The organism is Mucilaginibacter sp. P4_D1, assembly GCF_056401935.1.
Genome location: NZ_JBFUIJ010000017.1, coordinates 57672 through 115342, shown reverse-complemented (window position 1 = coordinate 115342; position 57671 = coordinate 57672). Strand labels below are relative to the sequence as shown.

Here is a 57671-nt window from a genome sequence, read left to right as displayed (position 1 = left end):
CTAATCTTACTTTTTTGTCTTCTACTTTTTTTGAAAGCTCAACAAGTACAGCGGCCGATACCGACAGGTTTCTTTGCGTTTGGGACGTGCCCCTGTTAACAAAAACGCCATCGCTCACCACAGCTATTGACGCTGTTGTTTGATCGAGCAGGGCTTTAATTCCCGTGGTGTCAATGCCTTCTTTCAATACTATTTTGGCTTGCCGGTTCAGCGCCTGTAAAAACTCCATCGCCTGCCGCTGGTGAATGTCAATTTTGCCGTTATTGTATTTTTCGATACTCCTGATAGTTTCATCGTGACCGCGCTTTTGCATCATATGCACAAAATCGAGCTTCTGAGCCTTTGTGATAGCCGGACTATCTGGCTGCGGGCCGTAGGCCTGCTGTGCCGAAACCGCGTTAGTAATGAATAAACAAAGCAGGAATAGATAATATTTCATATACCAGGTAAATGGTTTTTTCAAGTATAGGTTGGCCCTGTTATTACCGCAGGCTTTATTGCCGGTTAATAATTTATATCCAGCAGAAATAAATCTACATAAAATCATTTGCAAAAAAAACTGTAGATCAATAGCCCAGGTGAATCGCTTTTTAACTTTTTCAGCTACAAACGGTTGGCCTTTACAAAATAATACACTTTTAAGCTGCCTCGTAGAGGCTACCTGTTTGTAGAAAGACAAATAGCCCAACTTTTTTGCTCCTTAGGAGCTACCTTTATTCAGGATCAACTTTTAAACGCGATTTCCCGGGATCAGTAGTCCGGCTCTTGATTGCTATTTAATCAATCAGGATTTTGTCAATCCGGCCTTCTTCATCTTCCAGATAAAACCATCCAGGACATAGTGGGTAGATTGGGGTAAGGCCAGCAGGGGCACGATGAGCGCCAGCAACAAATCGCTGTTGATGGTGGGCAGGGTGGCAAAGGGTTTAAAAACCGAAGCATGTTCTTTCCACACCAGGCCATCCCACAGGCCTTCTTCAAAATAGGCAAACAGGATGAGCAGGCCCACAAAAGACAGTACACCATAACGGCTGAAGGTAATTTTAAGGAAAGTTGTTTTGGGCTTAGTCTCGCCGGTAAATTTCTTTTGCTCGTAAATCCATACCAGGGCCATGTAGGGAATGCCGTGCGAAACTACGTTGAGGGTGGTAAAAGCCATATCGCCGTTATAGTAAATGATGCCGAAATACCACGACAAAAAAGTGCCAAAAACCAATACATTTTTAGCAATATTAAACTGTTTGGTGATATTAAAAACCCAAATTTCTTTAACAAAATACAACAAGAGGGTAAGCAGGTAAATCACCTTGCAAACCACCAGTATATAGTCAAAATGGAACAGCACAAAATCGCCATCGACAAACCAGTTGAAGTTTTTTTTGTAGCCGGTAAAATGCCAGTACAATAAGGGGTAAATGGTCGCGATGTAAATGGCCGCGTTATCAATATACCTGCACACCCAACCTTGTTTTTCCTGGCGCGAGTAGATGCGCATAAAACCGTACTGCTGCCTGATGAAATGGAACACCGCCAGGTAGGCCAGTGCCCGCCAAAAATAAATGCCGCCTCCAACGTACAGCATCACCCCGCCTATGTAGCAAAACAGGGGGATGGCCAATAGTAAATGCCGCTGCTGCTTAAAAGATACCGGGTTAAAATAAGTACGGTAAAGCGTGCTGTACACATGGGCTACATCTATCATCACAATAAGTACCACCCAATATTGCACCGGCATCAGGCCCGAGTTTTTAAACTGCGCCGGGAACAGCGCCACAATAAGCAAGGCAATAAACGGGGGCGACAGGATAAAAATGCCATCCACAAGGCGGCTTTTTATCCAGGGCTGTTCCTGGTTATTATGCTGTAGTATGCTCATGTGCTAAAACCTGTTGTGCTGCCCTGATGCCCTGGTGAAATGCTTCCTCAAAAATAGATACCCCGCTCAGATCGGTATGCGCGAAAAACACCTGGTTGTTAATGGGCGACCGCGCCTGCTGCCTGTTATCGCCCCAGATATAATTGACCGATGGGCTGATCATGCCGTGGCCCCACAGCCAAAACTCCACCTGTTCAATATATTCTGTTATGCCGGGGTGAATTTGTTCCATTTCGGGTACTACAATATCCATCCATTGCTCGTAGGTACGGGTGTAGGCTGCAAGCCGCGCAATGCGGGGTTCTTTATCGCAAAGGGGCAAATAATAGGTAAGCACCTTTTGCTGTTCTACCAGTTTAATATCCTGCTGGTTGGCGTTTACATACCCTACCGATGCCGTGTTGTAGGCCACATTATCCCAGCATAGCACCATTCCCTTGGCTGCCGAGGGTAATTTATTAACCGTAATATTGGCAATAAGCCATGGCGAATAATGCAGTTTACTCACATCAAACCCTGGCCTGGCAGTATTTTTTAACAGCTTTTGGTTAACATACTGCGGCGATGCCATGATCACCTTATCTGCATAAATAACTGCGGATGTATTTTTTTTGAGGTCGAGCACCTTTACCGCAACCTTGCCGCCTGCCATTATCTGAACATCATAAGCCAGGCGCCCTGTTTTTATATGGTCTTTTACGGTTTCGCGCAGGCGTTTCATAAGCCAGCCGTTACCCTCGGGCCAGGTAATTACCGCGTTTGGATCGGCGTTGGATGCTGTGCCTTTGCGGGCCGAAAAATAGTGCAGCCCCGCCCAGGCGCTTACGTTTTGGGCCGGTGTGCCATAATCGTCCTTACAGCAATAGTTTAAATACCAGAGCAGGTAAGGCGAATTGAAGCCGTTATCTTTCAAATATTCGTTAAACGATATCCTGTCCAGCTTCCGGTAGGCGTCATCGGCCGAACTATTGTCCAAAGGGATATCAAAGGCATACTTACCATCGTTGCCTTTTGCGTTTTTCAGCTGGGTAACCAGGGCAAAAAAGCGGATGATCTGTTTGCGGTCATTATCAGTCACACCAAAATCGGGTACTATCCCCTCCTGCCAGTGGCCGTTTATCAGTAGCCGTTCTTCAGGGTCAAAGCACAGGTAAAACTCGTTGTAAAAGGGCAACCCTTTTTCGTCAAAATGGGTAATTACGTTATGTTCCTGCAAAAAATCAACCAGCAGCTTATCGTTGTTATTTACAATGGGGATATAGTGCGCCCCCAAGGGATAGGTCGATACTTCATTCGTTCCGAAGTAAGCATTACCGCCAACATGATCTTCCAGCTCCAGTAACTTAAAATCTGTTTCGCCCTGCTTTAACAGCCACCTTGCGGCTGATAGGCCCGAAATACCGCTACCGATAATCAATGTTTTAACCGTTTGCTGTGTGGTGGGTGCCGGCATAGGTAGTTTATCACGCAGGGCATGGCCGGCTTTGGCATTGGGGCCGGCCAATTTGCCTTTTATATGGGCGTACTCCGGTTTGCCACCGCTTAGCCTGCGGATGCAGCCATTAAGTAATATGGCCCCGGTAACCAAACCCGCCTGTAAAATAAACCCGCGGCGACTGGTCGGCTTCATCCCGCTGCTGCGGCTATAAAACGGTCGACCATTCATCCTCAAAATATTTTACCAGTATCTGGTTGTTCAGTTTGTTAACCTGCGCCGGTACCCTGGCCATATCCGCCGGAAAATATAACATCTGCTCCAAACAGGCTTTCGATATAAAACGCAGGCCCGGCAAATAATGATCGGGCACTTTGTATGCAGGCTTGGTCATGGCCATAATATAGCCCCACTCGCCAAACGAGGGCACATAGTTATGGTAAGGCACAGTATGCAGCCCAACTGATTGCAGGGTTTTCTCCACCGTCCAATATGATTTTGGCGCTACATAGGGCGATGTGGATTGTATTACCATAATGCCATCGGGATTAAGCAAATGCTTTACAATGGCATAAAAAGTATTGGTATATAGTTTACCAACCGAGTAATTGGACGGATCGGGAAAATCAATAATAATGGCATCGTAGGTTTTGTGCTGCGCCCTGGCCCATGAAAAGGCGTCGGCATTCATTACGGTTACTTTAGGCGATAATAACGACCGGCGGTTCAGTTTGAGCAACATATCATTGGTGCGGAACAGTTTGGTCATTTCCTTATCCAAATCAACCAGGGTAACGGTTTCAATCTGCGGATACTTTAAAATTTCGCGTACGGCCAGTCCGTCGCCGCCGCCCATCACCAAAATATTTTTGGCATCGGGCAGGGCCTGTAATACCGGGTGGATAAGCGCCTCGTGATAGCGGTACTCATCAACCGAACTAAATTGCAGGTTTCCGTTTAAAAACAAGCGCAGGTCGCGGCCTTTTTTGGTGATGATGATACGCTGGTACGGTGTACTTTTCGAAAAAATGATGGTATCGCTATACGTTAAACTTTCCGAGAAACTGGTAATGGTATTGGCATACACAAAACCAACCAGCAAGGCCAGCATACTGATGATGGACGCGCTTTGCAAATACCTGGCCCCCTTAATTTCGTGCCTGAAATTGATACAGGTTATTAAAGCCACCAGTACATTCAGCATACCAAACATGTAGGCCGTGCGCACCAAACCAAGGTACGGGATAAGCAACAGCGGGAATACCAGCGAGGCTATTAAAGCGCCGATATAATCAAACGTAAATACTTTTGATACCAGGTCTTTAAACTCAAACCGGTCCTGCAAGATGCGCATCAGCAAAGGGATCTCTAAACCAACAAGGATCCCGGTAAACGATATCAGCCCGTATAAAATAATACGGAACGAGCTTACGCTTTCAAACACCAGGAACAGGATAGATGAGCTTGTACCACCCACCAGGCCAACCAGTATTTCGATACGGATAAACCAGGCCAGCAGGTTTTTATCAAAGTATTTTGATACCCAGGAGCCCAGCCCCATCGAGAACAGGTAAACGCCGATAATGGTAGAAAACTGGGTAACCGAATCGCCCAGCAGGTAGCTGGCCAGCGTGCCTGCTATCAACTCATAAATAAGCCCGCAGGTAGCAATAATAAAAACCGATACGAGTAAAAGAACGGGAAGTTTTTTGTTCATGACTGTTATTTATGATAAAACCTAACCCCGTAACCCGAGTGCGCTACGGTGCCATTATAGCTGGCATTGCGCTGCACATCGTTACTTTGCCAAAAGGCCAGGCCATCAAAAGCGGCGTATGAATAATAGCCTACAATGGCCGCCACAATGGCTATGTATATTGCATTTGATTTTATGATTCCCGTTTTCATTATTCGTCATCTTTTTGATAGGGTGAAAAATCGCTGTTCATCCAGCGGTTTGTTTCAAATTTGCGCATCCGGTACCAGCAGTATAAAGGATAAAGGCAAAGCAGGAACAAGGTAACCAATACATTGCGCCAAAGTGTAACACTTTCGGTAACCTTAATAAACAGCGATGAAACATACCTTGTGCCGGCATAAGGGTAAATGTTGATATGGTATTTACCGGCAGGAATTTCTGACAAAAGCACGGTTTGTGTATATGACCCTTCCGACCAGCTTTCGCCATCCTCATAACCATGATAGTACTCAATATCTTTTGATATGCTCCAGGTTTGGTTGTCCTTTTCGCTTACCAACTCAACCGTTGCCGATAACCAGTTGTTATCAACCTCCGAGTTTAACTCAAACTCTAAAGGTACAGGCCCATCAGGTATTGTAAATGTGGGTGTTTTAAAAGGCTTAAACTCATAATTGCCATTAGCATCTGGGGCAAAGGCGTTTAAGGAATCAACCGGGGCAGGCGCGGCGATATTTCTTAAAGAATCAAGCGCGGTTCTTACATGCTTTGATGTATCCTGCACAGGGGGCGGCATGGCCAATGCATAAGTATCAGATAGCAATACCTTTTCGGGCCTAAGCCAGATAACAGACAGCTGCACCAGCAGGAACACCAATGCCGCAACGCCGCTTATTTTATAAGCAGCCAGCCACATGGCTTTGTGTTTTGATGGCTGGTTTGCACCGATGCCAATTTTTTCGGGAAAGCTTTCAACGGGTATATTAAAAGCCGCCGCTATTTCCGCCTCTTCCAGGTATTCGCCCAGGTACCAATCGGTAACATACTTTTTGATGTTTTCCTCGCTGGTGAGCATATAAGGCGGATCTATGAACTCTTTAGCCCTTAATTTTTCAGCGGATATATCCCAGTCGAATTCACCTATCATGGCCGTTATAACCGGGCTGTAAGCGTTATATTTAAGATAGGTATTACCTTCATATTCGGCCTCGTTGCCATAAATGCAATTTACACTTGCCAAATCGGGGTAAAAATTGGCGCCGGCTATCAGGCTCCAGTGGCCATCATACTCCGATAAAAAGGCATAGCCTTTGGCGTAGTTGTATAGCATGTATTCGCGCCACTCGTACCTGGTTGCCCCCTCCTTCTTTTCCATGTAAGCAATCAGTTTGTACTCCACACCTTTTAATGTACCTGTAGTGCCTAAAGGCATAACAGGCTTAAATTTTAAAACGTGAATTTTCTCCTCAACATAAGGCCTGCCTGCTTCATTAAAAAGCAGGTAAGACCGGCATTGAGAACAAACTACAGCTTCGCAGCCCATCTGATCATAAAGCGTAATATTGTGCTGGCAACCAGGGCAGGTTATTTCGCTCGAAAAAGGGAATACTTTGGGGTTTAGTGTAGCTGCCATATTACCTTTTTACTTCGTTTTGCTGTATCTCCACGCCTTCAAAAAAAGCGATAACACCCTGGTAAATAGCGCGTGCCTTATCGTCGTTTTCTTTTTGATAGTTGGATAAAAACACATCAAAAGTGGCCATACCATACTCGGGCCAGGTATGGATAGACATATGCGACTCGGTTAAGCATACTACAGCGGTAAACCCACCGCCATCAAAATCGTGGTAAACTTCGCCAACTTTGGCTAACTGATAGGTATCGATGAGCTGATCAAACAACTGCCTGCAGGCCGCACTTGATTGTAACAGGTTAGGTTTATCGGTACTGAATTCAGATAATAAATGTAATCCGGGTTTATAAGGCATCAAGGTTATTCATTTTCGGGAATAAATATATAAAATTTATTTGACGGGAACGGGGTAGGTTTTTAATTGGTGAGGGGGATAAAAGTAAGTCGATGGCACCCTGGCATTGCTGCGCCCGATAGGGTTTGGATAATGGTAAACTTTCACACATGGCTATTATAATGAGCCCACCTAAACCCCGGCGGGTAAAGGCTCCTGCAATGCTATTAAGTTAAAAGAAGCAGAAGTGAAAAACAATATCGAACACCGAAGTTTTTCCTTCATTATTCGGTGTTCGATATTAAATCGACTTTAATTCGTTAACTCTTTGCGCGAAAAGATTTCTTATCGCCTTTATTTTACAGCTTCGGCAATGGCCTCAAAGTTTGGCAGGTCTGTAGCTACTTCCAGTACTTCGGCGTAAATGATATTTTGCTCTTCGTCGATAACAAATGCGGCACGTTTTGAAACGCCTTTCAGGCCCATCACAAAATCGGCATAAATGGCTTCGTAAGCGGTAGATACTTCCTTGTTAAAGTCTGACAACAAATCAAACTGGTAACCATTTTCTTCTTTAAACTTAGCCAGCGAAAAAGGCGAATCAACAGAGATGCCCAGTATGGTAGCGTTTAACCCATCATAATAGCCAAAGCTATCGCGCATGGTGCACAATTGCGTGGTACAAACGCCGGTGAATGCCAAAGGAAAAAAATGTAATACCACTTTACGGCCCTTAAAATCGGCCAGTGATACAGTTTTTAATGCTGATGATACTAATGTAAATTGTGGTGCCGCCTGGCCTGGTTGTAATGACATAATGGGATTTGTTTTATAATGCAAATGAATGATAATTAAACTATAATCAGCATAATTGAAAGGTAAAAATATTAGTCTATTTTAATATTATCTACCATTGCAAACACTCATAATTTCGTTAAGTTTAATGGCTAAACCTACTCTATGAAACATAAATTTCCCCTATTGTTATTACTGATGCTATTTACTTGTATAGCTTATGCCCAAAAAACAAAAGCCAAGAATAATTTTATACTAAAAGGTAGCACTACCGACCGTAAAACCCATACTGTATGGTTAACATATACTATTGGAAACCAAAGACTAAAGCGTAAAGCTTTTGTAAAAAAAGGTTCTTTTTCTTTCACCGGCTTTATCCCCAGTCCGCTTTATGCCGAATTTTATTTTAATAGCAAGCCGCTTTCAAATCACGACTGGGGTATAAATGAAGTGTTTTTAACTCCGGGGAATATGACCATTGCACTTACAGGCGATAGTACTACCAATGCTGTAATTACAGGGTCGGCCATGCAGGACGATTGGTTTAAAATAGAAAAACAAAAGCAATATATAAAAAAAGCTAAATATGAAATAAACGGAAAAATGAATGAAATATCAAGAGTTGGCAATACTCCAAAAAATCATGCTGCTGTGATGAAGCTGGGTAGCAAACTTGATAAATATAATCGACAGGAAATCGAAATAGACTATAAGTTTATTACCAAAAATCCATCCTCGTATCTAAGTCCATACTTAACCAATTATCACTTTAATGGTATACAAGAGTTGCCGCTTGACTCTGCAACTACTTTCTATAATTCATTTACCGATTCTGTAAAAAACAGCGTTGCAGGTAAAGCCTTGTGCAAAACCATCTCAAAGCACGCAGTTTCGGCACGCGGAGGTATAGCGCCGGCATTTGCCAGGAAAGATGTAGGAGGAAAAACGCTCGATCTAAAATCATTCAGAGGCAAAAATTATGTGTTACTCTATTTTTGGGCCAGTTTTAGTTTGTATAAAAGCAACGAGGCAACTCACCTGTTGAACCTATATAAAAAATACCATGCTGGTGGATTGGAGATAATAGGCATATCCCTGAACGATAATAATAAAGACTGGAAGAGAGCTATGCAGGAAAATGGATTAGAAAAATGGCATAATATTTTGATAAAATATAACGACGGCTTACAAAACCAATACAACGTTACGAGTATGCCGCCCACGGTATTAATTTTGATTGATAAAAAAGGAAATGTTGCAGGCCGATATTTGGGCGATCATGCAGCATGGGAAACAAGAGGTGATTGTGATGGTTACGTAGATATGCTTGATAAAAAACTTATCGAAGTTTTCGGCAAGTAACACTTAGCATCAGGCGACCTATAATGGTATTTAACTTAGTTTAACTTTATTTAACAACCAGGTATATGCGTTGTTACCAACCATGGTAAGCAAATAAAACCCACCTGCCATACTTAAAAACTTTATTAAAACCGCTTTCCGCAGCCTGTTAAAAACAAAGGATTTTACCAACATTAACATTTTACGGCTGGTCCTGGGGCTGGCAAATTGCCTGCTCATTGTGTTTTACGTGGTTGATGAATCAAGCTACGACAGGTTTAATACCCAAGCCAACCGAATTTACCGTGTAAATATGGATTTAAAATACGGCAGCAACTTGGCTTCATTCGCTATTACCCCACCCGAGCTGGCGGCTACTTTGACTACTGTCCTGTCAGGGTCCTTTTTCAAAGCGACCCTGACGGGACGGGATTTAACAGAACTATGACAAAAGAACACAGTCCGAATATTATTTAGTCAACTTCAGACCTATCAAGCGGTGGTTCCAAAAGAAAATTTCTCCATGCCTCAATAATTTCTTTGAAATCAGTAGTGGGGATTCTTGGCCAATCATAGCCGGCGCGATTATCATAAAAAACGGTTTCAGTACGCGTAATCTCTATTTGAATTGTTGGAGAGCCATTCTCTCTCAAACCGGAAACACCATTTAATACGTCATAAATGTCCGGAAGTAGACGCTGATCTATTTTATCAGGCTTAATCCAACACATCAGAAAAACGCCCAACGAAAATATATTAACATCTACCACTTTGTGTATTTCCTTACCAAATTGCCCCCTCTCAACGATGACGTTTTCAAATTTAATCCCGTATCGATTTTTTATTGCTTTATTCATGGTACTTTCATTAAGGTTCCCATTTGGGGTTTTAATTTAGAATTATTTTACAAAAATCAGCCTATTTTCCTTTGCCTCCTTGATTAACTAAATATTTAGTTATAGCTTTATCTTATCAACAATAAAGCTATGATCAGGAATTACCTCAAAACCGCGTTCCGTTCCCTGTTAAAAAACAAGGGGTTTACTTTTATCAATATTATAGGGCTGGCACTGGGCCTGGCAACCTGCCTGCTTATTGTGCTGTACGTGGTTGATGAGTTGAGTTACGACAGGTACAATACCAAATATGAACGCATTTACCGGGTAAACACCGATTTAAAATATGGAGGCGTAATAACTTCATTTGCCATTGCCGCGCCCCCTGTGGGCGATGCTTTAAAAAGCAATTTCCCTGAGGTTGAAAACGCGGTAAGGATTTCGCCTGCCTTAAATATCCGCTTTAAAAAAGGCAGCCAGGATATTGCCGAAGATAAAGTAATCTATTGCGACCCATCCCTGTTTTCGATATTTACCCTGCCCATGATTAATGGCGACCCGAAAACCGCGCTTAATGATCCTAACGCTATTGTACTTACCGAATCGTCGGCCATCAAATACTTTAACAAAACCGAGGTGGTGGGCCAAACACTCACCATTAATACAGATAGCATCCCGCATAAAATAACCGGGGTTGTTAAAGATGTACCGGTGCAATCGCATTTTACGGCCGGTTTCTTCCTTTCCATTTTGTCGCAGGAATCATCGCGCGACAAAACTTTTAATCATTTTAGTTTCGGCACCTATATTTTGCTGAAGCCAGGTGCAAGCCCCACCCGCCTCGAGGGCAAACTGCCTGCCCTGATGCGCCATTGGCTTAACGGCAGTATGAATATGGATAAATTTGAAAAAGGCGGTAACTATATCCGCCTGAATTTAACGCCGCTAAAAGATATACACCTGCAATCAAACCGCCAACGCGAACTGGGACCAAACGGCAACATTCAGTATGTATATATATTCTCGGCCATTGCATTATTTATATTGGTGCTGGCCTGTATCAACTTCATGAACCTTTCAACCGCCCGTGCTGCCAACCGTGCCCGCGAAGTTGGGGTGCGCAAAGTACTGGGCTCCTCGCGCTGGGCGCTCATGGTACAGTTCCTGTCCGAATCATTTATTGTTACCCTGGCAGCTACCATTTTGGCGGTGTTAGTGGCATGGACGTTGTTACCTGCATTTAACCAGCTGGCCGGGAAACAGATAACGATAAGCACGCAACTGGTTAGCTGGCTGTTACCTGCTTTGGCGATTATTATCGTTATTGTTGGTATTGTTTCCGGATCGTACCCTGCCTTTTTCCTGTCGGCCTTTCATCCTGCCCATGTTTTAAAGGGCAAAATATCAACCGGGTTTAAAGGAGGTATGCTGCGCAACTTTTTGGTGGTATTCCAGTTTTCGATATCCATTTTCCTGATCATCGGCACCATGGTAGTTTACAACCAACTCAGGTATATCCAAAATAAAGACCTTGGCTTTAACCGTGACCAGTTACTACTGGTAAAAAATGTAAACGCCTTAAACAATCCGCAGTTACTAAAACAGCAGGTAAAGCAATTACCTGGCGTGGTAAACGCCACACTTAGCGCCTACTACCCTACCAACACCACCCACTTCCCAAACAGCATCAGCAGCGAACATAAAAGCGGCTTGATGGCCGAGTACTGGTCGGTTGATGAAGATTACCTGCATACGATGGGCATGCACCTGTTAACAGGCCGCGGCTTTTCCGGCCAGTTCCGTTCCGACTCATCGGGCATGGTCATTAACCAAACAGCGGCAAATATGCTGGGCTTTAATAACAACGCCTTAAACAAAACGCTCACTACCGGGCAGGGGCCAAATGCCAGAACATATCATGTTATTGGTGTGGTAAAAGATTTCAACTTCAGTTCGTTAAGGGATAATATCAGTCCGCTGGTTATGGTGATGGACCAGGATTGGCGGCAGTTGCTTTGCGTTAAAGTGAATACCAAAAACCTGCCGCTTTTTTTAAACCAGGCAGCGCATGAGTGGAAAAAGCTTGCCCCAAACCAGCAATTTGAATACTCATTTATGGATGCCGATTTTGACGCCCTTTACCGCACCGAGCAGCGCATGGGGACCCTGTTCGCAGTATTTACCACCCTTGCCATTATGATAGCCTGCCTGGGCTTATTTGGCCTTGCGGCTTATGCCGCCAGCCAGCGTAACCGCGAAATAGGCATCCGCAAAATATTAGGTGCCGGGGTGTTCAGTTTGGTAACCATGCTATCAAAAGATTTCATCAAACTGGTACTGGTTGCCATTGCTATTGCCACCCCATTAGCCTGGCTGGCAATGCAAAAATGGCTGCAGGGATATGCTTACCGGCAAAACATCCAATGGTGGGTATTTGTGGTTACCGCGCTGGCGGCTGTTGTAATTGCCATGATAACCGTGAGCTTTCAATCTATCAAAACAGCAATAGCTAATCCTGTGGATAGTTTGAAGGAGGAGGGTTAGTTCATTGGTTCAATGGTTCATTAGTTCATTGGTGAAAAGCTGGCGAAACTTTGCGGGATATAACATCGGCGGGGTGAGTCGTCGCCAGCGTTCCGCCAAACACTTCATTAAGTCAATCTGCCCTCAACTTTAATCCCCTGATTATCTCGTACGTAGGGTTACCTAAATGGCATTTTTGGTATCAATAGTAACCAAAAAACAAATTAACATCATGAAAACAAAAATTTTTACTGCCCTTGCGGCGGGAGTATTGCTGCTGGGCGCTTGTAAGGGAGGCAGGTCGGGAAATTACGAAGCTATTAACAACAGTAGCAGCGCCGATTCGGCCACGTTGGATAGAGAAAAGATGGCCGATACTTCCCTATTTGTACAACCCAAGCTTGTAAAATCGGCCGATATGCGTTTCAAAGTAAAAAACGTACAGCAAACGGCCGAAAAAATAACAGCACTGACGGTTAAACACAACGGCATGGTAATGCATCACCAAATGGAGTCATCGGCCCAGGGTAGCCAGGATTACCGCATCAGTGGCGACTCTGTACGCAGGGTATCGGCATTCAATACCAACGAAGATATGACCATTAAAGTCCCCTCGGATAAGCTGGAGGATTTTATGTACCAGGTGGCCCATATGGGTACGCATGTTGCCCTCAGCAAAATGGATATTGAAGATAAATCGCTCGATTACTTATCTGCAAAACTAAAACTGAAGAGCCGTAAAGAATTGGTAGATCAACAAAAGAAAGGCAAGGTGACCATCAAAAATCCACTGAATGTATTATTGTTAAAGGATGATATGGTAGATGGGCAAATTGACAACCTTAAAATAGATGCTGCCGTTAAGTTCAGCGTAATTAACCTTAACTTTTATGAAAGCAATATCATCATCCAGGAAACCATCGCCAATGATGATCCATCGGCCTATCAGCTATCTTTCGGCAAACGCTTTTTCAATTCACTGGCTTATGGCTGGTTTATGTTTACCGAGTTAATTTTAGCGCTTACCAATCTTTGGGTATTTGTTTTAGCCGCGATAGGGGTATGGATTTTATTCAGATATTATAAAAGAAAACACCCGGCTTTTTTAAGTGCGATAAAACCCTGAGTAGTATTTTCATTCCTTTCGGGAACGTTGACGAAGGGTATTGAAAATGGTTTGGAGCAGATTATGGTTAGATAATACCCATGAGCGGCTGAGTCTTTAACCAACGCCCAGCTAATCATCATAACTTACTGATTTTCTTAAATATAAGGGTCACCTAAATGCCCTTTTTGGTATCAATAGTAACCAAAAAACAAATTAACATCATGAAAACAAAAATTTTTACTGCCCTTGCGGCGGGAGTATTGCTGCTGGGCGCTTGTAAGGGATCTGGCGGAAGTTACGACAACGAAAAAAGCACTAATAGCGCAGATACGGTCAGCGCATCGCCTGCTGCAGTTGCGGCCCAAACCGACAAACTTGACGATGCTAAGCTGGTTAAAACGGCCGATATGCGTGTAAAAGTAAAAGATGTTGGCAAAGCCACAGAAACGGTTACCGCCTTAACTGCAAAATATGGGGGCATGGTAATCCATCACCAAATGCAAACAACAAATGAAGGCAGCCAGGACCTTAGCGTCGGTAATGATTCTGTGATGCACATTTCTTCGTTTAGCAGCGTTGCCGATATGACAGTCAACGTTCCTCCAAATCACCTGGAAGATTTCATGAACCAGGTTGCCCGGATAGGGCTATATGTGGAGAGCAGGAAAATGAACATCGAAGATAAATCTCTTGATTACTTGTCATCAAAGCTTAAGCGCGAAAACAGGGAAAATGCGGTGAAGCAGGAGGCTAACACCGGTGAAAAGATCGACCCGGAAAAACAACTCACGGCTAAAGATGACATTGTCGACAGAAAAATTGCTAACCTTAAAACAGACCAGGATGTAAAGTTTAGTACCGTAATATTAAGTTTTTACCAAAGCAGAACGGTATTAAAAGAGGTATTACCAAGTAATGATGCATCAGCATATCAGCTGCCTGCTTCTAAACGTTTGGTTAGCGCATTAATTTATGGATGGTCGCTTTTTATCAATCTGGCCGTTGGTTTCGCCAATATCTGGGTATTCATTTTAGCAGCCATCGGCTTGTGGCTATTGTACAGGTATTATAAACGAAAACACCCGGCATTTTTCGGCACTATAAAATCATAAAAATTTAGTAGCATTTTCGGTAAACATTTCTATTTTTGCGGTACAAAAAATATCGGTATCATGGAGTCAATGGAAAACGCTAACGCAGAGAAACATTACAAACTATTAGTTGTCGCAATCATCATAGGCATTTTTGGTGTATTTATCCGTTTTGCAGGCGATGAAAACTCAGCTTATTTCTCATGGATAGCCAACGCAGCATTGTTAATTGGTACCCTGATAGCTTTAAAAGCTGTTTTCGCAATAATGAAGTAAAGCCCACCGGCCCCTGAAGGGGGAGTTTGGGAAATCATATTATAAAAGCCCTGTCCATTTTGGTCGGGGCTTTTTTGGTTCAAAGCATTACGTTTAAAATTATTTTGATCAAAAACAAAATGTCATTTCGACGAACCTAAAGGGGTTTGCGCGCAGGGGGTGAGGAGAAATCTTTTACGCCCTGCAATCAAGGTAGACCGTCGGATTCCAGGGCGTAAAAAGATTTCTCTTTCGCGCTCCCCGCAACTCCCCCCGCGTGCTCTATCGAAATGACATTTTATCTGATAAAAGCAAGTCAAAAGCTTCCTCTTCAGGGGGCTGGGGAGACCTACTTCGGCCTGTACTTTGATTCATTTAATATTTTCTGCGCATCCTTATTGGCCATCAGCTGTTGCAGGGTAACTTCGGGATGTTTATCCATATAGGCACGTACAATTTGCCAGCCCGTCCATACGGCAAGTTTGGGGGCCGATTCATTGCGTTCGCCAAGGCCGGGAGTGAAAGGAGCTTCGGTAAGGTATTTTTGAATTTTGGGATAGTCGGTTTCATACAACAGGTTCTCGTCCAAAAAGTAAGCCCATATCTTCGGCTCAAAATCGGTACACCATTTTAGCTGGTCGCGGGTGTAGCTTATTTTCAGGGTATCGCCGGCATTGGGCAAAATTTTGTCCATAAAATACATGATTTTGCCGTTGTAAATCATTTTTGTTAAAAGTGATTTATCTTCATCACTCTCGGGGAACATATCTTCGCGGGCAATGCCTTCAACCACGCGTGGTGTAATATTTTCGGGCGTAAAGTGCCTTGATAAATAATGCGGGAACGCGCTGGTGATGGAAGGGTAAAATCGCGAATTGGCGCCCAAAAACAAATCGAGCCCGATAGCAAAATACCCATCGCCTATAGATGTTTGCGCCTGGAAGCCCGAAAAGTAGCTGTAAACCCTTGGAATCCTTTTTTGCGGATAATAATATTTAATATGCTTAAATGCATCGGTAAGTTCGGCTTCCTGCTTATCCAGTTTGGGGTAAGTAGCCTCCACATCGTGCCTCAGGTCGTTATAGGCTTTGTTGGCAAACACGTTGCGCAGGGTTTTAAAATATGCGGTATCCCTAATGCTGCCCACCGGTAAAATACGCTCAATAAAATCCTGGTAAAATACTTTATACTTATTATGCAGGTGAATAGCCTGCTGCGCCATGGGCTGGGTGCGCATGGCGTCAAAATCCTGGTCAAAGCGTTCAATCTTCACCTCAAGGTCAATATTACTTACATCAACCTTTTTGTTGCGCCCGCAGGCCGACAATATCAGACCGATAAAAAAAATTAAGTAAATTTGTTTTGCTTTATACCGGGTAGTTATCATATTTATCCTTTGAGCAAAAATAATTTTTATTTGCATTAATACGTTACTATACCATCCATGAAAATTGCATTAGCCCAGCTTAACTATCATATAGGTAACTTCGAATCGAACACGGCCAAAATAATTGACCATATACTAAAAGCCAAGCAAAACGGCGCCGACCTGGTGGTTTTTGCCGAATTATGCGTGTGCGGCTATCCGGCCCGTGATTTCCTGGAATTTGACGAGTTTATTGGCCTGTGCGAAGAATCGGCAAAAAAAATAGCCGGGGTATGTATTGATATAGCCTGTATTATTGGCCTGCCAACATTTAATAATAAAACGGAAGGCAAGGATTTAAATAATTCGGCCTATTTTATTGAAGATGGTAAGGTTAAAGCCGTAGTAAATAAAGCGCTATTGCCCAATTATGATGTATTTGACGAATATCGCTATTTTGAACCATCAACCGATTTTAACTGTATTGAATTTAAAGGCAAAAAAATAGCGCTTACCATTTGTGAAGACTTGTGGAACACGATTGAAAACCCATTATACATCACCCGCCCTATGGATATTCTGATCCATCAGCAGCCTGATGTAATGATTAATATCGCGGCATCGCCATTTGCCTATAACCATGATGAAACGCGGATTGCTATTTTAAGCGATAACGCCAGCCGTTACAAGCTGCCCCTTTTATATATCAACAATATAGGCGCACAAACCGAACTGATTTTTGACGGCGGATCGCTGGTGTTTGATAATGCGGGCACACTGATAGATGAAATGCCTTATTTTGAAGAAAGCACGGCTTACTATACCCTTAATGATGATAATACCATCAGCTTTGAGCATCCAACAACCATGAAAACAGATAGGCCTGGCGATATTGAACAAATTCACCAGGGCATTGTATTAGGCATCCGCGATTATTTTTATAAATCGGGCTTCAAGCAGGCAATTTTAGGCCTGTCCGGCGGTATCGATTCTGCCGTAGTTTGCGCACTTGCTGCCGAGGCATTAGGCGCTCAAAATGTAATGGCTGTTTTGCTGCCATCCCGTTTTTCAACCGATCATTCACTGAAAGACGCCGAAGACCTGGTGGCTAACCTGGGTTGTAAAAGCGAGACCATCGCCATAAAGGATATTACCCAGGCTATAGAAACATCGCTGCACCCGCAGTTTAAAAACCTGCCGTTTAACATTGCCGAAGAGAATATCCAATCGCGCAGCAGGGCTATATTGTTAATGGCCATGTGCAATAAGTTTGGCTATATACTACTTAATACCAGCAATAAAAGCGAAGCAGCTGTGGGCTACGGCACTTTATACGGCGATATGTGCGGCGGCATTTCTGTTATAGGCGATGTATACAAAACCCAGGTATTTGCCCTGGCCCGCCATATTAATAAAGATAAAGAGATCATCCCGATAAACTCCATCGTAAAACCGCCATCGGCCGAGTTAAGGCCCGATCAAAAGGATACAGATTCGCTGCCTGAATACGACATACTGGATAAGATATTGGAAGAATATATTGAATACCGCCGCTCATCTGCCGAGATCATTAAAATGGGTTACGATGAAGCAACCGTGCGCCGGGTGATCAAGCTCACTAACTCCGCCGAGCATAAACGTTACCAAACCCCGCCGATATTACGGGTATCGCCCAAGGCGTTTGGCATGGGCCGCAGAATGCCGATAGTAGGGAAATATCTTTCGTAGGAAGAGAGCCAAGAATCAGGAGTCAAGAATCAAGACGGGAAAAACAGGTAGAAGAACAAGAAAGCGCCGGAAAAATAATTTTTTGGCGCTTTCTTGTTAACTATTTAAAAGTCTTAACTCTTGATTCTTGACTCTTGATTCTTTCCCCATAAAATACCTATATTTCAAGCCTATGAATAAGCGATACGCCGCGGTATGTACTTCTTTTTTTCTGCTGTGTATTGCAGTTCAAACATTTGCCCAGCAACCGCTGGTTAGCGATGCAAAAAAAGCCGAATTAAGCAGCTTTTCTTCGCAATTGAGGAGTACATTCATTGTAAATAAGCAACAGGCCCTTTCATTGGCGGCGCAAAAAGGCTGGCCGGTTACACGCCGGTCGCGCAATGGCAACCACGTGTTTTTACAGGGCGTAAACAGCCTTGGTTTTCCTATATATCTTACCACGCACAACAATACAACGGCCGCGGCTACAACAGGAACCAACGCCGTACAGCCAGGCGGCTCATTAGGGTTAAATCTTTCAGGATCGGGCAGCAACCTTGTTGGTAAACTGGCCATTTGGGATGGAGGTTCGGTTTATACCGCGCACCAGGAATTTGCGGGCAAAGCCATCACCATAAAAGATGGCGCTTCGGTGCTTGACCATACTACGCATGTGGCCGGCACCATGATTGCCAAAGGTGTTTACGCACCGGCAAAAGGTATGGCGTTTAACGCCAGCAGCCTGTTATCATGGGATTTTGATAACGATGTAGCTGAAATGAGCGGCGCGGCAGCAGGCTTGTTATTATCAAACCATTCTTATGGCGATGTTGCCGGTTGGGATTACAACAGCGATGCCAGCCGCTGGGAGTGGTACGGCCTGCCGGGCGATACCGTTGATTACACTTTTGGGTTTTACGATACCCGTGCCCAATCATGGGATAAAATAGCCTACACGGCCCCCTATTATCTTATTGTAGAATCGGCAGGTAACAGCAGGGCCAGCAACGGGCCGGCCATAGGTACAACCTACTACGGCTACCGCAGCCGCACCGATCAAACCATTGTAAACAAAGGCGCCCGCCCCACAACCATAAGCGACAACAGCGGCTATGACATCATCAGCACTACAGGCAACGCTAAAAACACACTGACGGTTGGCGCGGTAAATCCGCTGCCATCGGGCCCTACCAACAGGGGCGATGTGAGTATTGCCTATTTCAGCAGCTGGGGCCCTACGGATGATGGCCGCGTTAAGCCGGATATTGTGGGCGATGGGGTTAATGTAACTTCGGTAGGGATAGAGAACGCTACGTCGTACCTTACCTTATCGGGCACCTCGATGGCTGCACCAAATATCACCGGCTCGTTGTATTTGTTGCAGGAGTATTATTCGCAAAAAAACAGCGGAAGTTTCATGAAGTCGGCCACGCTGAAAGGGCTGGTTTGCCATACCGCTTTTGATGCCGGCAACGTTGGGCCCGATTATATTTACGGCTGGGGATTGCTTGATATGCCAAGAGCAGCACAGGCCATTACCGACAATGGCATTAAAAGCATGGTAAAGGAAAACTCGCTTGCCCAGGGCCAAACCCAAACATTTAATGTACTGGCATCTGGCGCCAACGCCTTGATTGCCACCATTGCCTGGACGGATCCGCAGGGAACAGTTTTGCCCGATGGCACCATTAACAGCCGCACGCCAAAACTAATTAACGACCTGGATATTAAAGTAAGCGATGGCACCACCACTTACAATGCCTGGGTTTTAGATCCCGACCATCCATCGACAGCTGCAACCACCGGCAACAACATTAGGGATAATGTAGAGCAGGTATATATTGCCAATACCATACCCGGCAAGGCTTACGCCATCACCGTATCGCACAAAGGCACTTTAACATCCGGCCCGCAGGCTTACTCGCTTATAGTTACCGGGATGGGCGGCACAGCTTATTGCTCTTCGGCACCTTTAAGTAATGCCGATTCACGCATAGATAATGTTAAGCTGGCTAATATTGACAACAGCCCGGCAGCAGGTTGCAAAAGCTATTCTGATTATACCAGTTTAACTGTTCAGCTTGAGCAGGATAAATCGTACCCGCTTAGCCTTACACTGGGTACCTGCGGCGGCAACTTCAATAAAGCAGCCAAAGTTTTTATTGACTATAACGAGAACGGAATTTTTGAAGATACCGAACTTGTAACAACCACCGGCATTATAAATGGCACCGGTACTTACAATACAACCATTAAAATACCGGCAAACGTTGCAGCCGGAACTTATAGCCTGATGCGGGTAGTACTTAGCGAAACCAATACTGCTGCAAATATTACGGCCTGTGGCAGCTATGCCAAAGGCGAAACGCAGGACTACCGGGTGCAGTTTTTACAAACCAGTATTGATGCCGGCGTGCTATCTATAGTTAACCCGGGGTCAAGCGGGGCATGTTCGGCAAGTACACCGGTTACCATCGCGGTTAAAAACTTTGGCAGCGCGGCTATTACCAACATTCCATTAACCGTAAAAATAACTGCCGCCGACAATACCGTAACTACTTTTACCGGTACTTACAAGGGCACCCTTGCCCCCGGCGATCAGGATAACTTTACCTTCGCCCAAAACTTTAATGCCCTGGCCGGCGCCACTTATACCATAACGGCCATCAGCAATTTAACCGGCGATCCTGTAAAAACCAACGATACCGTTACCACAACCATCGTCATCAACACACCATCGGCAATAGGCGATTTAAGTGCCTATTATTGTACCGATACCAAACAATACCAACTATTAGGGCAGGGCGATGGCACCATGCTTTGGTATCAAAACATTAACGATGCTATACCCATTGCGGCAGGCAGCCCTGCCAATACCACGGCAACTCCTGTAAACAATACCTTTTATGCAGGTGTAAATGATTTTAAGGGGACAGTTGGGCCAGCAACAAAAAACGTTTTTACGGGTGGCGGGTATAACCAATTTACGCCGTCGGTGATTGTTAACACTAAAGTTCCGGTGGTTATTCAGTCGGCACGTTTGTATATTGGCAATTCGGGCAAAATAACATTTAACGTAAGCAACAGCAGCGGGCAGGTTGTGGCCACTACAACTATCAACGCACAGGCCACCCGCACCACCCCCCTACCCGGCGCACAGGCCGATGACCCGGCCGACCAGGGCAAAGTATATGACCTTAACCTGGAGCTGCCGGCAGCCGGTAATTACTTAATATCTATTGCCTATGATAACACGGCCACCATATACCGTAATAATGCAGGCGTAACAAGTTATCCTTTTAGCATCGGCAACATCTTCAGCATTCTGGGTAACGATGCCACCGGTGATAATGCCGCCGACACCAATTACTACAAAGGTTTCTATTACTATTTTTATGATATGAAGTTACAAAGCCTGGGCTGTGCTTCGGCGGCGCGTAAAGCGGTTACCTTAACCAAACCTGTTATTGTGCAAAGCAACAATACCTTAAACTCCAGCTTTACAACAGGCAACCAGTGGCTGTTAAACGGCAAGCCCATACAGGGTGCCGCCGGCGCTACGTTTGACCCTTTGCAAAGCGGGAATTACCAGGTTGTTGATACGCTTGCCAGCGGTTGCGCGGTAATATCGGATGTATTTGCCTATGCCCGCACGGCAACCAATGTTGATAAATCTACCGATATTGGTTTAACCGTTTTCCCGGTACCGGCAAGCACCAACCTGTATGTGGTTTTTAAAGCCAATGCCGCTACAGATCTTGACTTATCCTTTATAAACTCAGTTGGGCAAACCATAGTTTCCGAAAAGCAAAGCATCCCGCAGGGCAATTTCAGCACAGTTATGAATGTAACAGGAGTGCAGCCCGGTGTGTATATATTAAGGGCCACACTGGGCAGCAAGGCTTATGCTAAGAAGGTGATTGTGGTGCATTAAGCCTCACCTAAACAGCGTAGCTATCATGAGTGCCAAAGCAAATTTAAAATGCGAATAATCCTCTCCAAAGGAGAGGACTTTTGATTTGCGTAATGGCAAATTTCGAGGTATTTAATTGAATATTCAAGAACCCTCTCCTTTGGAGAGGGCAGGGTGAGGCTCTCTTTACTGAAAAATATACTTCACGCCAACACCGGGCGCGATATCAAAAAACGGACCGGTAGCTACTTCAAGGCGCGGGTTCAGATCAAGGCTTACGGCAATGGGGCTGTTGGGTATTACCCACTCCAGGCCTGCCACACCATCGGCGCCAAATAAAAGATGCCTGTCTTTATAATATTGGGCATCGCTGCCAAAACGTTTGTAATAACCACTGCCTATCGAGCCTAAGTGACCGCCAAAACCATAAAAAAAGTTTAGCTTATCAACATTAAAAGCACGGGTATGAATTTCGTACAAACCGGTAATTACTATACCATGATCGCGTATGCCCAGGATACCTTCAATAGCCGTAGTCTGGTTCAAAAAATATTTTCCTGATGGGCCTATCTCATAAGCGCCAAACTTTAAACCGGCCGCGGCCTTGTAATCCTGCGCCTGCGAACGCTGGTTTATCAATAAAAACGAAACCGATAACGACAGGATGTAAATGATTTTTTTCATGTAGTAGTTTTAGTAAATGAATTAAACAGGTAATGCAATGACATTTGAATTTAACATAGGTTTAACCCATTTTAGACCCAAATGTTCAGGTAAATAAACGTTCAAATATGCTTTTTATGCTATTTCGGCTTAAAATCGACGCCAAATTGTGCCCAGTCCATTGATTTTCAACCCCAAATAATGAGCTTTTTCCGTGGGTTTTTGCCTATAAATAGGTTACTTTAGTGAAAATAATTTTAGTTGATAATGATATTACACTCTTTTAAAATAAAAAACAACAAACATCTTGGCCTTGCTATGGCGGTACTTTTGTTTATACCCGCCGGATACGTACATGGGCAATCAGGTATAAGCAATACTGGCCAATACAGTAATGGGCTGGTAGTTTGCGCTTATCCGGATGCTTCGCAGGTGGGGGTTGATATTTTAAAGAAAGGCGGCACCGCTGTTGATGCCGCCGTGGCTGTACATTTTGCATTAACCGTTACGCACCCGCAGGCGGGCAATATCGGCGGCGGAGGGTTTATGGTCTTCCGCTCGGGCAAGGGTAAAACCAGCACGCTTGATTTCAGGGAAAAAGGCCCTGGTGCCGCTAGTGCAAATATGTATCTTGATTCGGCAGGGAATGTAATTCCGGATATGAGCCTGTATACCCACCAGGCCTCGGGAGTCCCCGGATCGGTAGATGGGATGGTAACCGCCCACAAAAAATACGGCAAATTGAAATGGGCCGACCTGGTGCAGCCGGCAATTGACCTGGCCCGTAACGGATTTAAAATAACCAAACACCTGGCCAGCGACCTTAACCGCACCCAGGCTCAATTTATAAAACTGAACCCCGGCAAAAACTATCTTTTAAAACAAGGCGGATGGAAAGAAGGCGATGTACTGGTGCAGGAAGACCTTGCCAAAACATTCGAGTTTATCCGCGATAAAGGCCGCGACGGTTTTTATGATGGCGTAGTAGCCAACCAGATTGTTGCCGAAATGAAAAACGGCAGCGGGCTGATGACCAAAGAAGATCTTAAAAATTACCATTCGGTTTGGCGCGAGGCTATAACAGGCAATTACAAGGGGTACAAAATAATTACCATGCCGCCACCATCAAGCGGAGGCATTGCGTTACTGCAGTTACTTCAATCTGTAGAAAAATATCCTTTAAAACGATGGGGCTATAACCAGGATTCGACCATCAGGTTAATTGTTGAGGCCGAACGCCGGGTGTACGCCGATCGCTCTAAATACCTTGGCGACCCTGATTTTTATAAAGTACCTGTTGATAGCCTGCTTAAACCAGCGTACATCACATCACGAATGAGTAATTTTAGCTGGGATGCAGCCACACCAAGCGCCAGCATAAAACCCGGCACTTTTGTTGGATACGAGAGCGACCAAACCACCCACTACTCGATAGTAGATAAGGATGGTAATGCGGTATCCATCACCACTACGCTAAATGATAGTTTCGGATCTAAAATATTTGTAAACGGCGCGGGTTTCTTATTAAATAATGAAATGGACGATTTTAGCTCGAAACCCGGCGTACCTAACATGTACGGCCTGGTGGGTGGCAAAGCCAACAGCATTCAGCCGGGCAAACGCATGCTATCATCCATGACGCCAACCATCATCGAAAAAGACGGCAAGCTGTTTATGGTAGTGGGCACTCCTGGCGGCTCTACCATTATAACCTCTGTTTTTCAAACGATATTGAATGTGATAGAGTTTGACCAAAACATGCAAAAGGCAGTAAGCTCCAAACGTTTCCACTCCCAGTGGTTGCCGGATGAAGTTGTTTTTGAGCGGGATGGCGTTGATAGTGCAACCATATCCAGGCTTGAGGCCAAAGGCTACAAAACAAAACCCACCGGAGGTATAGGCCGCGTAGATGCCATCCTGAAAAAACCATCAGGCTACTACGAAGGCGGCGCTGACCCAAGGGGGGATGATACAACAGTAGGATATTAGCGTATTTGTTTTACGTTGTACGTGATACGTTTACGGTTATCAGGAGGGTAGCTTTCCTTTATCGTAATTGCTCCGCAGAAACAGATAATCGTACGATAAGATAAACGTATAACTTACAACTTATCCAGCACAACACGGTTGAAACGTTTTACGTTGATTAAAGGTGAAGAAAATAAGATGTACTTTCGCAACGTTGTTACAACAGAAACCGTAATTGCTTAGGGAAACCGAAAATAAAAACGTATCACGTACAACGTATAACCTATACTATTAAAGATGCATAAAGGCGTAAAGCACCAGGAAACCATCGATTATTTTTTGAAGATTGTGTGGCAAACCGTGGCCAACAGGTATAACCAGTTGGTTACAGAGTTTGGCATTACACAATCTATCGGCTACCTGTTAATCAATATCGACGAAAACGAAGGCACCACGGTATCGCAGGCGGCAGCTTTACTGGGCCTTAAATCAACCAGCTTATCAAGGATGCTCAGCCAGCTGGAAAAAACCGGGCTTATTTACCGCGAATCAAACCAGGGCGACAAACGCTCGGTAAAAATTTACCTGACCGAACTTGGCAAAGAAAAACGCCACCAGGCCCGCGCCGTAGTAAAACAGTTTAACAATTACCTTAACGAGCACATCAGCGAAGCTGATAAAGAGTACCTTACCGAAATGCTCAAAAAGATCAATAAACTTACCATTAACTATAAACCTTAATTAGTCATTAGTCATTAGTCATTAGTCATTAGTCATTAGTCATTAGTCATTAGTCATTAGTCATTAGTCATTAGTCATTAGTCATTAAGGGCCAAGTTTGATTGGCTAACGATTGTTTTAATTTTTTAATAAATCCACCAATGACAGCGAAGCGAAATGACCAATGACAAGCGCAGCGATAATGACCAATGACAAAAAGCACAGATAATTTTTTTGATTGGAATACGTTTTTTGCTGATACAGATGTTTTTGTATACCACTGCGGTGCTTTTTTTAATTGAATGTGTTAAAAAATGTTAAGCTGCCGTTTTTCTATTATAAAAGAATAAATTTGCCTTTTGAAAAAATGAACAGGTTACTGGTTTTGTTATTGGTTTTGATGGCTGGCTTGGGCGCATGTAAAAAATCTGTCGACCCGATGGTGCAGTATAATATTCAAAAGGGTGTTGATGATAAGATCATAAGCGATTATGTAGCAGCACACCCCGGGGACAGTGCCAAAAGAATTGACACCACCGGGGTATATTATATTATTAAAACAGGCGAGGGAGGTTCAGGCAACGATTTGTATACCAGTTCCACAACCATAACAGTAGGATTTACGGGGCAAATACTAACTACCGGTTTTACATTTGCGCAAACCAATAATTTTCACCCGTCGTACACATTAGGGAGCGTGATAAGGGGATGGCAGTTGGGTGTGCCACAGATAAAAAAGGGGGGCAAAGTGCGGTTATTGATACCATCACGCTACGCTTACGGCCCATATGCACAGGATTCGATACATTTGCCGGCAAATTCGGTGCTTGATTTTAACATACAGCTTTATAACGTAACAAACTAAAAGACAATAATGAAGGTAAAGGCTGATAATTACGCGCCGCTTACCGGTAACAAATAATATAAATGAGAAAAATTACTTTTACGCTTTTATTCCTTATTTCTGTAGGGTTATTATCTTGCCGCAAAACCAGCGACGATCCGAATATTACGCAATACGACGCCACCAATATCCAAAACTACATTAAAGCCAATGGCCTTACCGGAATGGTACGCGATACATCCGATGGGGATACCAGCGGTATTTATTACCAGATACTATCGCAGGGCGCCACTACTACACCTATGGCCTATTCGGATACCGTAAAATTTGTATTTACCTTAAAATCATTTGACGGAAAGTATACTAATTTAGATTCGCTTACAAACAATCATTATGATGGCTTTGTGGGGCACATCAACTCCGGCTCCGGCCTTCCTAAGGGCCTCCAGATAGCCATCCATAACATTATCAAGTATAAAGGCACCAGGGCACGAATATTGATACCATCTCGTTTGGCATATGGCGTTAATGGTTCTGGCAGCGGTAGTTCCAGTAACGTAAACACTCGTATTGCCGGTAACCAATGCCTGGATTACTATGTAAACGTAGTTTCTGATCAAAATTTATATGACGATCAAATCATCAACAATTACAAAACGACGAATAGTTTAACCGGCTTTACCAAAACACCTGGAGGTTATTATTACAAGGTAACCATCCCGGGTACGGGTACAGATCCGTTAGATCAATATTCCACCTTTACTGCGACTTACAGCGGCAAGTATTTAACAGGTGTACAGTTTGATGCAAGCGCTACTGACGGTACCGCCTCGTCGTTATCTATTGATAGTGTGGTACCAGGTGTTGCACAAGGCCTCCAGGGACTAACAACTGGTGCAGCAGTTACACTTCTGCTGCCATCAAGATATGCTTACGGAAGAGGAGGTAACAGTGCCGCAAGCATAGCTGGCAACGTTAGTATGCGGTTTGATTTTACAGTAGTTACCATAACTAACTAATATTACTTTGCCAATGCGGCTTTAAAAGCTTTTAAACAACGGTCGCGTGCAAAGGCGTGATCGATAATGGGTTTAGGATACTTGCTGAAATCGGCATATTCCGGAACCCATTTTTTTATGTACTTCAGTTCAGGGTCAAACTTTTTGGTTTGCGATTCGGGATTAAAAATCCTGAAATAAGGCGCAGCGTCAGTACCCGAGCCTGCAGCCCATTGCCAGCCGCCAACATTGCTGGCCATCTCGTAATCTAACAGCTTACGGGCAAAGTAATGTTCGCCCCAACGCCAGTCAATCAGCAAATCTTTGGTTAAAAAGCTGGCTACAATCATGCGCACCCGGTTGTGCATAAAACCTGTTGCATTTAACTCCCGCATACCCGCGTCAATAATCGGGTAGCCGGTTTGTCCTTCGCACCAGGCTTTAAACTGGCCTTCATCATTTACCCATTTTATCCGGTCGTATTCGGGTCTGAAAGCAGAATCCATCGTATGTGGAAAATGGTGCAGTATCATCATATAAAATTCCCGCCATATCAGCTCGTTCAGCCAGGTTTTGTTGTGATGGGCGTGCGCTGTTTTAGTCAACTCACGAATGCTTACCGTGCCAAAACGAAGGTGTAAGCCGATATGCGAGGTGCCTTTGCTGGCAGGAAAATCCCGCTTTGCTGCATAGTCGCCAATTATCTCTTTGTATTCCTGGTCGGGAAAGTTGGCTTCACTTTTTACAAAACCCATCTCATTTAATGACGGTAGCGGCAGGTGATGAATTTCCACCAGCTTGTCGAGGTATTTTTCGGTGAGGTAGCTTTTTAAAAAAAATGGCTTAAGCGTTGCGTACCATTTGCGCTGATAAGGCGTATAAACCGTATAAGGCTTACCATCATCCTTGGTAACCTCATCTTTTTCGAAAATTACCTGGTCTTTAAAAGTATGGAAGGCGATTCCGTGCTGTTTTAGTTTCTCCTTTACAACGTCATCGCGTTTCGTCGCGTAGGGTTCATAATCATGGTTGGTGTATACTGCTGCAAGTGGGTATTCTTTGATGATCTTGTCCCAGGCATTGGTTGCCTTGTCATACACAACCAGCAAACTGCTGCCATGTTTATGTAGCTGGCTGCGCAGGTTTTCGATGGTATTATAAATGAAAGTTACCCTTGCATCGCTTTTATCTTCCAGCTTATCCAGTATCTCCTGATCAAAAATAAATACGGGCAAAACCGGGTTGCCACTTTTTAACGCCCGGTACAAACCGGCATTGTCATTTAAACGCAAATCGCGCCGAAACCAGAAGATGGTAACGGGTGTGTTATTATCCATAAATCTCTTTTAATGCATCGGCTACTTCGGGGTATTTAAAACTGAAGCCCGCATCCGTAATTTTTTGTGCCGATACTTTGGTACTTCCCAAAACCAGTGAACTCATTTCGCCCAACAACAGTTTCAGTAAAAACGCCGGAACCCTTGGAGCCCATAGTGGCTTACGCATCTGGCGGGCCACCGCTTGTACCATTTGCGCGTTGGTAACCGGGTTTGGCGCCACCATATTGTACACGCCTTTCAGGCCCTTATTTTCGATGCCGAAAAGGTACATATCAATTACGTCCTGCCAATGAACCCACGGGATCCATTGTTTGCCGGTGCCTATAGGCGAGCCAACATATAATTTTACCGGGAGCGCCAACATTGGTAATGCCCCAGCATCTTTATCCAAAACCACACCCGTACGGAATTTTAATATCCGCAGCCCCAATTTTTCGCCTTCGTTAACAGCGGCTTCCCATTCAACACAACATTGGGATATAAAATCATGAGTAGGTGCACTGGCTTCTGTCAGCAGCTCATCGCCCCTATCATTATAATAGCCAATGCCCGAAGCGGATATTACCGTTGCAACCTTATTGGCCCTGTTTTTTACCAGGTCATAAATAAGCGCTATTGATTTGGTACGGCTTTCGACTATCTCTTTTTTGCGTTCATCTGTCCAGCGCTTATCGGCAATACCGGCGCCAGCCAGGTGAATAATAGTATCTACGCCATCAATGCAATGCTCATCAATAGCGCCTTTATTTACATCCCACAAAAAGGTTTTAACGTTATTGTCGCCACCAGGTGTCCTGCTCAGCACGCTTACCTGGTAGCCTTTGCCCAGCAAATGCTTACTTAACCGTTTACCTAAGCCGCCCGAGCCGCCTGTTATTAATATATTGTTCATTTTTCCGTTCATTGATTCATTAGTTCATTGGTAAAGAGCTCATTAGAATAGTTTATAAATTAATAATCCACCAGAAAAGACCAATGAACTAATGAACCAGTGAACCAATGAACAAAAAAGACTAATGAACTTCTCCATAGTGTACAATCTCTTTGGCCATTCCTTTAAAAATAAACAGGTGGAATGGCCACATGGCGTACCAGTACAACCTGCCCCAAAGGCCGCTGGGCCTAAAGGTAGCTACCTGGCTCAGATTTTTAGCGCCATTACGTTCAATTATTTTAAATTCAAGCCAGGCCTCGCCGGGCAGCTTCATTTCGGCATATAGTAAAAGACGTTTGCTCTCCTTATCGGCCAATAATACCCTCCAAAAATCTATCACATCGCCCGGTGCTATATTAATACTGCTGGTACGGCCCCGGCGCGAGCCTACGCCGCCGAATAGTTTATCAAGAAAACCGCGCAGGTTCCAAATCCAGTCCCAATAGTACCAACCCCTATTGCCCCCTACCGACATGAAATTTACAAACACATCCTGGCTATCGCGCTCAAAGGGCACTTTTACTTTATACTCAAGCGTGCCGTTTTGGGGCACCTTTATCTGATCCATAAAGCTGGTGGTAAGGTAGCCCATATTCAGGGCATCCTTCCAGCTGGATACTATAGAATTTTGCTCGATTTTTACAAAGGCCAGGTTTAACGCTTCCTCATAGGTAAGGCACTTGTGCGGTACAATGTCGTCAATGGCATGGTCTTTCATGATGGTTTCGTTCTTCATACTGTTTACCAGGCTTTGGGCCAGTGTATAGCTGGTAGAGGTTACAAAGTAAAGCCAGTACGACGAGATTTTTGGCGAGAGGAACGGTATAATAAATATATGCCGTTTAAGCTTACGCACTTTGGCATACACCAGCATCATATCTTTAAACGATAAAATATCCGGGCCGCCAATATCAAATGTTTTGTTAAATGTTTTGGGGTTAAGCATTACGGCCTCCAGGTAGCCCAACACATCGCGGATGGCAATGGGTTGGCAACGGGTATTTACCCAGCGCGGAACCGTCATGATAGGCAGTTTTTCGGTAAGGTCGCGGATGATCTCGAACGATGCACTGCCCGAACCGATGATGATGGCTGCCCTTAACACGGTAAGCGCAGCCTTGCCCTCCTTTAATACGTCCTCTACATGCCTGCGCGATTCAAGGTGCCGGCTCAGGTTTTCATCGTTGGTAATACCGCTTAAAAATATGGTTTGCCTGCAATTGGTTTTATCAAGGGCCTGGATAAAATTATAAGCCGATAACACCTCCAAAGCCGCAAAATCCTGCGCCTGCGACATGGAATGAACCAGGTAATAAGCGGCATCAATATCTTCGGGGAAAGCTTCAATATCCGCCTCCTTCAGCAAATCGCCGTTAATCAGGGTAACCCGTTTACTAAAATCGCTGTGCTCATGAAAACGGCGCTTATCGCGTACCAGGCAAACTACATCATGACCTTTCTCCAGCAAAACCGGGATAAGCCTTGTTCCTATGTAACCATTGGCACCGGCAAGTAAAACTTTCATATGTATTTAAACAATAAAGAAGACATGGTGTTTTACAAAGCCGATTTAAAACCAAGCTAACAATTATTATAGCAAAAACAAGGTTAATGAGTTTTACCAAACAAAAACCTTTGCTTTATACACATACAATCTGCGCTGTAAAACTACCATAAGTTAAAAGATGTTAAATGCGTATAGGATGTATAAAAGGAGCACCAAACACGTTATATATTAGCAGCTAAATAAATAATTGACTGATTTACATTAATCACCTATCTTTGCAAAATGTTTAAAAAACAACTAACGTTATTCGCCTGTGTTTTAGCCCTGTTGATTATAACACTGGGAAGTTGTAAAAGCAAATACGAAAAGTTAAAAGCAAGTAACGATTACGCCAAAAAATACCAGGAAGCCATTAAGTACTATAATAAACAGGAGTACGAAAAAGCGCTGGGTTTGTTTGATGTGCTGGTTGAACGCTATCGTGGCCGCAGTGCTGCCGAAGACTTGTTTTATTACTATGCCTTCACCAACTATAAGCTAAAGGATTATACATCTGCAAGGTTTCATTTTAAAACCTTTGCCGATACTTACCCGTCGAGCCCAAGGGCTGAGGAATGCCGTTTCTTTTCAGCCTATTGCTACTACCTTGATTCGCCTACCTACTCGCTCGACCAGGAAAACACTTTAAAGGCTATTGAAACGTTACAGCTGTTTATTAACCTTTACCCTAAAAGCGACCGTGTTACCGAGGCGAGTAAACTGATACAAAACCTGCGCGACAAACTGGAGCAAAAAGCTTATGAAAACGCTAAGTTATATTTAACCATCAGCGATTATCAATCGGCAGTTATTGCTTTTAATAATGTACTGCGCGATTACCCGGATACCAAATATGGCGAGGAAATTGAGTACCTTACCATAAAAGCGCAGTATGAGTACGCCAACCATAGCTTTGAAACCAAACAGGTTGAACGTTTTGAACAGGCCATAACCTATGCCGATCAGTTTAACGACAAGTTTCCTAAAAGCAAATACGTCCACGAAGCTACTACGCTTAAAAAAGATAGCCAAACCGGTATTGTGGATGCCAACCGGGTACTGGCCGAAGACCTTGCAAATAACAAACTGGGCAAGAAGTTAGCCGCCAGGAAAGATACGCTAAAAACGCAGCCACCATCAGAAAAGAATCAGGATCAGAAAATACCATATTAAAAAAATTAAGATATGACAGCTAATAACACCAACAAACCAGCAGTAGCAAGCAGCACTGTAACCCGCGATTTACGCGAGCTGGACGTTAAAACCAACAATATATATGAGTCGCTTGTGATCATGTCTAAAAGGGCGAACCAGATATCAAACAATATTAAAGAAGAGTTACACCAAAAACTTTCTGAATTTGCATCGTCAAACGATAACCTGGAAGAAGTTTTTGAAAACCGTGAGCAAATCGAGATCTCTAAATACTACGAAAAATTGCCAAAACCATCTTTGGTTGCAGTTCAGGAGTTTTTAGACGATAAGATTTACTACCGTAACCCGGCTAAAGAAGTATAAGCTTCGTTAAGGCAAAATTCAAAAGTCAAAATTCATAAGTGATCTGTATGGTTACTTTGGGTTTTGACTTTTGTTTTTTTAGCTATATTCACATGGTTATTTAAATTATCTTTTTTGAATTAGCCATATCGATGTCGTTGACTAAGTCATATTTTTTGACTTTTGAATTTTGAATTTTGAATTTAAAAAGTAAAAACATCATCCTGGGAGTTTGCGGCAGTATAGCTGCATATAAGTCGGCATTGCTGGTTAGGCTATTGGTTAAAGCCGGCGCGCAGGTGCAGGTAATAATGACACCGGATGCTGTTAGCTTTATAACGCCGCTTACACTTTCAACCCTATCTAAAAAACCGGTATTGGTGAATTATTATAAAACCGACACCGGCGAGTGGCATAACCATGTTGAGCTTGGCCTATGGGCCAATATGCTCATTATAGCTCCTGCAACGGCCAATACCCTGGCAAAAATGGCCAACGGACTTTGCGATAATTTACTCACCGCCGTTTACCTATCGGCCAAATGCCCGGTATACTTTGCCCCCGCCATGGATTTGGATATGTGGCTACACCCCGCAACCCGCCAAAACGTAGCCCGGCTACAATCCTTTGGTAATACCATGATAGCACCCGGCAGCGGGGAGCTTGCCAGCGGGCTTTATGGCGAAGGGCGATTGGCCGAACCCGAAGAGATTGTAGGTTTTTTATCGTCGGAGCTTAAAAAAAAAGCCCTTTTAGAGGGGCATAAAATTATGGTAACCGCCGGCCCCACTTATGAGGCTATTGATCCGGTACGTTTTATAGGCAACCATTCATCTGGCAAAATGGGGTTCGCTATTGCCGATGAGCTGGCCGGTATGGGTGCCGATGTTACTTTAATAAGCGGCCCAACAGCACAGGTTAGCAAGCAGCAATCTGTTAAACTGATAAACGTTACCTCGGCAGCCGAAATGCTGGATGCCTGTTTAACTATTTACAAAGATGCAAAAGCCTGCATCATGAGTGCAGCCGTGGCTGACTATACACCAACCGAGGTAGCATCGCAAAAAATCAAAAAAAAGGATGCCTCGCTTAACATCAGCCTGAAAACCACCACCGATATTTTAAAAACCCTGGGCGGGCAAAAAGGCCCCGGCCAGATCCTGGTTGGCTTTGCGTTGGAAACCAACGACGAGGAAACAAATGCAATAACCAAGCTGCAAAACAAGAATTTGGATTTTATTGTATTAAATTCGTTGAATGATGCCGGCGCCGGCTTTAAGCAGGATACTAATAAAATTACCATTATTGACCGTAACCTGCAAAAAACAACCTTCGCGCTTAAAAGCAAGGAGGCGGTAGCCCGTGATATTTGCCTTAAACTCGCACAACTTATAACCGGATGAAACAGCTGTTCATTTACACTATCCTTATTTTTTTGGGTTTCCGGTGCGCCGCACAGGACCTGAATGCACGTGTATCGGTAGTTTCGCCAAAAATACAAGTGAGCAACAAGCGGGTTTTCCAGACGCTGGAAACCGCCATGAAGGATTTTTTAAATGGCCGTAAATGGAGCGCCGACCCTATTTTGCCACAGGAGCGTATTGATTGTAATTTTGTATTAAACATTACCAACTGGGATGGCGGCAGTAATTTTAGCGGCGAGCTTCAGGTACAATCATCAAGGCCTGTTTTTGGGTCGTCATACAGCACAACCCTGATTAATATTAACGACCGCGACGTTGATTTTACCTACAACGAAGGCCAGACAGTTGATTACAGCGATCAGAATTTTCAAAGCAACTTAAGCTCGGTAATGGCATTTTACGCCTATATTATTGTAGGGATGGATTATGATACCTTTTCGCGCTTTGGGGGCAGCCCCTATTTTGCTGCCGCGCAAACGGTGGTAAACAACGCCCAAACCGGATCATATAAAGGCTGGAAGGCTTTTGACGGTAACACAAACCGTTATTGGTTATCCGAAAATTTAAACAATAAACTTTACGCCCAGTTACGCGGTTTTATGTACGATTACCACCGCAACGGCCTCGATTTAATGGCCGACAATGTAAATAAAGGCCGAAAAGCAATCTCGTCCTTTTTACCCACCCTGCAACAGGTTGACAGGCAGCGCGTGGGCTCCATGTTCCCACTCATATTTTATACCGCCAAAAGCGACGAGCTGGTATCACTATACAGCAAGGCCGATCCGCAGGAGCGCGTACAGGCCATGAACTTATTTTTACAAGCCGATCCGGCCAATGGGAATAAGTACCAGGCTTTAAAATAAGAGTCAAGATGTGAGAATCAAGAAGCAAGACTATCCTTGCTCTTTACGCCTTTTATCCATAGTACTTCTTTTTACAACAGTCTTAATTCTATACTCTAATTTCTTGTTTCTCTTCCATGGTGTTGCCTGCGGCCGGGCTTTACGCTTATACTGCACGGGCTTTAGCCACATGGCCGGTATTCGCTGCAATCCCTAACACATTTGTCTGAACCGGAATTTACAGAATTTAAGAATTAACAGAATTTAAAAAGCTAATTCGAGAAATTCTAAAAATTCGTTTAATTCGAGTTCAGACAATCAACTTACTCAACCTAATTCAACTTAATCAACCTAACCAACCCAATCAACCACTCACCAAAAAAATTTAACAAATCTCTTGCATATACGAAATCTATCGTAGATATTTGTACGAAGAAATTCGTATTGAATAAAATGGATATAAAAGCAACAGAAAGCGAGCTCGAAATTTTACAGGTGATTTGGAGAATGGGACAATGCACCGTGCGCGATGTACACGAAGAATTGGCCAAAACTAAAGATGCAGGCTACACTACTACCCTTAAACTAATGCAGATTATGCATGATAAAGGTATGGTTGAGCGTGATACTACCTCTAAAACACATTTATACAAAGCTTTATTTACACAAGAGCAGGCGCAAAGCAACGCTTTAGATAAAATATTGTCTACTGTGTTTAAAGGCTCCACATCCGATCTGGTGATACAGGCACTTGGCCAGCACCGGGCTTCAAAGGATGAGATAGACGCCATTAAAAACTTTTTAAATCAGTTTGACCAGGATAAAAAATAAAACGTTATGGAAAGTGTGTTCTATAATATAAGCCAGGTTTTGGGTATCACTATTATCCACTCATTATGGCAGGGGTTATTGGTTTGGTTTGCTTTGCGCCTGTTACTAACCTGCGCGCCATCGTTATCAACCATAAAAAAACATAACACCGCTATGGTTGCCATGTTGGCTATAAGCGTGTGGTTTGTTTACACCTTTGTAAACCAGCTACAGGCGCATGTGTGGGTAAATTTGGCGGCAGCAAATGCCCCTGCCCTGTTACCTGTACTTAACCTGCCCTTGGTTAACATCCATTATACAGCACAACATAATTATTACTATTACGCCATCCAGGGTTATTTGCCCTACATATCGGCCATCTACTTTATCGGGCTCACATTCAATATTTTAAAAATGGGGCTCAACTGGCAAAAAATCAGCCATATTAAACGCACCATGATGCCATCTGATACCGTGCAGGTTTATGTGGATACCCTCTGCCGGCAAATGAACATCAAAAAATATGTGAGCGTAAACATCAGTCGCTTTGTGGATGTACCCTGCATGATTGGCTTTTTTAGCCCGATAATATTACTGCCCATTTCGCTCACTACTTATTTATCTGCCGACGAGATCAAATCTATTTTACTGCATGAGCTATCGCACATCAAACGTAACGATTACCTGCTCAACCTGTTGCAGCAGTTCATGAGCATATTGCTTTTCTTTAACCCCTTTGCCCAATTAATTAATAGGATAATAAACCAGGAACGCGAAAACCGGTGCGATGACCTGGTTGTACAAACCACTGCCCAGCCCTTAGTGTATGCGCATGCACTATTAAAGCTGGAGCAAAAAAGGCAGGTAAACCTGCAAATGGCACTTGCCGCCACCGGAAAAAAATATCATTTATTAAACAGAATTGAACGGATCATGAAAACCCAAAAACCAATAGGCAACATACGCCACCTTTTAGTGGCTGTTGCAATACTTACAGCCGGCATCAGCAGTATTGCCTGGCTTAACCCTACCATTGCCGATGGTAAAATAGCCATCAAAAAAGTAAAAATTACCTACCCTACCGTATTAAAAGAATTACTGGCCGATACTACCCGCAAAAAGGTTGTTAAAGCAAAAAAGGTTGTAGCCAATAAAACCGCCATCAGGAACAAACAACTTGCCGAAGAACGTTACAGCAACTTTGATGATAAAGAGTTGAACAGGTTAACTGCCGAAGTTGATAAGTACGCAAAACAGATGGATAAGTACTACAACAGCGCCGATTTTCAAAAACTGCAAAAGCTGATGGAAGAGAAAGGCGAAGCCATGGAGAAGTTTTACAACAACCCGGAGTTAAAGAAGATACAGGAAGAACAGGAGAAAATGGCCGAAGACTTTCAAAAAAACTGGGCCGAAACCGGTGAAACAACCAAAATGAGTGAGCAAATGGGCAAGCTGGGCGAAAAAGTTGGCGCCTATTACAACAGCGCCGATTTTAAACGCATGAATGCCGAGCTGAGGAAAAAATATGGTATAAAAGGCGAATATCATGACGACCGCAAAGATGAAAACTATCGCAAATACCAGGACGAACTACAAAGCAAAATATCGCCCGAGGTAAAAGAGCAAACCGAGCAATTGAAAAAAATGGGCGAGGAAATGCGCGGTCATTATGACTCACCAGAATTTCGCAAAAAAAGCGAGGAGCTTAGGGCGATGAGCGATAGCTTAAGAAAAGCCTTCCGCAACCCGCAAATGGAAGAGCAAAAACAGGAGATGAGAAAACTTGGCGAACGGATGCGCGGCTACCAGGATAATGCCGAAATGAAACAGGCAAAAGCACAATTACGTGAAGCCAGTAAAAAACTGCGCGAATATACCAATAGCCCAGAATTTAAAAAGCGCATAGCCGAAGCCAAAAAAGAGGCTTACCTAATGGACGACGATAAAGAATAGTCTGAAGTCTTTAGTCTGAAGCCCTAAGTCTGAATTGTATTTTTTGACTTAGGACTTGAGACTTCCGACTAAAGACTCTCCCTCATAACACTAAATTATTTAGCAATAATTTATTAAATTTTATTTTAAAGAAGCTTAATGCTTAATTTAGTATCCTTAATAAAATAAGGATACTTTTTTTATGCTTCAAAAGCTAACCATCAATAATTACGCGCTGATTGATAACCTGGAGATAAGTTTTGGCGAAGGCCTTAACATACTTACCGGCGAAACCGGCGCAGGTAAATCGATCATTTTGGGTGCTCTGTCGCTTATTTTGGGGCAGCGGGCCGAGAGCCGTTACTTTTTTAACCAGCAAAAAAAATGCGTTATCGAAGGTTCGTTTAAAATCAGCGGCTTTCACTTAAGGTCCTTTTTTGAAGAGAACGACCTGGACTACGAAGCGGAAACCGTTTTACGCCGCGAGATATCTGCCGATGGTAAATCGCGTGCTTTTGTAAATGATACACCGGTAAACCTTACATCGCTTAAGCAATTAGGCGAAAAGCTGATTGACATCCATTCGCAACACGCCACATTAGAGATTAACGACCCTGAGTTTCAGTTATTGGTAGTTGATTCGGTAGCCAAACACGACGATTTGCTGAACGAGTACCGCACTAAATACCGCGCATTTAAAAAAGACACCAGCAAGCTTGCCCAATTGATTGCCGAAAGCGATAAGGCCAAAGCCGACCTGGATTATTTTCAGTTTCAGTTTGATGAACTGGAAAAAGTTAGCCTGGCGGCCGACGAGCAGGAGCCGCTTGAAAAAGAACTGTACGCCTTAAATAACGCCGAAGAAATAAAACGTAACCTGTACGGGGCCTACTACCTGGTACAGGAAAGCGAAACCGCTGCCCTGGCGCAACTGCGCGAGGCGGGGCAGCAGTTAGGCTCCATAGAAAAATTTGATACGCAGATTGAAGAACTGCACCAGCGATTGAACAGCGCTATTATCGAATTAAAAGATATCGCCGCCGAAATAGAAGGCATTGAACAAAAAACGCATACCAACGATGCCAGGGTTGATGAAATTAACACCCGGCTTAGTTTGATATATAACCTGCAAAAAAAGCACCGGGTAAATAGTAACACCGAACTATTGCAGATACAGGATGACCTGTCAGAGAAAATACAACAGGCTTTGTTTGGCGATGAAACCATCGAAAAACTGCAACAACAGCTTGCTGCCGATAAAGCCGGGCTTGAGAAACTGGCAGGCAAATTAACCGCAAACCGGCTTAAAGCCATCCCTGCCATCGAAAAACAGATAATTGATACTTTGTCCGAAATGGGAATGGGAAGTTCGGTGTTGAAGATTGAGCAAACGCCCCCCCCGCCCCCTAAAGGGGGAGTTTTTGATTTGCAGGGTGGTGGGGTGCTTAGCGAGAATGGGGTTGATCATGTACGTTTCCTTTTCTCGGCCAATAAGGGGCATGCTTTGGCCGAAATGAGTAAGGTGGCATCAGGTGGCGAGCTTTCCCGGCTGATGCTGAGCATTAAATCTATCATAGCCAAATACACCGCCCTGCCAACAATCATATTTGACGAGATTGATACCGGGGTATCCGGCGAAGTAGCTAACAAAGTAGGCACCATTATGGAGCGCCTTGCCGATAATTTACAGGTGATAACCATTACCCACCTGCCGCAAATTGCCAGCAAGGGTAAAAACCATTACTTTGTTTATAAAGATGATAGCGCGGCTACAACCTATACCCGCATGAAACAACTGGATGCCCGGGAGCGCATATTGGAAATTGCCAAAATGCTGAGTGGTGATAAACCGGGTGAAAGCGCTTTGCAAAATGCCAGGGAATTGCTTGATAGTATCAAGTAGTAAGTATCAAGTATCAAGACAGCTGCACTAAATTGGTTTCAGAGCAGTTTGTCCAATGGCTTTTATCCGAAAGTCAAAAATCTTGATACTTGATACTCGAAGAAAAATTCTTGATACTTGATACTAACTACTTGATACTAATATTATAACTTTACGCCCAATTGTAAAAAATCAAAACATGGCTTATAATTTATTAAAAGGCAAAAAAGGTATCATATTTGGTGCCCTTAATGAGCAATCCATCGCCTGGAAAGTAGCGCAGCGCGCTGTACAGGAAGGTGCCGAAATTGTATTATCAAACGCGCCTATTGCATTACGAATGGGCGAACTCAATAAACTTGCCGAAGAATGCAATGCGCCCGTTATAGGTGCGGATGTTACCAGCAATGATGACATCAACAACCTGTTTACCAAAACAAAAGAACATTTTGGCGGTGGTGTTGATTTTATCCTGCACTCTATCGGCATGAGCATCAACGTGCGTAAAAACATCCCTTACCCAGAAAATAACTACGATTTTACCCATAAAGGTTTTGATATTTCGGCCTTAAGCCTGCACCGCATTTTACAGGCAGCCATGAAGCATGATGCCATTAACGATTGGGGATCTGTAGTGGCTTTAAGCTACATAGCCGGCCAGCGTTATTTCCCTGGGTATAATGATATGGCCGATAACAAAGCCGTTTTAGAAAGCATTGCCCGTAACTTTGGTTACGAATACGGCGTAAGCAAAAAAGTACGCGTAAATACCATATCACAATCACCAACCCGCACCACTGCCGGGGCCGGCGTTAAAGGCTTTGATGGCTTTATTGAATTTGCTGAAAAAATGAGCCCGCTTGGCAATGCCGATGCCGACCAATGTGCCGATTATTGTATCACCCTGTTCAGCGATTTAACCAAAATGGTTACCATGCAAAATCTATTCCATGACGGTGGCTTCTCCTTTACCGGCGTAACGCAGGCTGTTATAGATCAGATGGCGAAATAAAAAAACTTTATCAATCACAAAAAAGGAGCCTTGCGATGCAAAGCTCCTTTTTTGTTAAAATAAATGTTGTTTTTAATTACCCTGCACCAACAAAACTTTTATAGTTGCCGCTCCAGGCTTAACCGGTGCCGAACCTGTGCTTGTTTGAGCATCTACCTGGATGGATCCTTTTACGTAGCTAAAGCTGTAAGCGGTGCCGCCATAAACTTCTGGCACCTGCTCATAAGTTGTGCCGCCATCAAATGAAATGTAAACCAATACAGCATCGTGAGCAAGGGCATAACTGTCAATTTCAGGAACATCCAATATTGCTGAATAAGTGGCTCCGTTATTTCCCAAAGCCCAGCCGGTTGATCCGTTAACGGTAAAAATGATAGTCTGGGTAGTATTTGGCCCAACAATGGTTTCTTTTTTACATGATGTAGCTGCCAACAGTATAGTGCAGCAAATTAAAGTCAAGATTTTTTTCATAATGTTTCGATTGTATATACTGTAAGAACAATATAATTAAAAAAGGTTTAACGGTTTTTGAGATAATTTATTTCAAAACTTATTTATTACTCATTCGGTAATATATTTTTCCAGCTGCATTTTCCATAAATAATAGCCATAAGGAGTAAGGTGGATACCATCGGTAGTAGCAAGCGCGTTTAGCTTATTATCAACTAAAAAACAATCATACATACCTATATAAACCACATGGTTGGCTAAACAATAATTTGCCACCCTGCGGTTATAGACTTTTATCTTTTGGTTAAACTGGCTACTCAAAGTAGGTAATACCGATTGTACGTACAGCCTTGTTGCCGGCGAAACAGCTTTAACTAACGTGCACATTTGCACAAAGTTATTGTAGGCGTTGTTCATACTCTTGCCGTTGCGTACATCGTTTATCCCGGCTTCTAAAAATATCTTTGGCGGTTTGCGTACAATGATCCTTTCCAGGTTTTTCAGAATTTCATCAGTCTCCAACCCGGCAAAGCCCATGTTTTTCAGGTGAATGTTATCGAAGGTGCTTCTTAACGCGAAGCCTTCGGTTAAGCTTGTGCCAATAAATATAATTTCCTGTTTATCTGTTTGCGTGCTAAAAAGCGCGTTCCATTTTTGCTTTTCAAACTGATGGCGGCGCATGTAACCAAAATAAACTTTACGATCGATAAAATAGCCCACCGTAACCAGGTTCAGTATAACCGAAACCGCAAACAGCCACTTATAGATCACCTTTTTATTTACCGGCATTACCAAATAAAACAATGAATTCCCCCATATTTATAGGCTATAAAGATACAATTTAACATCATCACCGGCCGTTTACGAGGCGCGAATAAAAGTATTTTGAAATAACTAAAATTTTAGTTTAATTTATCTATGCTAAAGACCCTTGCCTTGCTCTTGTTGCTGATACCCGAAGTTTGCCTGGCGCAAATAAAAATTACCGGCAAAGTAATTAATACTGCCGACCAAAAGCCAATTGCCAATGCCAGTGTATTTTTAAACAACGCCATAGTTGGCGATAAAACTGCCGACGATGGCACTTTTACGCTCAGCAATGTAAAACCCGGCCAGTATACATTTATTGTTACTGCCATTGGTTTCGAAACTCATAGCGTTACGCTGATGGCGGGCGCGGCTAATATTGTGCTCGCTGATATTTCGCTGGCTCCAAAAACAATCATGCTGCAGGAAGTTAATATCCGGCCCGACCCAAACCGGCAGCGCAATTATGCCGATTTTAAACGATTGTTCCTGGGCACTTCAGATAATGCCGCCCTGTGTAAAATCCTGAACCCCGATGTTGTGGATGTTGATTTCGACACCAAAACGATGATCCTGTCGGCCACCAGTAATGACGACTTTATCGAGGTTGAAAACAAGGCCCTGGGTTATTTGATAAAGTATAAACTTTCAAAATTCAGTTATGATGCCAAAGGCTTTTTTTATTACGAAGGACTCTCGGTATTCCAGGAAATGAAAGGAAGTAAATCGCAGCAGCGCAAGTGGGCAAAACAGCGACAGGCGGCTTACCTTGGCTCGTCTATGCATTTTTTACGTTCGGTTATCAGCAGCCAAACAGATAAGGAAGGCTTCCAGGTTTTACGGCTTGTTCGCAAACCCAATCCCGATTATAAAGAAGGGCGGCTGGGTAATAACAACTATAAATATAGCCAGTCGCTATACACCAAACCACCGCTGGGCCCGCCAGACTTTGCCCACCCTACCGACCAGCCCGGGTTATTTGCCATTGGCTTTGCCGACTGCCTGTACATCATCTACACCAAAAAAAGGGAAGAAACTGACCTATCTGTTTACCACCCGCTCGAAATCCCAAACCACCCGGTCACTATATTAGTGTTTGAAGAGCCTTATGCTTTTTTTGATAACAACGGAATTATTGCCAATCCGCACAGTATCGTATTTGAAGGCGATTGGGGCAAAAGCCGGATTGCCGAGTTGCTGCCGGTGGATTACGAGCCGACAACAGTAGTAAAATAGTTTTTTTGAAAACCTTTTTATAAATTTAAGCAACGGAACTATCCCAGATAAGCCGGCGTTGTTGTTTACCTTAAATCTGCCCCCATGAAAAAAGCTGCTATTTTAATAATTAGCCTATGCGCGTTGTTAGCCTGCAAACAAAAAGAGAAGAAACAAGCTACAGATATACCCGCACATTCAGATATCCCGGCCGCCGATGCTTTACACATCCTGACCACTAATGTGCTCACCGCCGAGCAACAAAAAGAGTTAACACCCCTATCTGTTATCGACTCCTTAAAAAAAGGAAATAAAGAATATACTGAAGACCGCCTGGTGATCCGTAATACATCTGCCCGCATCAGGACTGCCGCGCTTGGCCAATACCCTGCCGCCGTGGTTTTATCATGTATGGATTCGAGGGTGCCGGTAGAGGATGTATTTCATAAGGGCATTGGCGATTTATTTGTGATAAGGGTTGCCGGAAATGTTATTAACCAGGATATTTTAGGCAGTATGGAATATGGTTGTAAAGCATCGGGAGCCAAAGTAATTTTGGTACTTGGCCACGAGTATTGCGGGGCTATTAAATCGGCCATCGATGATGTCCAATTAGGAAACATTACAGCGTTACTTCAAAAAATAAAGCCGGCAGTAACCGGCCTGAAAGATTTCAAGGGCGATAAAAAATCGAAGAACCCTGAATTTGTAGAAGCCGTATGCGATGAAAACGTAAAACTGGCCATCAATAATATCCGAACCGGAAGCCCTATCCTTAAAAAAATGGAAGACGACAAACAGATCATGATAGTAGGCGCTGTGTATGATATGAAAACCGGGAAAGTTCAGTTTCTTTAAAAAACGGCGCTCAATAAAAACCCCTCCTTGCTTTCACAAACGGGGCTGTATTTTAAATAACGTTCTGGTTATTTCTGTTCCTCGTCGGTTGGGGTTTTGCTTTCGCCTTTTTCGTCGATGATGGTAACATCCCCCACACCACGCTGTTTGAAGGCGATTGAGGCAAAAGCCGGATTACAGAGTTCCTGCCGGTTGATTATGAACCGGTAATAAATAAGTTAAGCTGATGATTGATAATACCAGCTATTCATAAAATAAAATTTATTGATTAGTTTTATTCATGTTAAAGCCTACACTCTTATTACTATTATTAGCTCCTTTGATTTGTTTTGCTCAAATAAACATCAGCGGAAAAATTGCAAGCCAGGATAATAAAGATCCACTGGACAAAACCATTGTTTTTTTCAACAACACCAAGTTATCGGCTATTACAGGTGCAGATGGTACCTATATTGTTAAGGATGTAAAACCAGGCCAATACACGCTTACAATTTTCAAATTTGGCTATCGTGCTTACAGCCGGGTAATGCTCATAGACCATACTATTGAATTACCAGATATCTTTTTGGAACCGATACCCAAGTTGCTGGAGGTGATAAAATATGTGGAAGATTTTATTCATGCACGAGATTTGAATGATTTCACAAAGGCATTTTTAGGTTCGACTGAAAACGCTGAGCAATGTATCATCCTAAACCCCGAGGTTATCAACCTGGATTATGACCCTAAGGCCCGTGTATTACGCGGCTCGTCTAAAGATTTTATACAGATAGCTAATAAGGCACTTGGTTACCTTGTAAAATACAAACTGGATACGTTTTATTACACAGCAAAAGGCCAGGTACATTTTGAAGGCTTAACATTGTTTGATGATTTGAAGGGGACTTCGGCACAAATTAAAACATGGCAAAAGAACCGCCGCGAAGTGTACCAGGGATCATCAATGCACTTTTTCAGGGCTGTAATTGCCAACCAAGTGGATTATGAAGGGTTCAAGGTTTTAAAGCTCACCAGGAAAATCAACCCCGATTATACCCTCAAAAATAATAAACCTAAAATGTTATCCATTTTAGATAAAAAGACAAATTTAGTTATCCGCGACTTTATAAGCCGTACCAATCAGCGGGGATTATTTGCCATGACTTTTACCGATTGCCTGTACATTATGTACACCAAAAAACACGACTATTTTAACAACAACAATCTTGATTTGCCTCCGGGCGCGCCAAGTTACCCGGCAAGTACGGTAACACTTACCGAGCCTCATGCTTTTTTTGACAACAATGGTGTGATAACAGATCCGAACAGCCTTATCATGGAAGGCATGTGGGGGCTAAGCCGCATTGCCGATTTATTACCGCTCGATTATGAGCCTGTGGTACAAAAGTAAATCTATCACATATCCGCCATTTCGAGGCACTCGTAAAGATGATCTTCTTTTATTACCACCCAATAAAAAAACCCCGCCTGCTTGTGCAAACGGGGTTGTATTTTTAAATAAGGCTTTACTTATTTGGTTTCCTCTTCGGTTGGGGTTTTGCTTTCGCCTTTTTCGTCGATGATGGTGATCTGGCTGGTTTCTTTGTCGAAATCAACCTTCATAATATCACCTTCGCTCAATTCACCTTTCAGTATCTCTTCGGCAATTGGATCTTCCAAATATTTCTGGATAGCGCGTTTTAACGGACGTGCGCCAAATTGCGAATCGTAACCTTTTTCGGCAATGAATTCCTTAGCGGCTTCAGTAAGCTCGATTTTGTATCCCAGGCCATTTACACGGCTAAACAGGAATGCCAACTCAATATCGATGATCTTGAATATCTCGTCTTTACCTAATGAGTTAAACACAATAACATCATCAATACGGTTCAAAAACTCAGGGGCGAAAGCACGTTTCAAAGCGTTCTCGATAACACCTCTTGAATGTGTATCGGCCTGTAAGTTTTTAGCATTGGTGCTGAAACCTACACCCTGCCCAAAGTCTTTCAACTGGCGGGCGCCGATGTTCGATGTCATGATGATAATGGTGTTCCTGAAATCAACCTTGCGGCCCAATGAATCGGTTAGCTGGCCTTCATCCAATACCTGTAACAATATATTGAATACATCCGGGTGAGCTTTTTCAATCTCATCCAGCAACACTACAGCATATGGTTTACGACGTACTTTTTCGGTCAGTTGGCCACCTTCTTCGTAACCTACGTAGCCCGGAGGCGCTCCTACTAAACGTGATACCGCAAATTTTTCCATGTACTCGCTCATATCAATTTGTATCAGCGCGTCTTCGGTATCAAACATAAAGCGGGCAAGCTCTTTGGCAAGCTCGGTTTTACCTACACCTGTTGGGCCTAAGAAAATGAACGAGCCAATTGGCTTTTTAGGATCTTTTAAGCCTGCACGTGTACGTTGTATGGCACGGGTTAACTTTTTGATAGCATCGTCCTGGCCAATAATTTTGCTGGCAACAGTATCTGCCATATTCAATAGCTTCTGGCTATCTGCCTGGCCTACCCTTTGTACAGGGATGCCGGTCATCATAGATACTACTTCGGCAACATTATCTTCGGTTACGGTATAACGTTTTGATTTGGTTTCGGCCTCCCAAATGGCTTTAGCCTGGTCAAGCTCGGCAATCAAATTCTTTTCGGTATCGCGTAACTGCGCAGCTTCTTCGTATTTCTGGCTTCTTACAACCTTGTTTTTCTCAATCTTAATCTGCTCAATCTTCTGCTCAATATCCAGTATATTTTGAGGCACGTGGATATTGGTTAAGTGAACGCGCGACCCCGATTCGTCCAAAGCATCGATAGCCTTATCCGGTAAAAACCTATCGGTAATGTAACGGGTGGTTAAGTTAACGCAGGCATTGATAGCTTCCGGGGTGTAAGTTACACCATGGTGCTCTTCGTATTTCTCTTTAATGCGATTCAGTATCTCGATAGTTTCAACAGGGGTAGCTGGCTCAACCATTACTTTTTGGAAACGACGATCCAAAGCGCCATCTTTTTCGATGTACTGGCGGTACTCATCTAAAGTGGTTGCGCCAATGCATTGAATTTCGCCCCTTGCCAAAGCAGGTTTAAACATATTTGATGCATCAAGCGAGCCAGAAGCACCACCTGCACCAACTATAGTATGAATTTCATCAATAAATAAAATTACATCAGGAGATTTTTCCAGTTCGTTCATTACCGCCTTCATACGCTCTTCAAACTGGCCACGGTATTTTGTACCTGCCACCAATGAGGCTAAATCAAGCGTTACCACGCGTTTGTTAAACAATACACGCGATACTTTACGCTGTACAATGCGCAGGGCAAGGCCTTCGGCAATAGCCGATTTACCCACACCCGGCTCACCTATTAGTATAGGGTTGTTCTTTTTACGGCGCGACAGGATTTGCGATACCCGCTCAATCTCTTTTTCGCGCCCTACAATCGGGTCAAGTTTCCCATCTTCGGCGGCACGGGTTAAATCGCGGCCAAAGTTGTCCAATACCGGTGTTTTTGATTTAATGTCAGATACCTTTTTAGGCTGGCTGAATGATTCTTCTTCTTTAAAGTCGTCATCGCCGCCGGTTGGTGATCCGGGCATTTCGTCGGTTACATCGTTTTTATGTGATTCCACTTCACCTTTAAACACCTCGTAGTTTACGTTAAACTGTACCAATATCTGCGATGCGATATTATCCTCATCGCGTAATATGGATAGCAGCAGGTGCTCGGTTCCAATTACATCACTTTTAAATATTTTGGCTTCCAGATAAGTAATTTTTAATACTTTTTCGGCTTGCTTGGTCAGGGGGATGCTGCCTATGTGTACATTGGTTCCAATGGTACCTTTAACGGCATCTTCCACAGCACGGCGAAGCTTTGCAGTATCAACGTTCAAACCTTTCAGCAATTTAATTGCTACGCCATCACCATCCCTGATGAGGCCCAGTAAAAGATGCTCTGTTCCTATATAGTCGTGCCCAAGGCGCAATGCCTCTTCTCTGCTGTATTGAATGACATCTTTAACCCTCGGCGAAAATTTAGCTTCCATATATACCTTTCAATTATTATGAACGCCGCAATCTATAAATTTTGTTTTTACAAACCCGACGCACGGTTTAACATTTATCAACAATATTGCCAACATTTAACACTTTGCAGAAACAGACATTGATATGATACGCAAGCTATTAAAGTTTGGGTTTAAACAATAATTTTTATCAAAAAATCCAACAATCACCTAATTTTTTTACAATATACGAACGAAACTCACCATTTTGATACAAAAAATTCAAAATAGTTTAAACATTGTGTTAATAAATTATCACGATAGCAACAAAACAGGCATTTCGTCATAACATATGCCATAAAGGCATTAACATAATATTTACCTTGTGTTCATCTATATGTACKCAAATACAAGCAAAACAGTTGCCATTTTACTGTGTTAAACGCAATTAAATACTTACAAGTATGTTTAAAGTAACATGGATTTGTATTTGGCAGTAAATATTTTTTCTGCCACCGGTTTTTAAGCGAATCCACCAATTTTATTCATATTTGTTGCGATATTCATCCTATCGTGCAAGACAAACCTTAAGATAAGAAAAATGTCATTTCGAACGAGGTACGAGGAGAAATCTTAAACAACTTGCCAAGTGCGCTTTGTATTTCGCAGGCATGGCGTACAAGATTTCTCCTCACCCCCGAGCACCAGGCCCCCAGGCTCGTTCGAAATGACACCTTTTTATTTTTGTTTAAACGATAGCATAACATCAGCATTTCAAATCAATTATAATGGCAGACGAAAAGATCATTTTTTCAATGGCTGGGGTTAGCAAAGTTTATCCCCCGCAAAAAACAGTATTAAAAAACATTTACCTATCGTTTTTTTATGGCGCCAAAATCGGCGTTATCGGCTTAAATGGTTCGGGTAAATCATCGTTATTAAAAATTATTGCAGGCATTGATAAAACCAATATAGGCGAGGTTGTTTTTTCGCCGGGCTATACCGTTGGTTACCTGAGCCAGGAGCCCGAGCTTGATCCTGAGAAAACCGTACGCGAAATTGTGGAAGAAGGCGTTGCCGAAACCACGGCCTTATTAAAGGAGTACGAAGAGATAAACGAAAAATTTGGCCTGGAAGAGTATTATGGCGATGCCGATAAAATGGACAAGCTGATGAACCGCCAGGGCGAATTGCAGGACCAGATTGACGCCGTAAACGCATGGGAACTGGACACCAAACTGGAACGCGCCATGGACGCCCTGCGCTGCCCGGAGCCGGATACCAAAATTTCGGTATTATCGGGAGGTGAGCGCCGCCGCGTGGCCTTGTGCCGCCTTTTATTAAAGGAACCGGATGTGTTACTGTTAGATGAGCCTACCAACCACCTGGATGCCGAATCGATAGATTGGCTGGAGCAACATTTACAACAATATAAAGGTACCGTTATAGCCGTGACACATGATAGATATTTCCTGGATAACGTTGCCGGATGGATCCTGGAGCTTGACCGTGGAGAAGGAATCCCATGGAAGGGAAATTATTCCTCATGGTTGGATCAAAAAGCCAAACGTTTGGCCCAGGAAGATAAAACCGAAAGCAAACGCCAGAAAACCCTGGAGCGCGAACTGGAATGGGTACGCATGGGACCAAAAGGCCGCCACGCCAAATCAAAAGCACGTTTAGGCAATTACGAAAAACTGGCATCCGAAGAAACCAAGGAACGCGAAGACAAACTGGAACTGTTTATCCCCCCAGGCCCGCGTTTGGGTAATATTGTGATTGAGGCCAATGGTGTAAGTAAATCATACGGCGATAAATTATTGTTTGATAACCTGAGTTTCTCGTTACCTCCCGCAGGTATTGTGGGCATCATAGGCCCCAACGGCGCGGGTAAAACCACGTTGTTCCGCTTGATTACCGGGCAGGACCAGCCAGATGCAGGTACCTTCCGTGTAGGCCCGACGGTAGCCTTAGGTTATGTTGACCAGATGCACGACGACCTTGACCCCAACAAATCTGTTTGGGAAAACGTTACCGGCGGGTTGGAAACCATTATGGTGGGCAACAAACCCTTAAACTCGCGTGCATACGTATCCAAGTTTAACTTTAACGGCGCCGATCAGCAGAAAAAAGTAGGCGTATTATCGGGCGGCGAGCGTAACCGGGTGCACCTGTCTATCACCCTCAAAAAAGGGTCGAACGTATTGCTGCTGGATGAGCCAACCAACGATATCGACGTAAACACCTTACGTGCGCTGGAAGAAGCCCTTGAAAACTTTGGCGGCTGCGCCGTAGTGATCAGCCACGACCGCTGGTTCCTCGACCGTATTTGCACCCACATCCTTGCTTTTGAAGGCAACTCGCAGGTTTACTTCTTTGAAGGTAACTACTCCGACTACGAAGAAAACCGCAAGAAACGCTTAGGTGATGTTGCGCCGAAGAGGATTAAGTATAAGAAATTGACGGTGTAAGGAAGCCCCCTCTAAATCTCCCCCTGAAGGGGGAGACTTTTGAATTGCATAGCGAATATTCCCAGACTTACGAAGTTTTAAAAACTTCGTAAGTCTTCAAGCCAAACCTGAATCCCTTACACATCAATGAGCCAATTAAACTTTTTTATAACCCGTGACGAAACGATAAGTATATTGAACGTCCTTATCGATACAGGCGAAGTTGACATCTTTATCGGAGAATCTTTTGAGGCGGAAAAACCGGAACCCGTTACCCAAATTACAGATTCAATAGATTCCAATCGCTTTATACTCTGGCTAAAAAATGAATTTAGAGAACCGAAAGGATTTAAATTAAATCAAGGCGATAACAAAGATCGATTTATGTTTGATTATTACAAAGACCCCATCATACAATTTACCGATTGTAAAAGAACACCAACATTGATCTCGCCCGGTCGTATTTTTTATAAGGCCGGATGGGTAGAACATGAAGCACTAAGGCAGAAGCATAAAAATTGGGGCATAAGAGTATCACGTTTAATTGATAAAAGGCTCGATAAATTGAACAGCATCTGGAGAATATCTGATGATGTAAAAGATTGGGTGGTAAATGGCGGTAATTTAGAATTAGGGCCGGGTGGGAAGATTGTTTATAAAGATAACCTTACATCAATTAGGTAGGCACGGGGCAAATCAAGAACGATTAGCGCTGATCTCGATTTGCTATCTACAGAAAGTAAGTCCCTGCGCTTAAAATTAGAACTCTTCAATCAGTACTTATTTGTGAAAAAACACATTGCTCCTCTCAAACAAGTCGACAATCAACATAGTAAAATATTTTTTACTATACTATTTTTTATTGGATTGGCGTCAACCATATTTGAAATACATGTTTATCAAAAAACATTCATTCCAATATACATCCCTGTTTCCTTATATATTATTAGCGGGGTACTTTCAACACCGTTTTTTCTTAACACCCTTCGGCAAACTTTAGACGGAAGTGGATTACTCTGGCAATATGTGTTTAATACAATTTCCTGGGGAGGCGTAGTTGCCGCCCTTTTTATGGCCGTCAATTTTTACTGGGGAAAAGGAGACATATATTCTGTAACCTTGCCTATTTTACATTCAGAGCATTCCTATAGTAATAGAAATGGCTGTTATATCCTTAATATAAAAGTTGAATATGAAGAGGTGCAAAGAGATCTGGTATTTTCATGTGACACCTCAAACCTTAAAAATCTTGACATAGTCATACTCACGCTCGACAAAGGTTTACTTGGATATGATGTTATAAAAAATCAAAAGTTCTTAAAGAAGAATTAATAACTCTTCAACCCTCCGTCAAAAAAACACACTTAGTATCAATTCCTTAACTTAACTCATTAAAAAAATCCCTAACTTGCCGTTTTCTAATAAATAATACTTTAAGGCCATGACAGAGACGCTGGACATCAAGATCACCAAGACCACGCATTCCCGTTTAGCAGAAACGGATTTTGACAACTTACCTTTCGGAAAAACATTTTCTGACCACATGTTTGTGGCCGATTATGCTGATGGTGAATGGAAAAACCTGCAGGTCGTTCCCTACGGCGAGATTGGTTTAAGCCCGGCAATTTCGGCCTTACATTACGGCCAGTCATTTTTTGAAGGTTTAAAAGCCTACAAACATGCCGATGGAAAGGTTACCATTTTCCGCCCTGATAAAAACGCTATCCGTTTTAACAAATCGGCAGAAAGGCTTTGTATGCCTACCCTGCCCGAAGAAATATTTTTACAAAGTATGGCCGCCGTGGTTGACCTTGACCGCGACTGGGTGCCATCAAAACCAAACCATGCTTTATACATCCGCCCGTTCATGTTTGCTACAGACCCTTACCTGGGCGTAACGCCATCGGCAACTTACAAATACATGGTATTGTGCGGCCCGGTTGGCCCGTATTTTTCAAAAACACTGCGCGTAAAAATTGAAACCTATTACACCCGCGCTGCCGAAGGCGGTATGGGCTACGCAAAAGCTGCAGGTAACTACGGAAGTTCGATGCTGCCCGCACGCAAAGCGGCAGAAGAAGGCTTTGACCAATTGATATGGACAGATGCCAAAGAACATAAATACGTTGAAGAAATGGGTGCCGCAAACGCCATGTTTATGCTGGATGGCAAACTGATAACCGCCGAAGCAAAAGACACCATTTTAGATGGCGTAACCCGCGATACGGTTATTGCTTTGGCCAAAGAGTGGGGCATCCCGGTTGAAACCCGCAAAGTTTCGGTTGCCGAAATTATTGAAGGCGCCAAAACCGGCAAACTGACTGATGCTTTTGGCGCAGGCACAGCCGCAACCATAGCATCAGTAGGCTCTATCAGTGTTGATGGCGAGGAGTATTTCCTGAGCGATCCAAAAACACGCGAGTTTTCGCAAAAAGTATTGGCCACCCTTGATGCCATTAAATACGGCCGTGCCGAAGATACTCACAGCTGGAATTATTTGGTTGGATAATCAGGATATTGTTATAAGTTAAAAAGGTGCTCTGATAGGCACCTTTTTTGTTTGTTATCGTGCTATTACCACCCCTCATTGCGAATAATTGATTATAAAAATACGTTTTTTTTGCCAAGACTTTCGTCGTCCTCAAATCGTCAGCAGAACAGCATAGGGAGTTTTTGCAGTGTAGGGCTAAGTGCACCGGGGGCAAAATAATCCCAGCCCAGGTTTTGGCCGTTTTGCAGGGCAAAGGCCAGTGCTGCAAAGAAGCATTTCTGATGACTTGATTTTTGGTTACTTTGTATCAAGACAAAGTAACAGCCCTCCCGCGGCAATTGAGCGGGCCGATGCTGTCGTTACAACTATCTATTGGGAGTACCCAAATAGCTTTCGCTGCATAGTTTGGAGATTGCTTCGTACCTCGCAATGACGGTCTCGAGAAAGCTGTGATACCCATATATGTTATTACTGTTTTTTACAGCGTAGACTGGTGGTCACACACAATGACGATTTTATTAACCTACAAACTACAATTCCCTACCGGCTTTATCCCCTCTTTATCCTTTGTTAAAACTGGTTCACCATTTTTAAAGGTTACAATCCATATACTATCGTAATCGTCATCGAGCCAATCCATCCCTTTAACTTTAACGCCCAGGGCTTTTATTACCGGTTTAATATAGTTGTGTTCCCAAACAACCAGGATGGTGCCTTTTTTGCCTTCCAGGTCATCGGCCAGGTCTTTGGCGTCTTCCTCCTCAAACTTGGTATTAACAGGTAAGTTATATTTGCTGGCAAAGGGCGAAGCAGTCTGGAACATTCTTGCTCTTGGGGTTGTTTTACCTAGATGCAGTGCAGGTACATAAATTTGAGCGGGCAACCCAAATTTGGCTTTCAAAACTTCAGGAAGTTTAAGGGCACGATTTAGGCCTATACAGGAAAGGTTATCACCATCAGCAGGCTTCTCGGCATGCCGTATAAAAATCAGTTTAAGATTTTTGTTTTGTGCTTTAACGTTGTACGTTACCAGGCACAACAGCAATAAAACTATGGCGGGGAGTATGGCGTATCTTTTCATATAAGGCAAGATACAATTCCTGAAGTGCTGTCAAAAATTTAATCAACCGATACGGTCAATCCTTCTTGCTGAAGAATTTTACGGTATATCTCCATTTCGGTAAACGAGCCTTCCAACACTGCGCATTTGCCTTCGTTGTGTACCTTCCAGGCAATTTTCTCGGCCTGCGATTCGGAGTAATCCAGGTACTTCATCATACAATGGATCACATGGTCAAACGTGTTGAAATCATCGTTCCATAATATCAGGCGGTGAACTTCCTTAAGTCCTGCCAGTAATTCTTCGAGGGTAAATGTTTCTTCCTGTGTTTCAGTTGGCATACGTAACTACAAAATTACTCAAAAACAATAATAAAAATAGTAAAATCGTGTTCAATTCACTTAAAAACATACCCCAACGGTGTGCCTGCTACACACCGGACAATCTAAACATCATGAAAAAAATCGCTGTTTGCATTATCATCCCATTAGCAGTACAAGTTTTTGCCATTGCCACGGCAAACGCACAGGCATCAAAAAACGGCCCGACGAGGCTACAAGCCCCACCTCCAACCATAACAATAGACGGTGATGACAAAGATTGGGGCGATAGCCTGCGCTACTTTAACGAAGACCGGAAACTAAACTACGCTTTGGCTAATGACCAGGCAACCCTTTACGCCGCCATCAAAATAACCGATAAAATGGATCAGATGCGCACGCTGAATGCAGGCATCACCCTAAGCATTGATAATAAAGGTAAAAAGAAAGAAAGCTTCTCGCTCACCTTCCCCTTAGCCGAACCGGGCAGCAAACCCGATTTTGGCAAGCGCCCCGACGACAATACCGAAGTTACCCAGCAAGACCGCGACGATTTGCAGCGCGAACGCATAACCAAGCTGCGCGATATTAAGGTGGTTGGGTTTAAAGATATTGAAGGCGACATGATCACTACCTCAAATACCTACGGAATTAAAGCAGCCATTGATTATGATGCCGAAGGTAACCTCATTTATGAAATGGCCATACCCCTGAGTTTTTTTCATGCTGATGATCAATTTAAAACCGAATGGGCTTTCAATTTTAAAATAAACGGCATCCAAAAACCAAAAGGCGACGGAACGGAAAACAATGGTGAACGGCAAGGTGGCAGCATGGCCGGCAGCGGTGGTCGCGGAGGACGGGGCGGCGGTACGGGAGGTGGCGGCGGACGTGGAGGCAGAGGCGGTCGCGGAGGCGGCTTTGGCGGCGGCGGTGCCGAAGGCAGCCGCAGCGAACTATCCAAATCAACCGATTTTTGGACTAAGTTTTTTCTTAATAAAAATTAACAATTTATTACCGGGCCTGGGTTTAAACCGATCAATACCGGCTTAAACCCGGGCCTATTTTTTTAGCTGCTCCTGCATTTCCGGTATCAATTTTAATACCCACTGGTAGTACATTTTGGCAGATGGATGCAAGCCATCATTGGCCAGCAGGGTAAGATCAAACGCTGCCTGCTTTGATATAGGGGTAATATCTACATAATTAACCCCTGCCTTTTTGCTTTCATCCAGGTTGATGGCATTAAACAGGTCTATTTCGGGACCGATAACGGCATCATTGCCATTGGCAAAGGGCGTTACACCGTAATCCGGAATAGATAAAACAAATACATGCTTTTTATTGCCTCTTGCAAACTTAATGGCTATTTTTAAAACCTCCGCAAATTTCACACGGTAGTTATCTTTACTATAGCCTCCGTATTGGTCGTTAACACCAATAAGCAAGGTTACAAAATCATATGTTTTATCATTGATAGTGCTGCTTTTAATCGCAGCTATCAGCTGGTCGGTTATCCATCCGGTACGGGCTATAATCGTCGGTTCGGTTACTTTAAACCCTGGCAGAACGGCTGCAAGCTGATAAGGGAACGACTCTGCCGCGGTAACAGACTGCCCTATAGTATATGAATCGCCAAGTGCAAGGTAGCTCAGGGTATCTGTTGCAGCGCCGGTTACCGGTAATGTATCTGCAGGCGGCGGAATGGGCCCGCTATTCATGTTTTGCATCGGGTCGGTCTTTTTTGAGCACGCGGTTAGCGCGCTTATCGAAAATAAAATTAAAAATAGTGCTTTCATGACAACATCTCCATATCAAACAATACGGAAATGTGGTGCTTAAGGATTTCTTTTACTTCATTTATATTTACCTCGTAGCCAAGTTCCTGCTGCATCGAGGTTACAGCTTTATCATCAATACCGCAAGGCACAATGTTTTTAAAATAATCAAGGTTGGGATTTACGTTAAATGCCAGCCCATGCATGGTTACCCAACGGCTGCACCGCACGCCCAAAGCGCAAATTTTGCGGGCCTTTTTGTTATCAGCATCAAACCAAACACCAGTGTAACCTGGGTAACGGCCGGCCTTTAAACCATAATCGGCCAGGGTTAATATTACAGCCTCCTCCAGCGTGCGCAGGTACAGGTGAATATCGGTAAAAAAATTATCAAGGTCCAATATCGGGTATGATACTATCTGCCCCGGACCATGATAGGTAATATCACCGCCGCGGTTAATAGGATAGTAAACGGCCTGTTTTTCTTTCAGCCCGGCTTCATCCAATAGTAAATGCTCGGCTTTGCCGCTTTTGCCTAAGGTATATACATGGGGATGTTCGCAAAAAACAAGGTAATTGAAGGTTTCGTCGGCTTCAAAGGGGTCAAATACATCGGCAGGCACCAATGTTTTAGCTGCCTCGGCATAAGCCAGCTCGTTATTACGGTTATCAAGCTTGGTTTTTACCGTTGCAGCAAACAGGTCTTCCTGCCTGCCCCAGGCCTGCTGGTAATCTATCAGGCCCCAATCCTGGAAAAATACTTTCTTATTCTTCATCACTTATCTTCTTTTACGTAGCCAATCATATAATCGGCGTATTGCATATAGCCAACTGTGTAGTCCAAATTAAGTTCATTTTTATGCAAATTGGCATTCAGCACGCCGTGGTGTTCAAAGTTAAAAGGCTCTAAAAAAATGTTATCGGCAAATGATACTTCTTTTTGCCCGTTGCATTTATAAACGGCTTCTTTGGCGCACCAGCAAACATAAAGGTGTTCTATTTTTTTATCCCCGCCAATAAAAGCAAGCTCATCTGGGCGCATAAACTTAGGGGCTATACGCTCAACTTTTTCTTTTATCTGTTCAATGTCAATGCCTACCTTATGAGTTTTACTGATCATCACCGCGGCATAATCAAACGAGTGACTCAGCGAGATATGGTATGGCAGGTTTACCAGGTAAGGTTTGCCATGTACGTCAACTTTGCAATCAATATACTCATCAGTACTCAGCATTTTACGCAACAATACGCGGGTACCCAACCAGTGCAGGTAACGCTTACTATGGCTTAGCTTTTCAACATACGCTTTCTCGGCTTCATCCAATTGCAATTGTTTGTACAGGTCATCAGCCTGCTCCTCTATTTTCCAGAGTGCAAACTCAGTATCATCATCAATACGCTGCCGGTACGCTATCGCCATAAAAGTAAAATTGCAAAATCGGACGCAAACTTATGCCAAATAAATTTAATTATAATAATTGCCATATCATATTCATAAACGATTGATTTTTAATTAACTGTATACCAAATTCTATTCAACAATCAATTTCAACAATGTTTGGTTGTTTACTATTGCCTGTTGCGGTAATTAGTCATATTTTCGCCCCTCATCAAATTTTGCTATGATATTATCTGACAAGCGCATCCTCGAAGAAATAGAAAAAGGGACCATCATTATTGAACCATTTGCGCGTGAGCAACTTGGCACAAACTCCTACGATGTGCATTTGAGTAAACACCTGGCTACTTACCGCGATAGGGTACTTGATGCCAAAAAACATAACGAGATTGATGCCTTTGAGATACCTAAAGAGGGCTTTGTACTGCAGCCCAACACCCTTTACCTGGGCGTAACGGTAGAATATACCGAAACCCATAAACATGTACCCTTTTTGGAAGGAAAATCG

The 57671-nt window shown here is 43.5% G+C and carries 51 protein-coding genes (2 of these 51 cut by a window edge); 28 read left to right on the top strand and 23 right to left on the bottom strand.

The genetic code is table 11. The annotated features are described in order from the left end of the window. The 8 genes from AC1DV1_RS16570 to AC1DV1_RS16535 all read right to left on the bottom strand — a co-directional run. Nucleotides 1-439: the 5' portion of a mechanosensitive ion channel family protein gene (locus AC1DV1_RS16570; RefSeq protein WP_477361129.1), read on the bottom strand. Its footprint begins 2072 nt before the window's first position; the window shows 439 of its 2511 coding nt (coding positions 1-439); the start codon lies at nucleotides 437-439; the stop codon falls past the left edge of the window. Nucleotides 440-784: 345 nt separating this feature from the next. Further along, nucleotides 785-1876, bottom strand: coding sequence for a hypothetical protein (locus AC1DV1_RS16565; RefSeq protein WP_477361127.1), 1092 nt, complete (start codon nucleotides 1874-1876; stop codon nucleotides 785-787). Beyond that, nucleotides 1857-3542, bottom strand: coding sequence for an FAD-dependent oxidoreductase (locus tag AC1DV1_RS16560; RefSeq protein ID WP_477361125.1), 1686 nt, complete (start codon nucleotides 3540-3542; stop codon nucleotides 1857-1859). The genes AC1DV1_RS16565 and AC1DV1_RS16560 overlap by 20 nt, the downstream gene beginning before the upstream one ends. Beyond that, entirely contained in the window at nucleotides 3520-5028 is a 1509-nt protein-coding gene (locus AC1DV1_RS16555) for a polyamine aminopropyltransferase (RefSeq protein WP_477361122.1), read from the bottom strand. Before AC1DV1_RS16555 ends, AC1DV1_RS16560 begins: the two co-directional genes overlap by 23 nt. A gap of 5 nt (nucleotides 5029-5033) precedes the next feature. Continuing rightward, entirely contained in the window at nucleotides 5034-5219 is a 186-nt protein-coding gene (locus AC1DV1_RS16550; protein ID WP_147053179.1) for a hypothetical protein, read from the bottom strand. Next, nucleotides 5219-6643 carry a DUF4178 domain-containing protein gene (locus AC1DV1_RS16545; RefSeq protein WP_477361120.1) on the bottom strand — a complete coding sequence of 475 codons (1425 nt, stop codon included), beginning with the start codon at nucleotides 6641-6643 and terminating at the stop codon, nucleotides 5219-5221. The genes AC1DV1_RS16550 and AC1DV1_RS16545 overlap by 1 nt, the downstream gene beginning before the upstream one ends. 1 nt (nucleotide 6644) lies before the next feature. After that, nucleotides 6645-6998 carry an S-adenosylmethionine decarboxylase family protein gene (locus AC1DV1_RS16540; RefSeq protein ID WP_477361118.1) on the bottom strand — a complete coding sequence of 118 codons (354 nt, stop codon included), beginning with the start codon at nucleotides 6996-6998 and terminating at the stop codon, nucleotides 6645-6647. Nucleotides 6999-7331: 333 nt separating this feature from the next. Further along, a complete protein-coding gene (locus AC1DV1_RS16535) occupies nucleotides 7332-7793 on the bottom strand; it encodes a redoxin domain-containing protein (RefSeq protein WP_477361116.1) in 462 nt (153 codons plus the stop codon). A 144-nt stretch (nucleotides 7794-7937) separates the two neighbouring features. Between AC1DV1_RS16535 and AC1DV1_RS16530 the strand changes: the two genes are divergently transcribed. Continuing rightward, nucleotides 7938-9134, top strand: a complete 1197-nt coding sequence (locus AC1DV1_RS16530) for a redoxin domain-containing protein (RefSeq protein WP_477361114.1) — start codon at nucleotides 7938-7940, stop codon at nucleotides 9132-9134. A gap of 30 nt (nucleotides 9135-9164) precedes the next feature. On the opposite strand, the gene AC1DV1_RS16525 is transcribed toward AC1DV1_RS16530, so the two are convergent. Both AC1DV1_RS16525 and AC1DV1_RS16520 read right to left on the bottom strand, forming a co-directional pair. Beyond that, nucleotides 9165-9353, bottom strand: coding sequence for a hypothetical protein (locus tag AC1DV1_RS16525; protein ID WP_477361112.1), 189 nt, complete (start codon nucleotides 9351-9353; stop codon nucleotides 9165-9167). Between the two features lie 233 nt (nucleotides 9354-9586). Beyond that, the gene (locus tag AC1DV1_RS16520) at nucleotides 9587-9970 is read right to left on the bottom strand and encodes a hypothetical protein (RefSeq protein ID WP_477361110.1); all 384 of its coding nucleotides are present in this window, start codon (nucleotides 9968-9970) and stop codon (nucleotides 9587-9589) included. 129 nt (nucleotides 9971-10099) lie between these two features. Between AC1DV1_RS16520 and AC1DV1_RS16515 the strand changes: the two genes are divergently transcribed. The 4 genes from AC1DV1_RS16515 to AC1DV1_RS16500 all read left to right on the top strand — a co-directional run bounded on the left by AC1DV1_RS16515 (nucleotide 10100) and on the right by AC1DV1_RS16500 (nucleotide 14947). Then, nucleotides 10100-12493: an ABC transporter permease gene (locus AC1DV1_RS16515; protein ID WP_477361108.1), complete on the top strand. Its 2394-nt coding sequence runs from the start codon at nucleotides 10100-10102 to the stop codon at nucleotides 12491-12493. Nucleotides 12494-12704: 211 nt separating this feature from the next. Beyond that, on the top strand, nucleotides 12705-13598 hold the full coding sequence (locus AC1DV1_RS16510) for a DUF4349 domain-containing protein (RefSeq protein WP_477361106.1): 894 nt from the start codon (nucleotides 12705-12707) through the stop codon (nucleotides 13596-13598). 203 nt (nucleotides 13599-13801) lie between these two features. Beyond that, nucleotides 13802-14692: a DUF4349 domain-containing protein gene (locus tag AC1DV1_RS16505; RefSeq protein ID WP_477361104.1), complete on the top strand. Its 891-nt coding sequence runs from the start codon at nucleotides 13802-13804 to the stop codon at nucleotides 14690-14692. A 60-nt stretch (nucleotides 14693-14752) separates the two neighbouring features. Next, the gene (locus tag AC1DV1_RS16500; RefSeq protein ID WP_090651678.1) at nucleotides 14753-14947 is read left to right on the top strand and encodes a hypothetical protein; all 195 of its coding nucleotides are present in this window, start codon (nucleotides 14753-14755) and stop codon (nucleotides 14945-14947) included. A gap of 328 nt (nucleotides 14948-15275) precedes the next feature. Here the strand turns inward: AC1DV1_RS16500 and gldB are convergent, their stop codons facing one another. Continuing rightward, a complete protein-coding gene (gene gldB, locus AC1DV1_RS16495) occupies nucleotides 15276-16313 on the bottom strand; it encodes a gliding motility lipoprotein GldB (RefSeq protein ID WP_477361102.1) in 1038 nt (345 codons plus the stop codon). A gap of 57 nt (nucleotides 16314-16370) precedes the next feature. Here gldB and AC1DV1_RS16490 point away from each other — a divergent pair, with 57 nt between their 5' ends. Together AC1DV1_RS16490 and AC1DV1_RS16485 are read left to right on the top strand one after the other, a co-directional pair. Continuing rightward, entirely contained in the window at nucleotides 16371-18020 is a 1650-nt protein-coding gene (locus tag AC1DV1_RS16490) for an NAD+ synthase (protein WP_477361100.1), read from the top strand. Between the two features lie 172 nt (nucleotides 18021-18192). Then, the gene (locus AC1DV1_RS16485; protein ID WP_477361098.1) at nucleotides 18193-21936 is read left to right on the top strand and encodes a S8 family serine peptidase; all 3744 of its coding nucleotides are present in this window, start codon (nucleotides 18193-18195) and stop codon (nucleotides 21934-21936) included. Between the two features lie 165 nt (nucleotides 21937-22101). On the opposite strand, the gene AC1DV1_RS16480 is transcribed toward AC1DV1_RS16485, so the two are convergent. Beyond that, a complete protein-coding gene (locus AC1DV1_RS16480; RefSeq protein WP_477361096.1) occupies nucleotides 22102-22599 on the bottom strand; it encodes a hypothetical protein in 498 nt (165 codons plus the stop codon). Between the two features lie 246 nt (nucleotides 22600-22845). Between AC1DV1_RS16480 and ggt the strand changes: the two genes are divergently transcribed. The 4 genes from ggt to AC1DV1_RS16460 all read left to right on the top strand — a co-directional run bounded on the left by ggt (nucleotide 22846) and on the right by AC1DV1_RS16460 (nucleotide 27129). Further along, nucleotides 22846-24567, top strand: a complete 1722-nt coding sequence (ggt, locus tag AC1DV1_RS16475) for a gamma-glutamyltransferase (RefSeq protein ID WP_477361094.1) — start codon at nucleotides 22846-22848, stop codon at nucleotides 24565-24567. Nucleotides 24568-24843: 276 nt separating this feature from the next. After that, a complete protein-coding gene (locus AC1DV1_RS16470; RefSeq protein ID WP_477361092.1) occupies nucleotides 24844-25287 on the top strand; it encodes a MarR family winged helix-turn-helix transcriptional regulator in 444 nt (147 codons plus the stop codon). Nucleotides 25288-25633: 346 nt separating this feature from the next. Then, complete coding sequence (locus tag AC1DV1_RS16465) at nucleotides 25634-26131, top strand: FKBP-type peptidyl-prolyl cis-trans isomerase (RefSeq protein ID WP_477361090.1); 498 nt, start codon at nucleotides 25634-25636, stop codon at nucleotides 26129-26131. A 62-nt stretch (nucleotides 26132-26193) separates the two neighbouring features. Then, a complete protein-coding gene (locus tag AC1DV1_RS16460) occupies nucleotides 26194-27129 on the top strand; it encodes an FKBP-type peptidyl-prolyl cis-trans isomerase (RefSeq protein WP_477361088.1) in 936 nt (311 codons plus the stop codon). Between the two features lie 2 nt (nucleotides 27130-27131). Here the strand turns inward: AC1DV1_RS16460 and AC1DV1_RS16455 are convergent, their stop codons facing one another. The 3 genes from AC1DV1_RS16455 to AC1DV1_RS16445 form a co-directional block, all read right to left on the bottom strand. Continuing rightward, on the bottom strand, nucleotides 27132-28445 hold the full coding sequence (locus AC1DV1_RS16455; protein ID WP_477361086.1) for a cryptochrome/photolyase family protein: 1314 nt from the start codon (nucleotides 28443-28445) through the stop codon (nucleotides 27132-27134). Then, nucleotides 28438-29340, bottom strand: a complete 903-nt coding sequence (locus tag AC1DV1_RS16450) for a TIGR01777 family oxidoreductase (protein ID WP_477361084.1) — start codon at nucleotides 29338-29340, stop codon at nucleotides 28438-28440. Before AC1DV1_RS16450 ends, AC1DV1_RS16455 begins: the two co-directional genes overlap by 8 nt. A 121-nt stretch (nucleotides 29341-29461) precedes the next feature. Beyond that, nucleotides 29462-30907 (bottom strand): SDR family oxidoreductase, encoded by a 1446-nt coding sequence (locus AC1DV1_RS16445; RefSeq protein WP_477361082.1) that lies wholly within the window; start codon nucleotides 30905-30907, stop codon nucleotides 29462-29464. Nucleotides 30908-31171: 264 nt separating this feature from the next. Here AC1DV1_RS16445 and AC1DV1_RS16440 point away from each other — a divergent pair, with 264 nt between their 5' ends. The 8 genes from AC1DV1_RS16440 to AC1DV1_RS16405 all read left to right on the top strand — a co-directional run bounded on the left by AC1DV1_RS16440 (nucleotide 31172) and on the right by AC1DV1_RS16405 (nucleotide 40333). After that, on the top strand, nucleotides 31172-32101 hold the full coding sequence (locus AC1DV1_RS16440; RefSeq protein ID WP_477361080.1) for an outer membrane protein assembly factor BamD: 930 nt from the start codon (nucleotides 31172-31174) through the stop codon (nucleotides 32099-32101). 12 nt (nucleotides 32102-32113) lie between these two features. Next, the gene (locus tag AC1DV1_RS16435; RefSeq protein ID WP_477361078.1) at nucleotides 32114-32446 is read left to right on the top strand and encodes a DNA-directed RNA polymerase subunit omega; all 333 of its coding nucleotides are present in this window, start codon (nucleotides 32114-32116) and stop codon (nucleotides 32444-32446) included. A 176-nt stretch (nucleotides 32447-32622) separates the two neighbouring features. Then, nucleotides 32623-33828, top strand: coding sequence for a bifunctional phosphopantothenoylcysteine decarboxylase/phosphopantothenate--cysteine ligase CoaBC (gene coaBC / locus AC1DV1_RS16430; protein WP_477361076.1), 1206 nt, complete (start codon nucleotides 32623-32625; stop codon nucleotides 33826-33828). Then, nucleotides 33825-34715, top strand: a complete 891-nt coding sequence (porD, locus tag AC1DV1_RS16425; RefSeq protein ID WP_477361074.1) for a type IX secretion system protein PorD — start codon at nucleotides 33825-33827, stop codon at nucleotides 34713-34715. Before coaBC ends, porD begins: the two co-directional genes overlap by 4 nt. 432 nt (nucleotides 34716-35147) lie before the next feature. Further along, entirely contained in the window at nucleotides 35148-35525 is a 378-nt protein-coding gene (locus AC1DV1_RS16420) for a BlaI/MecI/CopY family transcriptional regulator (protein ID WP_090651664.1), read from the top strand. Nucleotides 35526-35531: 6 nt separating this feature from the next. Beyond that, nucleotides 35532-37460, top strand: coding sequence for a M56 family metallopeptidase (locus AC1DV1_RS16415; RefSeq protein WP_477361072.1), 1929 nt, complete (start codon nucleotides 35532-35534; stop codon nucleotides 37458-37460). Between the two features lie 181 nt (nucleotides 37461-37641). Further along, the gene (gene recN / locus AC1DV1_RS16410; RefSeq protein WP_477361070.1) at nucleotides 37642-39342 is read left to right on the top strand and encodes a DNA repair protein RecN; all 1701 of its coding nucleotides are present in this window, start codon (nucleotides 37642-37644) and stop codon (nucleotides 39340-39342) included. A 178-nt stretch (nucleotides 39343-39520) separates the two neighbouring features. Beyond that, nucleotides 39521-40333, top strand: a complete 813-nt coding sequence (locus AC1DV1_RS16405) for an enoyl-ACP reductase FabI (protein ID WP_477361068.1) — start codon at nucleotides 39521-39523, stop codon at nucleotides 40331-40333. A 72-nt stretch (nucleotides 40334-40405) separates the two neighbouring features. On the opposite strand, the gene AC1DV1_RS16400 is transcribed toward AC1DV1_RS16405, so the two are convergent. Both AC1DV1_RS16400 and AC1DV1_RS16395 read right to left on the bottom strand, forming a co-directional pair. Further along, nucleotides 40406-40804: a hypothetical protein gene (locus AC1DV1_RS16400; RefSeq protein WP_477361066.1), complete on the bottom strand. Its 399-nt coding sequence runs from the start codon at nucleotides 40802-40804 to the stop codon at nucleotides 40406-40408. Between the two features lie 90 nt (nucleotides 40805-40894). After that, a complete protein-coding gene (locus AC1DV1_RS16395; RefSeq protein ID WP_477361064.1) occupies nucleotides 40895-41572 on the bottom strand; it encodes a GDSL-type esterase/lipase family protein in 678 nt (225 codons plus the stop codon). Between the two features lie 129 nt (nucleotides 41573-41701). On the opposite strand from AC1DV1_RS16395, the gene AC1DV1_RS16390 reads away from it, so the two are divergent. The 3 genes from AC1DV1_RS16390 to AC1DV1_RS16380 all read left to right on the top strand — a co-directional run bounded on the left by AC1DV1_RS16390 (nucleotide 41702) and on the right by AC1DV1_RS16380 (nucleotide 45053). Continuing rightward, on the top strand, nucleotides 41702-42826 hold the full coding sequence (locus AC1DV1_RS16390; protein ID WP_477361062.1) for a carboxypeptidase-like regulatory domain-containing protein: 1125 nt from the start codon (nucleotides 41702-41704) through the stop codon (nucleotides 42824-42826). Between the two features lie 84 nt (nucleotides 42827-42910). Continuing rightward, nucleotides 42911-43663 (top strand): carbonic anhydrase family protein, encoded by a 753-nt coding sequence (locus AC1DV1_RS16385; protein ID WP_477361060.1) that lies wholly within the window; start codon nucleotides 42911-42913, stop codon nucleotides 43661-43663. 280 nt (nucleotides 43664-43943) lie between these two features. After that, nucleotides 43944-45053, top strand: coding sequence for a carboxypeptidase-like regulatory domain-containing protein (locus AC1DV1_RS16380; protein WP_477361058.1), 1110 nt, complete (start codon nucleotides 43944-43946; stop codon nucleotides 45051-45053). A 119-nt stretch (nucleotides 45054-45172) separates the two neighbouring features. On the opposite strand, the gene AC1DV1_RS16375 is transcribed toward AC1DV1_RS16380, so the two are convergent. Then, nucleotides 45173-47707, bottom strand: coding sequence for an ATP-dependent Clp protease ATP-binding subunit (locus AC1DV1_RS16375; RefSeq protein WP_477361056.1), 2535 nt, complete (start codon nucleotides 47705-47707; stop codon nucleotides 45173-45175). A 746-nt stretch (nucleotides 47708-48453) separates the two neighbouring features. Here AC1DV1_RS16375 and ettA point away from each other — a divergent pair. From ettA to AC1DV1_RS16355, 4 genes are all read left to right on the top strand, one after another. Continuing rightward, a complete protein-coding gene (gene ettA, locus AC1DV1_RS16370; RefSeq protein ID WP_477361054.1) occupies nucleotides 48454-50136 on the top strand; it encodes an energy-dependent translational throttle protein EttA in 1683 nt (560 codons plus the stop codon). A gap of 126 nt (nucleotides 50137-50262) precedes the next feature. Further along, the gene (locus AC1DV1_RS16365) at nucleotides 50263-50799 is read left to right on the top strand and encodes a hypothetical protein (RefSeq protein ID WP_477361052.1); all 537 of its coding nucleotides are present in this window, start codon (nucleotides 50263-50265) and stop codon (nucleotides 50797-50799) included. A 102-nt stretch (nucleotides 50800-50901) separates the two neighbouring features. Further along, nucleotides 50902-51447 (top strand): hypothetical protein, encoded by a 546-nt coding sequence (locus AC1DV1_RS16360; RefSeq protein ID WP_477361050.1) that lies wholly within the window; start codon nucleotides 50902-50904, stop codon nucleotides 51445-51447. Between the two features lie 109 nt (nucleotides 51448-51556). Then, nucleotides 51557-52624, top strand: a complete 1068-nt coding sequence (locus AC1DV1_RS16355; RefSeq protein WP_477361048.1) for a branched-chain amino acid aminotransferase — start codon at nucleotides 51557-51559, stop codon at nucleotides 52622-52624. Between the two features lie 505 nt (nucleotides 52625-53129). Here the strand turns inward: AC1DV1_RS16355 and AC1DV1_RS16350 are convergent. Together AC1DV1_RS16350 and AC1DV1_RS16345 are read right to left on the bottom strand one after the other, a co-directional pair. Further along, nucleotides 53130-53687: a histidine phosphatase family protein gene (locus tag AC1DV1_RS16350; protein ID WP_477361046.1), complete on the bottom strand. Its 558-nt coding sequence runs from the start codon at nucleotides 53685-53687 to the stop codon at nucleotides 53130-53132. A gap of 38 nt (nucleotides 53688-53725) precedes the next feature. Then, the gene (locus AC1DV1_RS16345) at nucleotides 53726-54007 is read right to left on the bottom strand and encodes an ATP-dependent Clp protease adaptor ClpS (RefSeq protein WP_147055964.1); all 282 of its coding nucleotides are present in this window, start codon (nucleotides 54005-54007) and stop codon (nucleotides 53726-53728) included. Nucleotides 54008-54120: 113 nt separating this feature from the next. Between AC1DV1_RS16345 and AC1DV1_RS16340 the strand changes: the two genes are divergently transcribed. Continuing rightward, complete coding sequence (locus AC1DV1_RS16340) at nucleotides 54121-54993, top strand: hypothetical protein (protein ID WP_477361044.1); 873 nt, start codon at nucleotides 54121-54123, stop codon at nucleotides 54991-54993. A gap of 54 nt (nucleotides 54994-55047) precedes the next feature. Here AC1DV1_RS16340 and AC1DV1_RS16335 read toward each other — a convergent pair whose 3' ends face one another. From AC1DV1_RS16335 to AC1DV1_RS16325, 3 genes are read right to left on the bottom strand one after another with little or no spacing between them, the layout of a single operon-like run. Then, nucleotides 55048-55785 carry an SGNH/GDSL hydrolase family protein gene (locus AC1DV1_RS16335; protein WP_477361042.1) on the bottom strand — a complete coding sequence of 246 codons (738 nt, stop codon included), beginning with the start codon at nucleotides 55783-55785 and terminating at the stop codon, nucleotides 55048-55050. Further along, nucleotides 55782-56540, bottom strand: a complete 759-nt coding sequence (gene lipB / locus AC1DV1_RS16330) for a lipoyl(octanoyl) transferase LipB (RefSeq protein WP_477361040.1) — start codon at nucleotides 56538-56540, stop codon at nucleotides 55782-55784. The genes AC1DV1_RS16335 and lipB overlap by 4 nt, the downstream gene beginning before the upstream one ends. Further along, entirely contained in the window at nucleotides 56540-57184 is a 645-nt protein-coding gene (locus AC1DV1_RS16325) for a 4'-phosphopantetheinyl transferase family protein (RefSeq protein WP_477361038.1), read from the bottom strand. The genes lipB and AC1DV1_RS16325 overlap by 1 nt, the downstream gene beginning before the upstream one ends. A 202-nt stretch (nucleotides 57185-57386) precedes the next feature. On the opposite strand from AC1DV1_RS16325, the gene dcd reads away from it, so the two are divergent. Next, nucleotides 57387-57671, top strand: partial view of a dCTP deaminase gene (gene dcd, locus AC1DV1_RS16320; protein ID WP_477361036.1) — the 5' portion only. The gene runs 252 nt beyond the window's last position; the window shows 285 of its 537 coding nt (coding positions 1-285); it begins with the start codon at nucleotides 57387-57389; the stop codon falls past the right edge of the window.

Coding starts and splice junctions, on each gene's coding strand:
- AC1DV1_RS16400 (WP_477361066.1), bottom strand. CDS start 40,804: ATGAAAAAAATCTTGACTTTAATTTGCTGCACTATACTGTTGGCAGCT.
- AC1DV1_RS16510 (WP_477361106.1), top strand. CDS start 12,705: ATGAAAACAAAAATTTTTACTGCCCTTGCGGCGGGAGTATTGCTGCTG.
- AC1DV1_RS16560 (WP_477361125.1), bottom strand. CDS start 3,542: ATGAATGGTCGACCGTTTTATAGCCGCAGCAGCGGGATGAAGCCGACC.
- AC1DV1_RS16380 (WP_477361058.1), top strand. CDS start 43,944: ATGTTAAAGCCTACACTCTTATTACTATTATTAGCTCCTTTGATTTGT.
- AC1DV1_RS16460 (WP_477361088.1), top strand. CDS start 26,194: ATGAGAAAAATTACTTTTACGCTTTTATTCCTTATTTCTGTAGGGTTA.
- AC1DV1_RS16535 (WP_477361116.1), bottom strand. CDS start 7,793: ATGTCATTACAACCAGGCCAGGCGGCACCACAATTTACATTAGTATCA.
- AC1DV1_RS16490 (WP_477361100.1), top strand. CDS start 16,371: ATGAAAATTGCATTAGCCCAGCTTAACTATCATATAGGTAACTTCGAA.
- AC1DV1_RS16480 (WP_477361096.1), bottom strand. CDS start 22,599: ATGAAAAAAATCATTTACATCCTGTCGTTATCGGTTTCGTTTTTATTG.
- AC1DV1_RS16450 (WP_477361084.1), bottom strand. CDS start 29,340: ATGAACAATATATTAATAACAGGCGGCTCGGGCGGCTTAGGTAAACGG.
- AC1DV1_RS16385 (WP_477361060.1), top strand. CDS start 42,911: ATGAAAAAAGCTGCTATTTTAATAATTAGCCTATGCGCGTTGTTAGCC.
- AC1DV1_RS16355 (WP_477361048.1), top strand. CDS start 51,557: ATGACAGAGACGCTGGACATCAAGATCACCAAGACCACGCATTCCCGT.
- AC1DV1_RS16565 (WP_477361127.1), bottom strand. CDS start 1,876: ATGAGCATACTACAGCATAATAACCAGGAACAGCCCTGGATAAAAAGC.
- AC1DV1_RS16340 (WP_477361044.1), top strand. CDS start 54,121: ATGAAAAAAATCGCTGTTTGCATTATCATCCCATTAGCAGTACAAGTT.
- AC1DV1_RS16390 (WP_477361062.1), top strand. CDS start 41,702: ATGCTAAAGACCCTTGCCTTGCTCTTGTTGCTGATACCCGAAGTTTGC.
- AC1DV1_RS16520 (WP_477361110.1), bottom strand. CDS start 9,970: ATGAATAAAGCAATAAAAAATCGATACGGGATTAAATTTGAAAACGTC.
- AC1DV1_RS16335 (WP_477361042.1), bottom strand. CDS start 55,785: ATGAAAGCACTATTTTTAATTTTATTTTCGATAAGCGCGCTAACCGCG.
- AC1DV1_RS16550 (WP_147053179.1), bottom strand. CDS start 5,219: ATGAAAACGGGAATCATAAAATCAAATGCAATATACATAGCCATTGTG.
- AC1DV1_RS16465 (WP_477361090.1), top strand. CDS start 25,634: ATGAACAGGTTACTGGTTTTGTTATTGGTTTTGATGGCTGGCTTGGGC.
- porD (WP_477361074.1), top strand. CDS start 33,825: ATGAAACAGCTGTTCATTTACACTATCCTTATTTTTTTGGGTTTCCGG.
- AC1DV1_RS16405 (WP_477361068.1), top strand. CDS start 39,521: ATGGCTTATAATTTATTAAAAGGCAAAAAAGGTATCATATTTGGTGCC.
- AC1DV1_RS16445 (WP_477361082.1), bottom strand. CDS start 30,907: ATGAAAGTTTTACTTGCCGGTGCCAATGGTTACATAGGAACAAGGCTT.
- ettA (WP_477361054.1), top strand. CDS start 48,454: ATGGCAGACGAAAAGATCATTTTTTCAATGGCTGGGGTTAGCAAAGTT.
- AC1DV1_RS16395 (WP_477361064.1), bottom strand. CDS start 41,572: ATGCCGGTAAATAAAAAGGTGATCTATAAGTGGCTGTTTGCGGTTTCG.
- AC1DV1_RS16415 (WP_477361072.1), top strand. CDS start 35,532: ATGGAAAGTGTGTTCTATAATATAAGCCAGGTTTTGGGTATCACTATT.
- AC1DV1_RS16555 (WP_477361122.1), bottom strand. CDS start 5,028: ATGAACAAAAAACTTCCCGTTCTTTTACTCGTATCGGTTTTTATTATT.
- AC1DV1_RS16375 (WP_477361056.1), bottom strand. CDS start 47,707: ATGGAAGCTAAATTTTCGCCGAGGGTTAAAGATGTCATTCAATACAGC.
- AC1DV1_RS16515 (WP_477361108.1), top strand. CDS start 10,100: ATGATCAGGAATTACCTCAAAACCGCGTTCCGTTCCCTGTTAAAAAAC.
- gldB (WP_477361102.1), bottom strand. CDS start 16,313: ATGATAACTACCCGGTATAAAGCAAAACAAATTTACTTAATTTTTTTT.
- AC1DV1_RS16455 (WP_477361086.1), bottom strand. CDS start 28,445: ATGGATAATAACACACCCGTTACCATCTTCTGGTTTCGGCGCGATTTG.
- AC1DV1_RS16525 (WP_477361112.1), bottom strand. CDS start 9,353: ATGAGCAGGCAATTTGCCAGCCCCAGGACCAGCCGTAAAATGTTAATG.
- ggt (WP_477361094.1), top strand. CDS start 22,846: ATGATATTACACTCTTTTAAAATAAAAAACAACAAACATCTTGGCCTT.
- AC1DV1_RS16505 (WP_477361104.1), top strand. CDS start 13,802: ATGAAAACAAAAATTTTTACTGCCCTTGCGGCGGGAGTATTGCTGCTG.
- AC1DV1_RS16500 (WP_090651678.1), top strand. CDS start 14,753: ATGGAGTCAATGGAAAACGCTAACGCAGAGAAACATTACAAACTATTA.
- lipB (WP_477361040.1), bottom strand. CDS start 56,540: ATGAAGAATAAGAAAGTATTTTTCCAGGATTGGGGCCTGATAGATTAC.
- AC1DV1_RS16345 (WP_147055964.1), bottom strand. CDS start 54,007: ATGCCAACTGAAACACAGGAAGAAACATTTACCCTCGAAGAATTACTG.
- AC1DV1_RS16545 (WP_477361120.1), bottom strand. CDS start 6,643: ATGGCAGCTACACTAAACCCCAAAGTATTCCCTTTTTCGAGCGAAATA.
- AC1DV1_RS16325 (WP_477361038.1), bottom strand. CDS start 57,184: ATGGCGATAGCGTACCGGCAGCGTATTGATGATGATACTGAGTTTGCA.
- AC1DV1_RS16470 (WP_477361092.1), top strand. CDS start 24,844: ATGCATAAAGGCGTAAAGCACCAGGAAACCATCGATTATTTTTTGAAG.
- AC1DV1_RS16350 (WP_477361046.1), bottom strand. CDS start 53,687: ATGAAAAGATACGCCATACTCCCCGCCATAGTTTTATTGCTGTTGTGC.
- AC1DV1_RS16540 (WP_477361118.1), bottom strand. CDS start 6,998: ATGCCTTATAAACCCGGATTACATTTATTATCTGAATTCAGTACCGAT.
- AC1DV1_RS16485 (WP_477361098.1), top strand. CDS start 18,193: ATGAATAAGCGATACGCCGCGGTATGTACTTCTTTTTTTCTGCTGTGT.
- AC1DV1_RS16435 (WP_477361078.1), top strand. CDS start 32,114: ATGACAGCTAATAACACCAACAAACCAGCAGTAGCAAGCAGCACTGTA.
- AC1DV1_RS16365 (WP_477361052.1), top strand. CDS start 50,263: ATGAGCCAATTAAACTTTTTTATAACCCGTGACGAAACGATAAGTATA.
- recN (WP_477361070.1), top strand. CDS start 37,642: ATGCTTCAAAAGCTAACCATCAATAATTACGCGCTGATTGATAACCTG.
- AC1DV1_RS16420 (WP_090651664.1), top strand. CDS start 35,148: ATGGATATAAAAGCAACAGAAAGCGAGCTCGAAATTTTACAGGTGATT.
- AC1DV1_RS16530 (WP_477361114.1), top strand. CDS start 7,938: ATGAAACATAAATTTCCCCTATTGTTATTACTGATGCTATTTACTTGT.
- AC1DV1_RS16440 (WP_477361080.1), top strand. CDS start 31,172: ATGTTTAAAAAACAACTAACGTTATTCGCCTGTGTTTTAGCCCTGTTG.